This window comes from Paraburkholderia sp. NPDC080076, from assembly GCF_050281145.1.
Classification (GTDB): Bacteria; Pseudomonadota; Gammaproteobacteria; order Burkholderiales; family Burkholderiaceae; genus Paraburkholderia.
Genome location: NZ_JBNNWQ010000004.1, coordinates 628,442 through 685,478 on the forward strand (window position 1 = coordinate 628,442; position 57,037 = coordinate 685,478).

Sequence of the window (57,037 nt, forward strand, 5' to 3'; positions counted from 1 at the left end):
CGGGCGTGGTGCTCTATCTGACCTTCTGGTTTCCGTCCGACCGGCGCGCGCGCATGGTCGCCGTATTCATGGCGGCGATTCCGGTGGCGGGCATCATCGGCGCGCCGTTGTCGGGCTTTCTGATGTCGGCGCTGCATGAAGCGCACGGCTTGCGTGGCTGGCAGTGGATGTTCCTGATCGAAGGCATTCCGTCCATTCTCGCCGGCTTCTGGGCGCTCGCCGTGCTGCGTAACACGCCCGCCGAAGCCGCCTGGCTCAGCGACGACGAAAAGCGCGTGCTTCTCGGCCGTCTCGCGCGGGAAAACACCGCTGCCGCGGCGGCCGGCGCGGAGCATAGCCTCTCGGTGGCGTTGCGTTCGGGCCGCTTCTGGCTGCTCACGCTGATCTATTTCTGTCTCGTCACGGGCAATGCGGGCTTTTCGTTCTGGCTGCCGCAGATCGTCAAGGATCTGGGCGTGACGAACCTCGTCACCAATGGCTTCGTCACCGCGATTCCGTATCTGGCGGCGGGCATCGGCATGATCCTGATCGGACGCTCGTCGGACATCACCGGCGAGCGGCGCTGGCATTACGCGGTGTGCTGCTTCATCGGCGCGGCGGGCCTGCTCGGCAGCGCCTCGGTGACCAATTCGATTCCGCTCGCCGTCACCGGCTTGTCGATCGCGTATATCGGCATTCTGGCGGGCTTCGGCATCTTCTGGTCGATGTCGACGACCTTCCTGCAAGGCTCGGCCGCGGTCGCCGGGATTGCCGTGATCAATTCGATCGCGAACCTTGCGGGCTATGTGAGCCCGTATGTGCTCGGGATCGTCAAGGACGCGACGCATAGCGTGACGTTCGGGCTCGTGCTGATCGCGGGGGCGCTGATCGTCGGCGGGCTGGTCACGCTGATGATGCCGCGTGTGAAGGTGCAGCATGCGGCGACGGTTTCGCCGAGCCGCGCCTGATTTGCCCGCGTCGTACACGCAAAACCTTGCTCTACAATGCGGACGACATCGCCCGCTTCCACTTCACATGACGCTTTTGCAGACTGCCCGCCCTTCCACGCCCGCCCGCGCGACCGCTGCCGCGAGTCTCGCCGAGCAGGCCTATGCGTTCGTCAAGCGCGAGATCATCACCATGCGCCTGCGGCCGAGCGAGGTGCTCAACGAAGCGGAACTGATGGCGCTGACCGGCATCGGCAGAACGCCGGTGCATCAAGCGCTGCATCGGCTGGTGCACGAAGGCATGCTGACCATCATGCCGCGCAAGGGCATCATGGTCCGTCCGGTCTCGCTCGACGACGTGCTGGCGATCATCGACGTGCGCCTCGTGAACGAAAGCTACTGCGTCGAGCTGGCCGCGCGCCACGCGCAACAGCACGACTACGACGCGATGCAGGCGCTGCTGGACCGCTCGGCCGTGTGCGTCGCCGCGCACGATATCGAAGGCATGATGGATATCGACCGCGAGTTTCATCTGGCGATCTCGGCCGCCTCGCGCAACCCGGTGCTGGCCGACATCCTGCGCGGGCTGCACGAGCGCTCGCTGCGCTTCTGGTTCATTTCGCTGTCCGAGCCGCATCATCTGGAAGACGTGCACGAGGAACATCTCGAACTGTTTGGTCTGCTGCGCGAACGCGATGCCGAAGGCGCGCGGCAATCGGTGCAAAAGCATATCGAAGCGTTTCGCGCGACACTCTTCAATCGCATGTGATCGACTGCATTCAAGCCACCGCTCCAAGCTCACGCATCTAGCCCAATGACCGGCATTGCCCGGTTCAACCGGATTTCTACCGACATCATGGCCACTGAATTCACACCCTTTCCGCCGCTAGCCCAACTTGCCGCCGACCTCGCCACCGGACGCACCACGAGCCGCGCGCTCGTCGAGACTGCGCTCGAACGGATCGCCGATCCGGCCGGCCAGGGCGCCGCCGTCTTCATGCACGTCGATGCCGACAGCGCCCGCGCCGCCGCCGACGCGCACGACCGTCTGCGCGCCGCCGGCACCGTGCTTTCGCCGCTCGCCGGAATTCCGGTGTCGGTCAAAGACCTGTTCGATATCGAAGGCCAACCGACCCGCGCCGGTTCCGCGGTGCTCGCCGACGCCCCCGCCGCCAAGGCGGACGCCGTCGCGGTCGCGCGTTTGAAGCGCGCGGGCGCCGTGATCGTCGGCCGGACCAATATGAGCGAGTTCGCGTTTTCCGGACTTGGCCTGAACCCGCACTACGGCAACCCGCTGTCGCCGTACCAGCGCGGCGTGAAGGGCGACGAGCGGATTTCGGGCGGTTCGTCGTCGGGCGCGGCGGCTTCCGTCGCGGACGGCATGGCGGCGATCGCGCTCGGCACCGACACCGGCGGCTCGATCCGCATTCCGGCTGCCCTTTGCGGCCTGACTGGCTTCAAGCCGACCGCCGACCGGATTCCCAAACAGGGCGGCGTGCCGCTTTCGTCGACCCTCGATTCGTTCGGGCCGATCGGCGTTTCCGTGGCGTGCTGCGCACTGGTCGACCGCATGCTGGCCGGGCTCGAACCGCGCATTCCGACCGCCCGTCCGCTCGAAGGCGTGCGCCTCGGCGTGCTGACCAATTTCGTCACGGACGGCGTCGAGCCGGCGGTCGCTGCGGCGATCGACACGGCGCTCAAGCATCTGGAAGCGGCCGGCGCGATCGTCAGCGAAGTTCGTTTCGCGCCGCTCGACCGTTTGCCCGAGATCAACCGCTTCGGGTTCTCGCCGATCGAGGCGTATGCGTGGCATCGTCCGTTGCTGGAAAAGCATCGCGACTTATACGATCCGCGCGTGCTAGTGCGCATTCTGAAGGGCCAGCCGGCCAGCGCCGCCGACTATCTGGACCTGCTCGCCGAACGCGAGGCGATGCTCGCCGAGGCCGCCCGCACGCTGTGGCAGCGTTTCGACGCGGTCGTGGCGCCGACGGTGCCGGTGGTGCCGCCGCGCGTCGCCGAACTGGTCGACGACGATGACGCCTTTGGCCGCACCAACGCGTTGATTCTGCGCAACCCGAGCGTGTTCAACTTCCTCGACACGTGCGCGCTGTCGCTGCCGTGCCATCTGCGCGGCGACGCTCCGGTCGGCCTGATGCTGGCCGGCGCGCCGCACGCCGACGACGCCCTGCTGGCCATTGGCCGCGGCGCCGAAGCGGTGCTCAAGGCGATTCGCTGATCAGGAAATACGTCGTAAAAGCAGGATAAGCTGGGGGGCGGGGGTTCGCGCTAGAATCGCGGGCACCCGCCCTTTCCGTTTCGAGACAGCCACACGATCCATGAATAACGACACTGCAATGCTGCGCCGCGAGCGCTCCCTGCTGGTTCTGCTTGGCCTGATCTGCGTTGCCCTCGTGGGCGGCGCGCTGTATCTGCAGTATTTTCTGCACGAAGACCCGTGCCCGTTGTGCATCATCCAGCGGTATTTCTTCCTGCTGATTGCGATCTTCGCGTTCCTCGGCGCGCGTTTTAACAGCTGGCGCGGTGTGCGTCTGCTGGAAGTGATGGCGGCCTTGTCGGCGCTGGCCGGTATCGTGACGGCCGCGCGCCATGTGTATGTTCAGGCGAATCCGGGCTTTAGCTGCGGCTTCGACGCGCTGCAGCCGCTGGTCGACAGCTTGCCGCCCGCGCATTGGCTGCCGGGCGTGTTCAAGGTCGCCGGGCTGTGCGAAACGGCCTATCCGCCGATTCTGGGTCTGACGCTGCCGCAATGGTCGCTGGTCGCATTCGTGATCGCTTTCATCCCGTTGGCGCTGACGCTGGTCCGCAATCGTCGCCGGATCGCCTGATTAGCGGTTTTTTGCCCTGCTTTGCCGCAAGAGATAACGCCGGATTGCGTGCCGCCCAATAAGGCGGCCCGAAATTCGGCGTTTTTTTGCCCGCAACAACCGTGTTTAGCGGCGCAATGACCGCCCGTTCCCCCCGCAACACCCCACCCCGCCTGGCTTTCCGCCTTCCGTCCCGTCTCACGCAACTTCCCGCCTTAGCGTGAATCGTACTTATCTCATGACCGCTTCCGAATAAGCTTCATGCGACATGGGAAATATTTTTGGGACAAGGTAATGCTATCTTCGGAATTGGATGGCGATCTACGTGCGCGAGGCCGGCTTTGGCGCGACCCCATGCGTAACGCGCGCCCGGTCCGCACTGTCTTTCGAATTCGCCATGACAACGCAAACCATCCGCTTTTATCACCAGGGGTCCATCCGTGAGGTCGCGGGCGTCCCTGCGTCGCGCACCGTGCTGCAGCACCTGCGCGAGGATCTGCATTGCACCGGCACCAAGGAAGGCTGCGCGGAAGGCGATTGCGGCGCCTGCACGGTCGTCATCGGCGAACTGGATGCGCACGGCGACCTCGCGCTGAAAGCGGTCAACGCCTGCATCCAGTTCCTGCCGACGCTGGACGGCAAGGCGCTCTTCACGGTCGAAGACCTGCGCGCCGCCAACGGCGCGCTGCATCCCGTGCAACAGGCCATGGTCGATTGCCACGGTTCGCAATGCGGCTTCTGCACGCCCGGCTTCGTGATGTCGATGTGGGCGCTGTACGAAAACCAGCCGGCCGCCGCCGGTCTGCCCACCCGTGATGAAATCAACGCCGCGCTCTCCGGCAATCTGTGCCGTTGCACCGGCTACCGGCCGATCGTCGACGCCTCGCAGAAGATGTTCGACTATCCGCAATACCCGCGCGTGACGCTCGACCGTCAGGCCGTGGTGGATCAATTGCGCGAACTGCAACGGCGCGACACCTTCGAATACCGTGCGTCCGACACGCGCGGCGCCACGTTCGGCTCGCCCGCCTTTTATGCGCCGATCTCGCTCGATGCATTCGCCAAACTGCGCACCGAACATCCGCACGCACGGCTGCTGGCCGGCAGCACCGACGTCGGCCTGTGGGTCACCAAGCAATTCCGCGATCTCGGCGACATTCTGTATATCGGCAACGTCGCCGAATTGAAGACGATCGAGCGTGATGCGCAGACGCTGACGATCGGCGCGGCCGTCACGCTCGAAGACGCGTACGCGGCGCTCGCCGTCGACTACCCCGAGCTCGCCGAACTGTGGACGCGTTTCGCGTCGCTGCCGATCCGCAATGCCGGCACGCTCGGCGGCAACGTCGCGAACGGCTCGCCGATCGGCGACTCGATGCCGGCGCTGCTTGCGCTCGGCGCCGAAGTCGTGCTGCGCCACGGTCCGAAAACGCGCACGCTGCCGCTCGACGCGTTCTACCTCGGCTATCAGAAGACCGCGCTCGCCGCCGGGGAATTTGTCGCGGCGCTGCGCGTGCCGCGCCCGGCGGGCAATCTGCGCTTTCGCACCTACAAAGTGTCGAAGCGCTACGATCAGGACATCTCGGCCGTGTGCGCGGCATTCGCGCTGCACCTCGGTGAAAACGGGACCATTCAGCAGGCGCGCATCGCGTTCGGCGGCATGGCGGCCACGCCGAAGCGCGCCGCGCAAACCGAAGCCGTCCTGAATGGCGCAACATGGGACGAAAGCACCACGCGGCAAGCCATGAATGCGCTTGTCGTCGATTACCAGCCGCTCACCGACATGCGCGCTTCGAGCGCCTATCGACTGAAGGTGGCGCGCAACCTGCTGTGGCGTTTCCACCTCGAAACGCGCGATGACGCGCCGCTCGCCCTCTTCGACGTGAATGCGTTCGCGTTCGAAGCCGGCGCGCCGGACGCCGCCGTTGCGAAGGAGCCGTCGTGATGAACCGGACCGATGCTTTCGTCGAACACGCTGCGAGGCACGTCGCTCAAGAAAGCGACGCATCGATCGGCGTATCGTTGCCGCATGAATCGGCCGCGCTGCATGTGAGCGGCGAAGCCACTTATACGGACGACGTACCCGAGTTGCAAGGCACGCTGCATGCTGCGCTCGGCCTGTCGCGCCATGCCCATGCGCGGATCGTGTCGATGGATCTCGACGCGGTCAGGAAAGCGCCGGGCGTGATCGCCGTGCTGACCGCCGAAGACATTCCCGGCGAGAACAATTGCGGCCCGGTGCTGCACGACGACCCGATTCTCGCCGTCGATGAAGTGCTGTATCTCGGCCAGCCGGTGTTCGCCGTGATCGCCGAAAGCCATGAACTCGCCCGCCGTGCCGCCGCGCTGGCAAAAAGCGACGACGTGGTCCGCTACGAACCGCTCGAAGCCATCCTCACGCCCGCTGATGCCAAAGCTGCGAAGCAATTCGTGCTGCCGCCGCTGCATCTCAGACGCGGCGAGCCGGATGCGAAGATCGCCGCCGCACCGCATCGCATCAGCGCCACGTTTGAAGTGGGCGGCCAGGAACAGTTCTATTTGGAAGGCCAGATCGCGTACGCCGTGCCGAAGGAAATGGACGGCATGCTCGTCTACAGTTCGACGCAGCACCCGAGCGAAATGCAGCAGGTGGTCGCACATATGCTCGACTGGCCGGCACATAACGTGGTGTGCGAATGCCGGCGCATGGGCGGCGGCTTCGGCGGCAAGGAATCGCAATCGGCGCTGTTCGCCTGCGTGGCAGCGCTGGCGGCGAAACGGCTGCGCCGCCCGGTCAAACTGCGCGCCGACCGCGACGACGATTTCATGATCACCGGCAAGCGCCACGACGCGGTCTACGCGTACGAAGCGGGCTTCGACGACAGCGGCCGCATTCTCGGCGCGCGCGTCGAAATCGCGCTGCGCGCGGGCTATTCCGCCGACCTCTCCGGCGCCGTCGCCACGCGCGCCGTCTGCCACTTCGACAACGCGTACTACCTATCCGACGTCGACATCGTCGCGCTGTGCTGCAAGACCAACACGCAGTCGAACACCGCGTTCCGCGGCTTCGGCGGTCCGCAAGGCGCGCTCGTGATGGAAGTGATGCTCGACAGCATCGCGCGTCAGTTGAACTGCGATCCGCTCGACGTGCGCCTCGCCAACTACTACGGCATCGGCGAGCGCGACACGACGCCGTACGGACAGCGTGTCGAAGACAACATCATCGCGCCGTTGACCGATGAACTGCTCGGCACCAGCGACTATCGCGCGCGCCGCAAAGCGATCGCGGCCTTCAACGCAAACAGTCCGGTGCTCAAGCGTGGCATCGCGTTCTCGCCGGTGAAGTTCGGCATCTCGTTCAACGTGCCGTTTCTGAATCAGGCCGGCGCGCTGGTGCATGTGTACAAAGACGGCTCGGTGCTCGTCAATCACGGCGGCACGGAGATGGGCCAGGGGCTCAACACCAAGGTCGCGCAAGTGGTCGCCAACGAGTTCGGCTTGCCGCTCTCACGCGTGCGGGTCACGGCAACCGACACATCCAAGGTCGCGAACACGTCGGCGACCGCGGCGTCCACCGGCAGCGACCTGAACGGCAAAGCCGCCGAAGCCGCCGCGAAAACGATTCGCGCAAGGCTCGCGGAACTTGCGGCCAAACAACTCGGCGGTGCGGCGAACGACGTGCAATTCACCAGCGGCGAGGTGTCGGTGAACGGCGGAGCGATGCCCTTCGAACAACTGGTCGGCGCCGCCTATCTGGCGCGCGTGCAGTTGTGGTCGGACGGTTTCTACACGACGCCGAAAGTGCATTGGGACGCGAAAACGCTGACCGGTCATCCGTTTTATTACTTTGCATATGGCGCGGCGGTCTCGGAAGTCGTGATCGACACGCTGACCGGCGAATGGAAACTCGTGCGCGCGGACGTGCTGCACGACGCCGGCCAGTCGATCAACCCGGCCATCGACATCGGCCAGGTGGAAGGCGGCTTCATTCAGGGCATGGGCTGGCTCACCACCGAGGAACTCTGGTGGAACCGCGATGGCCGTCTGATGACGCACGCGCCGTCGACCTACAAGATTCCCGCGGTGAGCGACACGCCCGCCGCGTTCCACGTGCAGCTCTATCAGAACCACAACGCCGAGCCGACCGTGTTCCGCTCGAAGGCCGTCGGCGAGCCGCCGTTGCTGTTGCCGTTCTCGGTGTTCCTCGCGATTCGCGACGCGATCGCGGCCGCCGTGCCGGACGCGCAACAGGCGCCGGCATTGCGCGCACCGGCCACGCCCGAAGCGATTCTCGACGCGCTGGACGCCTTGCAGCCGCCGGCCGCGCCGCAACCGGCAACGGAACCGGCGGCGACCGACACGACAGCTTGAGAAAATAACCCGCGGCCTGACGCGACACGAACGCGAGAGGCCACACTCAACCGGCCGCACGGACACCCCGCGCGGCCACGTATGGAGAACGCCGGATGCAGCCCTGGCTACCTGACCTGCAACAACTGCTCGCGCACGGCGATGCCGCCGTGCTGGTGACGGTCGCGCGCGTCGAAGGTTCGGCGCCCCGCGAAGCCGGCACCAAGATGATCGTTACGCGCGATTCGGCGAAGCACACCATCGGCGGCGGACACCTCGAATGGAAAGCCATCGAGACCGCGCGCCAGGTGCTGCGCGACGGCATGCGCTCGCCGCACATGCGCCGCCTGGAGCGCTTCGCGCTCGGCCCGAGCCTCGGGCAATGCTGCGGCGGCGCGGTGATTGTCGCGTTCGAGCGGCTCGACGTGGGCGACCTCGGCTGGATCACGTCGCTGGCGAAACGCGTGGCCGCCGGCCTTTCGACGGTGCGTAGCGTATCATTCGGCCCCGCACCGGATGCGGTGATGTTGTCCGACCCCGAGCCGGGCGTCGACGCCGCTGACTGCCTGCTGTGGGACGGCGCGGGTTTCGACGACAGCGGCGCGCTGCTCACCGAAACCATCGCGCCCGGCGACTTCTCGGTCGTGCTGTTCGGCGCCGGTCACGTGGGCGCCGCGCTGGTTCGCGTGATGGCCACGCTGCCTTGCGTGGTCCGCTGGGTGGACGAACGCGACGCGCAGTTTCCGCCCGCGGAATCGCTGCATGCGCCGAACGTGAAGATCGATCCAAACGACGCCCCCGACGAAGCCATCGACCAAGCCGCGCCGAACACGTACTTCATCGTGATGACGCACAACCATGCGCTTGATCTCGAGTTGGCCGAGCGCATTCTGCGGCGCGGCGACTTCGCGTTCTTCGGCATGATCGGCTCGCACAGCAAGCGCAAGCAGTTCGAACACCGGCTGGCCGCGCGCGGTCTCGATCCGTCGCTGATCGCGCGGATGAAGTGCCCGCTCGGCGTGGACGGCATCGTCGACAAGTCGCCGGAGATCATCGCGATCTCGGCGGCGGCGCAGGTGCTTCAGGCCGTCGAGGCGAACGCGGGCATGCATCACGCCACGCAGACGGTTTGAAGCGCGGCACGTCGACACAACGCTTACGCATCCGGCCCGAACCGACTCCAACGAAAACCTGACCGACCATGACTACAACGACCGCTACCCCCACGCCGCTGGCCGAAAAAACCGCCTTGGCACCGAAGGCCGAACTGCATATTCATATCGAAGGTTCGCTCGAACCCGAATTGATCTTCGCGCTCGCCGAGCGCAACGGCGTGAAGCTCACCTACGACTCGATCGAAGCTTTGCGCGCCGCCTATGCGTTCACCGACCTGCAATCGTTCCTCGACATCTACTATGCGGGCGCGAGCGTGCTGCTGCACGAGCAGGACTTCTACGACATGACGATGGCCTACGTCGAGCGCTGCCTCGCCGACAACGTGATTCACAGCGAAATCTTCTTCGACCCGCAGACGCACACCGAGCGCGGCGTGCCGATCGCGACGGTCGTGGCCGGCATTGAACGCGCGCTCGCCGACGCGGAAAAGCGCGGCATGACGAGCAAGCTGATTCTGTGCTTCCTGCGCCACCTGTCCGAAGAAGACGCGCTCGCCACCTTTGAAGAAGCGCTGCCTTTGTTCGATCAATACAAGCATCGCCTGATCGGCGTGGGTCTCGATTCGTCGGAGCGCGGCCATCCGCCTTCGAAGTTCGAGCGCGTGTTCGCCAAGGCGCGTGCGCTCGGCCTGAAACTCGTCGCCCATGCAGGCGAAGAAGGCCCGCCCTCGTATATCTATGAAGCGCTCGATCTGCTGAAAGTGGACCGCGTCGATCACGGCGTGCGCAGCATCGAAGATCCGGCGCTCGTCGCGCGTCTCGCTGATTCGCGCGTCGCCTTGACCGTGTGTCCGCTGTCGAACCTGAAACTGTGCGTGTTCGACGACCTGACCAAGCACACGCTGAAAGACCTGCTCGATCGCGGTGTAGCCGTGACGGTCAATTCCGACGATCCGGCTTACTTCGGCGGCTACGTGAACGCCAACTATTTCGCCACCATCGACGCGTTGAAGCTCAACGATGCCGAGGTCTACACGATCATCCGCAACAGCTTCGAAGCGTCGTTCGTCACGCCCGAGCAACGCAGCGAACTGATCGCGAAGCTCGACGCGCACTGGCACCCAAGCGGTCCGCACTGACGGGCCGATGTATCGCAGCCGGCGGCGGCATGAGCTCATGTGCGAGCCATGATCGAACCGTCGCCCGGACTGTGCAGCTTTTCCACAATCGGAGACGGTTTTTCCATGACTCAATCTGCCAACCCGGCCAAAGCAGCCCAATCGGCATTCCGCGCGCAACTGCTGACCTTCAACGGCGATCCCGCGCAATCGTCCAATGCGGCGGTCTTCAACGAGGACGGCCTGCTGATCGTCGAAGACGGCCATGTCGTGGCGGCAGGCGCCTATGCCGCGCTCGCGCCGCAACTCGCGCCCGGCACCCAGGTGCAGGAGATGCGCGACAAGCTGATCGTGCCGGGTTTCATCGATACGCACATTCACTATCCGCAGACGGACATGATCGCGTCGCCGGCGCCGGGTTTGTTGCCGTGGCTCGAGACGTACACGTTCCCGACCGAACGCCGCTTCACCGATCCGGCGTATGCACGCGACACCGCGAGCTTTTTCGTCGACGAACTGCTGGCGTGCGGCACGACCACGGCGCTCGTGTATTGCACGGTCCATAAGGAATCGGCCGACGCGCTTTTCACCGAGAGCGAAGCGCGTAATCTGCGCATGGTGGCCGGCAAGGTGCTGATGGACCGCAACTGCCCCGAGTTCCTGCGCGACACCGCGCAATCGGGCTACGACGACAGCGCCGAGCTGATCGGCCGCTGGCACAATCGCGGCCGCCAGATGTACGCGCTCACGCCACGGTTCGCGCCGACCTCGACCGAAGCGCAACTCGAAGCGTGCGGCGTGCTGGCGGGCGAGCACCCGGACATCTTCATCCAGAGCCACGTCGCGGAAAATCACGATGAAGTGAAATGGGTCGCCGATCTGTTCCCCGGTCACCGCAGCTATCTGGACATCTACGATCACTACGGTCTGCTGCGCCGCCGCGCGGTGTACGGCCACTGCATTCACCTCGACGAGGAAGACCGCAAACGCATGGCGCAAACCGGCACGGTCGCCTCGCACTGCCCGACCTCGAACCTGTTCCTCGGCAGCGGCCTGTTCGACTTCGACAAGGCCGATGAAGCCGGCATGCCGATCGCACTGGCGACGGACGTCGGCGGCGGCACGTCGTTCTCGATGCTGCAAACCATGAACGAAGCGCACAAGGTCGCGCGTCTGGGCGGCCATCATCTGACGGCCACGCGCATGTTCTATCTGGCAACGGCCGGCGCGGCCGAAGCGCTTGATCTGGCGGACAAGGTCGGCACGTTGAAGCCGAAGTCGGAAGCGGACTTCGTCGTGCTCGATCCGCGCGCGACGCCGCTGCTCGCGCGCCGCACTGCACGTACTGAAACGCTGGAGGAACTGTTGTTCGCGTTCGCGCTGCTCGGCGACGATCGCGCGATCTATGAGACGTATGCCGCCGGCAAGCGCGTGCATCGTCGCGACGAGATGCGGCGGCATGCGTCGAGCGCGGCCAGGATCGCGGCTTGAGCTGAGTGATTTACGCAACTGAATGAAGAAACGGCGCTTCAATTTCGAAGCGCCGTTTTTTTGCCCAGCCTTCAGCAGCTAGCTCACCGCTGCATGCAAACCTCATGCAACGCATTCAACCGACGCACCGGATCCGCGACATACGGATTCGACTCATCCCACGCATAACCCGCCAGCACCGCGCTGATCATGCGACGGATCGACGGCGTCTGGTCCGGATAAAAAATGATGTCCTGCAACGCACCGGAATACCAACGCTCGACGAAAGCACGGAACGTATCGATCCCCTTGCGCAACGGCACGTCGTAAGCGGCCGACCAGTCGACCTGTGCGCCGTCCAGCTGCCGGTTCAAGGTCTGCACCGCGAGTTGCGCCGAGCGCAGCGCGATCGTCACGCCGGACGAAAACACCGGATCGAGAAACTCGCCCGCATTGCCGAGCAGCGCGTAACCGGGCCCATGCAGACGCTCCACGTTCGCCGCATAACCACCGATGTGGCGCACCGGCATCAGGAACGGCGCGTTGCCGATCAGGCGGTTGAGCGTCGGCTCCTGCTGGATCAGCGCGCGCAATTTCGTATCGCGCTCCGCCTCCGGCACGTCGAGGAAACTCGCCTCGGCGACACAGCCCACCGACGAACGTCCGCCCGCCAGCGGAATCATCCAGAACCATACATCGCGGTGTTCGGGATGCGTCGCCACGCAAATCTTGTTGCGGTCGGTCATGCCGGCCGGAATGCCGTCCTGTACATGCGTGAAGATCGCGGCGCGCGTCGGCATCCGCGTCGGCGCTTCGAGATTCAGCAGGCGCGGCAAAACGCGCCCGAAGCCGCTTGCGTCGAACACGAAACGCGCTTCGATCTGATAGGCGTGATCCGCTTCGTCGACCACATCGACCAAAGGCGTGACGCCGGGATGAACCGCGCGCACGGTATGGCCGAAGCGCACGTCGGCGCCCTGCTCCGCCGCGCAGCGAATCAGAATATCGTCGAATACCGCGCGCTCGACTTGGTAGGTGGTGCCCCAACCCGGCGAATGCTTGTCGCGGAAGTCGAACGCCGACGACTGATCGCGATACACGAAATGCGCGCCGTTCTTGTACTGGAAGCCCGCTTCGACCACGGCCTGCAGCATGCCGGCCTCTTCGAGATAGGCCATGCTCTGCGGCAGCAGGCTCTCGCCGATGGAAAAGCGCGGAAAGTGCTGGCGCTCCAGCACCAGCACGGAACGCCCGGACTTGCGCAGCAATGTCGCCGCGACCGCGCCTGCCGGTCCGGCACCGATGATCACGACATCGACGGTCGTGCGCTTTGACGAATGTGTACTCAAATTTGCCTCAATCGTTTGGCTTGCCCGGAGCAGCGTTTCGCTGCATCCTTACGTCTCGTTACAATTGCACTTCAACGCCCCGAAGGGAGTCTTCGTGGGGCACAGCAAGAACGCTATTTCGCCGGGGAGCCCAGCGTGTCGCCATCCGAAACATCCAGTGTGCCATTCGTGCCGGAAACCGCTTTCGGAGTCTGGTTCCTGCGTACCTACACCTGGGAACATCATGTGCTGCGGGTCGCGATCAACGACCTCAAACGCCTGATCGACACGCCCTTGCCCGAGGCGCCGGTGATCGTCGACGTCGGCTGCGGCCAGGGCATTTCCTTCCGTCTGCTCGCCGAGGCGTTCAAGCCGCGCCGCCTGGTCGGCATCGACTTCCACGAGCCGTCGTTGACGCTTGCCGCTCAGGCAGCGAGCGCCTGCCGCGACAAGCTAGCAGAGATCGAGCTGCTGCACGGCGACTGCGCGAAACTGCCGCTGCCCGACGCGAGCGCCGATATCGTGTTCTGCCATCAAACCTTCCATCACCTCGTCGAACAGGACCGCGCGCTCGCCGAGTTCCGCCGCGTGCTCAAACCGGGCGGCGTGCTGCTGTTCGCCGAATCCACCGACGCGTACATCAAATCGTGGGTGATCCGGCTGCTGTTCCGTCATCCGATGCACGTGCAAAAAAGCGCCGACGGCTACCTCGACATGATCCGCCGCGGCGGCTTCAGCTTCAGCGAGCGCAATGTCTCGCTGCCCTACCTCTGGTGGAGCCGCGCGAGAGACTTCGGTCTTCTCGAACGGCTCGGCCTGACCCATCCGCAACCCGGCAAGCGTCGTGAAACGCTGGTCAATGTGGCGGCGGTCAAAGCCGGTTAATGCGCAGCAAGGCGCGGGCCTAGTGCGGACCAGGTGCGGTAAAACAGCGCGAGGCGGCGGCGCGCATGCCGCCTTCCAGCTTTCCTCGCGCGCATACGTACCCCCGTACGGACTTGCGCCGACCGGGTGTTACTTGCGCAACGTCACCACTTCGCCCGTCAACGCGACACCGGCGATCACCGCGCCCGCGCCACAGGTGTACTCAGTCGCGCTCTCACGCAATTCGTTCTTGTAGTTGCTCTTGATATTGATCACCGCGTTGCCGCCTTCCTTGCGCGCGCGTTCCTGCAACTCGATCACCGCCGAGAGGAACACGTGTTGGCAGGCTTGCAAATCGCTCTTGCCGAACGCGTTGGTCTTCTTGTTGGTGGCGAATTCGCCTATCGTCTTCACGACAGACGGATGGCGTTGGCCCGCGAAGTACAGTGCGATGTCTTCGCTCACTTTGCCGGGTTCGCTTTGCAAGGCCTGATCGACCGGATAGTTGTTGACCGTATCGCGGGCAAAAGCCGGCGTGGCGCTCAGCGTGGCAAACGATGCAAACAGTGCGGCAAACAGCAGATGGCGTTTCATTGAGACTCCTTGGTGGTTGTTGTTGCTCTGTGAGTTCTATTTCAATCGGCCCGATTCGGCTCAGTTCGATTCCAGCACGACGAGCTGGCCGCTTACAGCGATCGCCGCGGCGCTCGGACTGACGCCGCAAGTGAATTCGGTCGACGAGTTGCTCTCGGTGCTATGAAAACGCGTCGACACATCGATCACGGCATTGGCGTGGCGTTCGCTGGCCGCGGCGCGCAGCTTCTGCACGGCTTCGGCGAGCGCTTCGTGGCAAGCGTCGTCGGGACCGGCGACCTTGCGCGCGATCCGCACGGAGTACGACACGTCGCCCAACCGGCTCTTGACCGCCGGGTGGTCCTGCTGACCGAAATACACCGGCACGTTGCCGCGCGATTGGCCGCCCGCCGCCGCGAGCGGCAAGGACTTCACCTGCGTGGCGCAACCCGCCAGCGTCAGCGCCATGACTGCCAGCGCGCCCAATGCACCTGCTCTTTTCATTCTTATCGCCCTCGTTTTTTTATAAAGTCGCGGCCGTTTTCAGCCGCCCTGCCATGCTTCGAACATCAGGCTCGCGCAACTGCCGCCGAACCCGTACGACACCGACATCGCCGTGCCGATGCGCGCCTCGCGCGTCGTGCGCACGAGCGGCATGCCGTCGAGAGCCGGCTCCCGCGTGTCGATATCCGCCGTGCCCGCGATGAAACCGTCGCGCATCATCAGCAGCGTGTAGATCGCCTCGTGCGCGCCGCACGCGCCGAGCGGATGCCCCGTCATACCCTTGGTCGACGAAAACGCCGGCACGCGATGATCGAACGCCGCGCCGAACACCTCGTTCAACGCATGCAGTTCTTCCAGGTCGCCGAGCGGTGTCGACGGTGCGTGCGTGTTGACGTAGTCAGGCCGTTTGCCCGCTTCGTTCAGCGCGCCGCGCATGGCCCGCGCGATCCCCGCTGCGCGCGGCGTGACCATGCCGCCGCTGTCCGTGCAGTCGCCGAAACCGGTGAGCTCCGCGTAGATCCGCGCGCCGCGTGCAAGCGCGTGATCGAGCGATTCGAGCACCAGCACGCCGCCGCCCGACGCGATCACGAAACCGTCACGCTCCGTGTCGTAGGGACGCGATGCCTTCTGCGGCGTGTCGTTGAAGCGGCGCGACAACGCGCCCATCGCGTCGAACATCAGGGTCATGTTGTCGTGCAGCGATTCGCTGCCGCCGGCCAGCACGATCTGCTGTCGGCCGGTCTGGATCAATTGCATCGCCTGCCCGATCGCGAGCGCCGAAGTCGTGCACGCCGACGACGGTGAATAGCTGACGCCTTCGAGCCCGAACACCTGCGCGACATTGGCCGACGCGGTGCTGCTCATCGCATGCGGCACCGTGTACGGCGGCACTTTGTCGACGCCACGGGCATGCGCGATCGCCATGGCCGCGTCGTAAGTGGACATGTTGCCGACGCCCGAACCGATCACCGTGCCCACGCGCGGCGAGCGCAACTGCGCCGCGTCGAGTCCCGCATCGTCGATCGCCTTGCGCGCGGCATGACACGCGAAGCGCGCGGTGTCGCCCATGAAGCGTTCGAGCTTGCGCTCGAACGGCGGCTCGTGCGCGACCGAGGCGACGCCTGCGACCTGCGAGGCGAAGCCACGCTCGCGCCACGCGTCGATCCGCTCGATCCGCGAGCGGCCCTCGCGCAAGGCAGCGGAGACTTCATCGAGCGTATTGCCGAGACACGACACGATGCCCATGCCGGTCACGACCACGCGTTGCAAAGCCACGCTCATCGGACACGCCTGAAAATCAGCGACGTGTTGATGCCGCCGAACGCGAAGTTGTTGCTCATCACGTATTCGGCGTCCATCTCACGCCCCGTGCCGACGATGTAATCGAGCGACGCGCAGGCCGGATCGACGTTCTCCAGGTTCAAGGTCGGCGCATACCAGTTGCGCTTCATCATCTCGATGGTCCACCACGCTTCGAGCGCGCCGCACGCGCCGAGCGTGTGGCCGACATAGCTCTTGAGCGAGCTGATCGGCATGCGCGCGCCGAAGGTCTGTGCTGTCGCATGGCTTTCGGCAATGTCGCCGCGATCCGTCGAGGTGCCGTGCGCGTTCACATACCCGATCGCTTCAGGCGGCAGTTGGGCGTCGTTGAGCGCGAGTTGCATCGCTAGCGCCATGGTTTCGGCGGTCGGCTGGGTCATATGCGCGCCGTCCGAGTTGCAGCCGAAGCCGACGATCTCCGCGTGAATCCGCGCACCGCGCGCCATTGCATGCTCGTATTCCTCGAGCACCAGCGTGGCCGCGCCTTCGCCGACCACGAGGCCGTCACGCGCGGCGTCGAACGGACGCGGCGTCAGATGCGGTTCGTCGTTGCGCGTGCTGGTGGCGTACAACGTGTCGAACACGGCGACAGCCGGCCCTGACAGTTCCTCCGCGCCGCCGGCCAGCATCAGCGTCTGCTTGCCGCTCTGGATCGCTTCGTACGCATAGCCGATCGCCTGGCTGCCCGACGCGCACGCACACGAGGTCGGAATGATCCGCCCTTTCAGATCCCAGAACAGGCTGACGTTGACCGCGGTGGTGTGCGGCATCATCTGCACGTAGCTGTTCGACGTGACGTCGCTCATCGAGCCGGTTTCGAGCATCGTGCCGAACGCGCGGATCGGCTGCACCGAACCGGACGACGAACCATACGCGACGCCCATGCGGCCGTCCTTGATGGTGGCATCGTCGGCGAGGCCCGCGTCGGCGAGCGCCAGTTCGCTGGCGCGCACCGAATACATCGACACCGGACCCATCGAGCGCGTCTTCTTGCGCGGATAATGCGCGGGCGCCGTGAAACCCGGCAACGGACACGCGAGCCGCGTATGCAGCGATTCGAAGTAATCCCACTCGGGCATGCGGCGCACGGCGTTCACGCCGCTCTTCAAACGCGTTTCGATCACGTCCCAGCTATCGCCCAACGCCGTGACGCCGCCCATGCCGGTAATGACGACGCGCTTCATCAGATCATCCCGCCGTTGACGCCGATCACCTGACGCGTGACATACGAGGCCGCATCCGACATCAGGAAGCTGACCACGGACGCCACCTCGGCAGGCTGGCCGACGCGGTTCATCGGCACCGTTTTCAGCGCCTGCTCGAGCGGCATTTCGTCGAGCATGCCGGTCTCGATCAGACCCGGCGCCACGCAATTGACGGTGATGTTGCGCGACGCCAGTTCGACGGCGAGCGCCTTGCTCGCGCCAATCAGGCCGGCCTTCGCCGCGCTGTAGTTGACCTGGCCGCGGTTGCCCATCACGCCGGACACCGAAGCGATGGTGACGATGCGGCCGCCCTTGCGGGCGCGCACCATCGGCATGGTCAAGGGATGGACGACGTTATAGAACGAATCGAGACCGGTTTCGATCACGATGTCCCAATCTTCCTCGGTGAGCGCGGGGAACGCGGCGTCGCGCGTCACGCCCGCGCTGCAGACGATGCCGTAGTACGGGCCGTGCGCCGCGACGTCTGCTTCGAGTACTTCGCGGCACACGGCGCGCTCGCGCACGTCGAACTGCAGCACGCGCGCCGTGCCGCCCTGCGCGGCGATGCCCGTCGCAACCGCGTCCGCTTCACTGCGTCCCGTGCGGCAGTGCACGGACACCGCGAAGCCGTCGGCAGCCAACTTGTACGCAATCGCGCGGCCGATGCCGCGGCTTGCGCCGGTAACGAGAACACGCCGGCTCATGAACTGAAACTCCCTTCTATGAATGACTGAAAATCGCGCGGTTGAAAAACCTTGATGACGGCTTCGGCGCAACTCGCGTCGCCGTGCCGGATCGTGCATTCGTAGGCGCCGTGGCCCTCTTCGCTGCGCAGCAGTTCCGCGACGTGGATCGACAACTGCGCGCCGCCCGCGAACGACGGCTGCAATGCCTTGTAGCTGCGCGAACCGAGCAGCACGCCGGGCCGCGCGCGGCCGCCGCCGCGCATGGCCAGCAACGCGACGTGCGCGGCGATCGCCTGCGCCATCAGTTCGATGCCGATCCACGCGGGCATGGCGCCGTCGGCGTCGGCATACCAGGCGTCCGCGCGCACCGTGGCGCGCGCGCTGAGCGTTTCTTCGCTGAACGTGTGCACGGCGTCGATCAGCAGCATGGTGCCGCGATGCGGGATGATCGCTTCGATCGGCTGCTGGACCAGGTCGTCAACGGTGGGCGTCGGGTTCATCGCTTGGTTCATCGGGCAACTCATCGGGCAAGGACGAGGCTGACATTGCTGCCGCCGAAAGCAAACGAATTGCTCATCGCGTATTGCACGCCGCCTTGCGGCATGAAGCGTTCGCTAACGACCAGGTCCAGTGCAGGCAGCGCGGGATCGGCCTCGCCGTCCCACAGATGACGCGGCAGCGGCACGTTGTCATGCGCGAGCGCGAGCCACGTGAAGCCGAGTTCGGTCGCGCCCGCCGCGCCGAGCTGGTGGCCGGTCAACGGCTTGGTACCGCTCGTCGCTACGCCTTGTGCAAACACTCGCGACATCAAACCCGCTTCCATCTCGTCGTTCTTGCGCGTGGCGGTAGCGTGCAGATTCACATAGCCGATCGCCGACGGCTCGATGCCCGCATCGGCGAGCGCCGCGCGCAGCGCGAGTTCGCCGCCCACGCCGCGCGGGTCCGGCGACGAAATGTGATGCGCGTCGCTCGATTCGCCGACGCCCGCGAGCCGCACCGCCGCTTCGTCGCGGCTCATGAGGAACACCGCCGCGCCTTCGCCGACATTGATCCCGCAACGATTGCGGCTCATCGGATTGCTGCGCACGTTGCTGGTCGATTCAAGCGAGGCGAAACCCTGCACCGTCAGCTCGCACAGCGAATCGACGCCACCCACCACGACGGCGTCGCACAATTGCAATTGCAGCAGCCGGCGCGCCGACGCGAAGGCTTTCGCGCTCGATGTGCATGCGGTCGAGATCGTGAACGCCGGACCATGCACGCCGAGCACGGCGGCGGCGAACGGCGCCGCCGTGCCGATTTCCATTTGCCGGTAGTTGAAGTTCGCGGGTAGATCCCCCGCTTGCGCCTGATAGACGAACGCGGCTTCGGCGGCCTCGATGCCCGACGTGCTGGTGCCGAGCACCACGCCGATGCGATGCGCGCCGTAGCGCTCGCGCGCCGCTTCGACAGCGGCGGCAATCTGAGCCAGCGCGGCGAGCAGCAAGCGGTTGTTGCGGCAGTCGTAACGGGCGAGTTCAGCGGGCGGCGTTAGGTCGAGCGGCGCGAGCACGCTGCCGACGAACGCCTCGCCGATCCCCGTATGCGCGTTCGCCATGCCGGGCGAACGGCCGGCGGCAAGCGCCGGGACAATGCTGTCGAGGTCGCCGCCGAGCGCGTTGATCATGCCGAGCGCGTGCAAATAAACTGATGGGGCTTTCATGCGGCCCTCCTTGATTCCGATGGCATGCCGATCGGCGCGAGCAATACCGATACCGCGATGCCGAGCGCGAGCGTCGCGCCGAAACTCTTCAGCGCGGGCATCGCACTCATGCCGAGCATGCCGAACGACAACAACGTGGTGGCCGCCGACAGCAGCACGCCCGTCCACACCGCGCCGAGATCCGCGTCCGCGCGCAGGCAGCCTTCGCGCAGGAACACGGCATAGTTTGCGCCCACGCCAAGCACGAGCATCAGCGCCAGCCAATTGAACAGATTGAGCGGCACCTGCGCGTAGCCGAATACGGCGAGCGTGACGCCCACGGCGAGCAGCACCGGCAAGGTCACGGCGATGCCGCCGCGCACACGGTAGCGCAGCATCAGCAAAACGAGCACGAGGGCCAGCGCGCCGCCGAGCCACCAGCCGCTATCCACGCGATACGCGCCGAACAGCGTCGACACGCTGGCGGCCTTGTCGACGAACACGACGCCGGGCAAGCCCTGCGCGGTCGCGATCAGCGCGGGTTCATTCTGCGGCGTCACGCCCTGCGGAATGACGACTGCGGCATAGGCTTTCGTCGATGCATCGACTTCGCCGAGCCAGAGATGTTTGTACGGTTGCGACCACGGCGCCGCGAGCCACCTGTCGATCGTGAGCGGCGCTTGTGGTTTGGCGTATGAGGCGATCCAGGCGTCGGCGACTTCGTCCTTGAAGCCGGCCTGCAGGAGCGTGGCGCGCAACGCGGCGCGGTCGTTGAACACGTGTTGTGCGAGCAACGCGCGGTCTTCATTCTGCTGTTTCGCGGACGGCACGAACTGCGCGACCGACTGATAGCTGCCGACCTTGTTCGCAGTGCCGTTCAACGCGTCCAGTTTCGCGCCCAATGCTTCCGCGCGTTGCAGCACGAGTTCCGGCGTCTCGCCGCGCACGACGAAAAACTGCGCGCTGTTATCCACGCCGACGGCCTCGCGCACCTTGTCTTCCTGCGCGACGAGCGCGGGATCGCGCTGGATCAGCAGGTGGATGTCGTCGTCGCTGGTCAGACGCAGCCAGCCGGGAATCGCTAGCAGCAGCAACAGCGCAGCCACCAACCACGCGCGCTTGCCGCCGATCGTGCGATGCCACACTGTCAGCAAGCGCGCCGCGCCTGCAAACACGCGTTTCGGGCTGCGTTTGGGCGCGCGCGTGAGCAGCGCGGGCAGCAGCCACAGCACGGAGGCGAACGCCGTCGTAATGCCGGCAATCGCGAAGCAGGCGATCTGCTTGAGCGCGGGAAACGGCACCCACGTGAGAATCGCGTAGCCGAGCAGGCTCGTCGCGAGCGCCACGCTCAACGCGGGACGCACGGCGCGCGTGCCGCGAGCCGCGTCCCAGCCGCGCTGCGCGCCGAGATACACCACGAAGTATTGAATCGAATAGTCGACGGCCTCGCCGATCAGGCTGGCGCCGAACACGAGCGTCAACAGATGCAGCTTGCCGAATACCAGCATCGTCACCGCAAGCGCGCAGACAATGCCGAGCGCGGTCGATACGAAACCGAGCAGCAACAGACGCGGTGAGCGGAACACCCACATCATCAGAAGCGCGATGCCGCACAGCGACGCGACGCCGATCAGATGCACTTCATGTTCCGATGCGCTGCGCGCCGATTCCGCGTAAAACACGGCGCCGGTTCGCGCCACGGAGACATCGGGGAACGCTTGCTTCAATGCGCTTTCGCCTTGTGCGAGCGCTGCGAGCACGGCGTGCTGCGTCTTCGTTTCGTAGGCGGAGCCCGGCAGTGTCGCGACGATCAGCACGCTGGTGGCGGCGCCGCGACGCGCAACCAGCATGTTGTCTTCGAGTTCGAGATTCGACGTAGCGAGCGGCAGGCCGCCGAGCCAGTGTTCGAGCCAGCCGAACGGATCGTCGGCGAGCGGCGTGGTGAGGCCGCCGCGCAGCGGGCTGTAGATGCGCTGGGCGAGCGAGTCGTGCAATGTGGTATTCGCCGCGCCGTTTGAGAGCGATGCGCGGTCCGCCGGCGCCAGCAAGCCGAAGCGATACGGCATATACAGCGCAGCGATCTGCGACAGATCGAACGGCGGCAATTCCGCCGTCACCGAACCGAACGCGCCACTCTTCTGCAACGACGCGCCGAGTTGTTTCGCCGCGGCTTTCGCGTGCGCGTCGTCGTTGCTGGTGACGAGGAAAACGGTGCGGTCGCCCAGCGCGCTCGCCAGCGTATCGACTGCCTTTTCGGCGACCGGATCGGCCTCGGTCGCCGGCAATAGCGCGAGCAGATTGGTTTGCAGCGGCGACGGTCCCGCGAACCGCCAGCCGCAATACAGCGCGGCAACGAGCGCGAGCAGCAGCCACGCGGTGCGCATGCCCCACGCCTGTTTCGCGGATCGCTGTTGCAGCATTTCCATTACGGCGCCCCGAGCAGACCGCGTTCAGCCGCGGTGAGTTCGGTCACGGCCGCGCTCTTCGTGAAGTCGAGTTGGGTGACGTCGCCGTTCGCGAGCGTAATGCGCAAACGCTGCAGATAGTCGCCACCGTTCATCTCCAGACCTTTGATCGACTGCGCGATCTGCGGCTGGTTCGGCGTGAGTTGCATGCGCCACTGCGCGGCGCTGCCTTCCGCCTGCACGTCGAATTGCGAGTAGAGCGCCGACAGATCGCCGCCGAGCATCGCGCGCATCATCTTCGAGACTTGCGCGACACCGCGCGTGCCCTGCGCGCTGTGAGCCGTGACGCGCTGGCCGTTGGCGTTGACTTCGGTCACTCCGGCATCGGTGATCACGTAGGTGGCTTTGTACGGCGTGTCGATCTGCCAGATCACGCCGCGCTCGCGGAAGAACAGCAGCGAGCCGGTGCTGACGAGCGGCTGCTTCATCGCGGCGAGCGTTTGCGTCTGCGTGAATTGCGCGCGCACGCCCTTGGCCTGCGCGAGGTGCGCGGCGATCTGCGAGACGAGCGCGGGGTTGCCAGGCGCGGCTTCTTTCGTCGATGCGGCCGATGCAGCCGACGCGGGCTCCATCCATACGGCTGTCGCGACAAGCACGCTCAGCGCACTCAATATGCCGGCGATCGCAGCGCGCAGATTCATCGTCCCCATACGCGCTCCAGCTTGTCGAACACGACCGGCGGCGAGACGAACTGCAACTCCTGAGTGGCGGCATCGACCGCGACCTGGATCGTATAACCCTTGGTCAGCCGCGTGCCGGTCGCGCAATCGACGATTTCGTAGCCTATTTTCAGGCGGTTTTCGTGTTCGAGCAGTTGCGTGCGCACTTCGATCTGCTGACCGTAGGTGGCCGGCTTCACGTACTTGAGATGCGCTTCCACGATCGGCCACAGATAACCCGAAGTCTGCATCTCGCGATAGTCGTAGTCGAACGCGCGCAGCAGCGCCGCGCGGCCGATCTCGAAGTACTTCAGATAATGGCCGTGCCAGCACACGTTCATCGCGTCGACATCGTGGAACGGCACTTCCACTGTCGCGCTCGCACTCAGCACTTTGCGTGAACCGGTCATGCGCTCGATCCTCCGCGAGAGTCGCTCGCCAGATCGCACGCGGCAATGCGCGCGGTCAGCGCGCGCAACTCGTGTTCGAGCGCGCGGTCTTCGTCGACGAACGGCGACTGCGCGCCGACGCTGTCGATGAACGCTTGCAGCGGCGCCGGCACCGGCGTCGCGCTGTCGATCTTCAAGCGCAGACGCGCGGCTTGCACCGTCGCGAGCGTATGCGCGGCGGCGACCTGCTCAGTCAGCTCCAGCACGCGCAAGCAGTCGCGCGCGGCGATCGTGCCCATACTGACCTTGTCCTGATTGTGCGCCTCGGTGGAGCGCGAAAAGACGCTCGCGGGCATCGTGTTCTTCAAGGCTTCAGCGGTCCATGCGGACGACGAAATCTGCACCGCCTTGAAACCGTGATTGATCGCGGCACGCGCGGGCCCCGCGCCCGACAGATTGCGCGGCAAGCCATTGTTGAAATTCACGTCGACCAGCAGCGCGAGTTGCCGGTCCATCAGATCGGCGAGATTGGCGACCGCGACCTTCAGCGAGTCCATCGCAAAGGCGATATGGCCGCCGTAGAAGTTGCCGCCGTGCAGCACGCGTTCGTTGTCCGGATCGATCAGCGGGTTGTCGTTCGCGCTGTTCAGTTCGTTCTCGACATCGCGGCGCACCCACGAGAGCGCATCGCGCGCCACGCCGATCACATGCGGCGCGCAGCGAATCGAATAACGGTCCTGCAGACGGTGGCCCGGCGTGTCGTCGCGGCCGGCCAGGTCGTCGCGAATCCAAGCCGCGGCTTCGGCCTGGCCGGCGTGCGGCTTCACTTCGAAGAGCATCGCGTCGAAGTGCGCGGCGCGGCCGTCGAGCGCGACGGTGCACAACGCCGTCAGGCGCGCCGTGAGCCGCGTCAGATGATCGGCGCGCGCAAACGCGAGACAGGCGAGGCCCGTCATCACGGCGGTGCCGTTCATCAGCGCGAGCCCTTCTTTCGGCGCGAGCGTGAGCGGCGTGTGACCGAGTTCGGTCCACACTTCGCGCACGTCGCGCAGATGTCCTTCGAACATCACGTCGCGTTCACCTGCAAGCGCGGCGGCCACATACGAGAGCGGCGTGAGATCGCCGCTCGCGCCCACCGAACCTTCCGACGGAATGCGCGGCAGCACACGATGATTGACCAGATCGGCCAGACGTTCGAGCAACACCGTCCGCACGCCGGAAAAACCGTAAGCGAGCGAGTTGAGCCGCGCGGCGATCACCGCGAGCGTTTGCGCGTCGTCGAGATATTGGCCCATGCCGCAGCCGTGATAGCGCGTGAGTTGCAACGGCAAGGCTTCGACCAGTTCCATCGGCACGTCGACCACGCAGGCGTCGCCGTAACCGGTGTTGACGCCGTACACTGTCGCGCCCGCGGCCAGATGGCGGCGCAGAAAATCCGCGCCACGCTGGATGCGCGCGCGCCACGCCGGATCGTCGCTCAAGGCGACCGGCGCGCGATGCTGCGCAATCGCGACGACCTCTTCAATCGTCAGCTTGCGCCCGCCTATTACGACTGCCGCGTTGTTCACGTTCGCGCCTGTATTCGGCACATCGATCAGATCATGTTCGGCCATTCGCGCCTCGCTTGGGGCTGGCCCAGAAATCGAAGAAGTTGAACCATTGGTAAGGTGCCTTGCGGCAATAGTGTTCGAGACGCACGGCATAGCGCTGCGCCCACGCGGCGAGATGCTGCGCGCGTTCGCGGCGCGGCAGGTCGATGCGCTCGGCGAACGGTTCGAAATAGAGACGGTAGCCGTCGCGCTCTTTCAGACAGAAGAACAGGTAGACCGGACAGCCCAGCGCATGCGCGAGCACATACGGACCTTGCGCGAACGGCGCGGTCGAGCCGAGAAATTGCGCTTCGGTCGTGCGCCCCGCTTCGTGGGCGGGCACGCGGTCGCCGACGATCACCAGCAGCTCGCCGGCATCGACGCGCTCCTGCATCATCATCGCGGTCTCGGGTCCGAAATCGCTGACTTCGAGCAGATGCTTCGCGAACCCGCTATTGGCCGAAGCCAGCACGCTATTGAAGCGACGCGCGTGCTCCGTGTAGACGACGGCCGTGACCTTGGCATAAGTGCCCTGCGCGGCGAGCGCGCGGGTCATTTCCAGATTGCCGAGATGCGCGCCGATCACGAGCGCGCCCTTGCCGCTCGCCACCAACGCTTCGAATGCCGAAGGATCTTCGAATTTGACGTCGGCGTTGTTCACGCGGCCCGACCATGCCGCGAGCTTGTCGAAGCCCGATTGCGCGAACGCCAGCATATGGCGGTACGCGGACAGCCAGCCCGGACGTGGCGTATCGCCATGCGGCGCGGCCTCGCCTAGATGCTTGAAGTAGTTGCTGGAGGCCTCGCGCGCGGCGCGCCCCGTCAGCAGAAAATACGCGACGATCGGATGCAGCCACAGCGCGGTGAAGCGCCGGCCGAACAGCTTGCAACTGAGCGCGAGCAGCGACATGCCGAGATGGCTGCCGCGTTCGGCGATACGCCACCAGTCCTGTTGGTTCTCGTTGCCCTGCCCGTCCGCGAGTGCGGAACGACGCGGCATCACCTTGTGCGCGAGCAGCATCGGCAGACGCCACAGCATGCCGAACACGAGCCGCGTATGACTGCGGCTGATGCGAACGTTGTCCCACAACACGTCGAAATGCGAGACGCCGTCGCTTGCATAGGTGACGCGTGTGGGAATCGAGCGGAACGCGGCGCGCCGCCAATACAGGCGCACGAGAATCTCGATGTCGAAGTCCATGCGCGTGGGCAGTTGCACGCTGTCGATCAGATTGCAGGCGAGCGCCAGCGGATACAGGCGAAAGCCGCACATCGAGTCGCGGATCGTCAGCGAAAGCGTTTCGATCCACACCCACACGTGCGTCAGATAACGGCCGTAGAGACGCGCTTTCGGCACGCTCTCGTCGTAGACCGGGCGGCCGAGAATCACCGCGCCCGGTTCGGCGCGCGCCGCTTCGATGAAACGCGGCACGTCGGTGGCGTCGTGCTGGCCGTCGGCGTCGATCTGCAACGCGTGCGTGTAGCCCGCCTTGCGCGCGGCGCGCAGCCCCGCCATCACCGCCGCGCCCTTGCCGCCGTTGACCGCCAGGCGCAGCAGCGTGAGCTGTCCCGCGTACTGCTGCGCGAGCGCGGCGAGCACCTGCTGGGTGGCCTCGTCGCTGCCATCGTCGACGACAAACAACGGCAGGCCGTGAACCGCCAGATGCGCGACGGTCGCGCCGATCGCGTCCTTATGGTTGTAGATCGGAATGACGATGCATGGAGAGAAGGTCATCACGCGCCCTCCCCGTAGACGATCACGCCGGACGCGCAGTCGCGGCCGCTCACGCGGTACGCGAACTGCACGCGCCGGCGCGCCGCGTCGTGCGCGAGCGTGAGCTTGAGCACCGCACCCGGCGACACCGGCGCCATGAATTTCAGTCGATCGATCGACGCCACCGCGCGCACGGCAGGCACATGCTCGGCCGCCAGACGCATCGCCCAGTCGACCTGGACGACGCCAGGCAGAATCGGCAGGCCGGGAAAGTGGCCGGCGAAATGCACGAGCGAGGGCGGCACGCGCAACTCGTAGTGCAGCGTGTCGCCGCTGCGCGCTTCGGCCAGCACTTCCATGCCTTCGACGCGCGGTTCGAACGCGGCCGCCACGGCGGCTACCGGCAATTTGCCGCGCGCGTCGAACGGCAGCGTGACGCGAAAACGCCAGTGGCGCGGCAGCACCACGACGTCGAAATATTCGGCGAGATGCCGGCGCAGGACTTTCGCGAGCGCCACGCGGCCTTCGTCGCGCAAGGCCGCGCCGCCCGCTTCGGTCAGCGCCACGACGGCGCCGACGCGCTCGCGCGAGGCGCCTTCCAGCGGCACGAGCGCCGCTTGCGCCACATACGGATGCAGCGCGAGGCGCGCTTCCAGTTCCGGCAGCGAGACGCGCTTGCCGTCGAGCTTGAGCACGCGGTCAAGCCGGCCTTGCAGGCGGAAGCGGCCCTCGGCGTCGAAGGCGATCTTGTCGTCGGTGCGATGCCAGCCGGCGTGATCGAGATGCGGCGAGCGGACATTCAGCGCGCCGTCTTCGTCGCGGCGCACTTCGATGCCCGACACAGGTTGCCAGGCATCGGTCTGATCCTGGCGCCGCCACGCGATGCCGCCGGTTTCCGTGCTGCCGTAAAACTCGAGCGGCGCCGCGCCGTAGGCTGCGGCGTATTCCTGCGCGGCTTCGAGCGCGAGCGGACCGCCCGATGAAAAGAACGCGCGCGGCGCCGGCGTCAGGTCGGCGAAGCCGGGCAGCGCGGGCCAGCGCGACAGTTGTGCGGGCGTCGAGACGATCACCGCTGCGCCGCATCGGTCGATCTGCGCTTGCAGATGCAACGGCTCGATGCTGACCGCGCGGTCGAAGGCACGGCCGACTGCAAGCGGCCAGAGCACGCGAAACAGCAAACCGTAGATGTGGTGATGCGGCACGCTCGCGAGCATCGTCGCGTCGCCGACTAGCGCGCCCCACTGCTTTTCAAGCGTGTGCACTTCGGCGTTGAATTGCGCGAGCGTCTTGCGGATCGGCTTGGGGCGGCCGCTGCTGCCTGAGGTGTAGAGCGTGAGCGGAGCTTGTGGGTCGATTGCGAAAGTCGCGCGGGACGTATGCGCTGCAGCAGCGTCGGCCTTGCCTTCTACAGCGGGTGCAAACGGCGGCAAATCCGCGTCGGTCAGCACGACTTCATACGCGTCGGCGAGATCGGCGAGATAGCCCGGCGTCGAGTTGGCCGGAATCACCGGCTCCTTGCCGCACGCGAACAGCGCAAAGAGCGCGCAGGCAAAATCGAACGGATCGTCGATGCACAAAGCGTAGCGTTGCGCGGCGTGCGTTTGCACGAGTGCGATCAGCCCGGCGACGCGCGCGCGAAACGCCGCGCGATCGAGCAGCGCGACGCCGTCACGGCATACGGGCGCATGCACCGCGGCAGTCCCACCAGCTACCGACAACAGATCATGCAACGCGATCATGCCGCCTCCGAACGCGCGGCGCGCGGCAGCACGACCAGATAACGCCAGATGACCTCGGCCACCAGCAGCACACCGATCAGCACATAGGCGATCGCGCCGTTATAGAGCGACCAGCTCGCGCGGCTCCAATACAGCGCGGTATAAGCGGAAAACACGCCGTTCAGCGCGAAGAACGCACACCACACCTGGGTCACGCGAAGCGTATGGCGCACCGCGCCCGGCGGCAGGTTCGGATTGCCGAGGCGCGCGAATTTTTCGATCATCGACGGCCCGCGCACGAGCGTCGCCCCGAACGCGATCAACAAGCCCAGATTGACGAGCGACGGGTAAAGACGCAGCAGCAGCTCGCTATTGGTCAACACGATCGCCGCCGACGCGCAGCTCAGCAAACCGACCACGGTCCAGTCGATCGTGGAAAGCCGCCGCAACGAGGTCGCGACCGGGCCGCTGCCGGCCCAGCGCTGCAGCCACAGGATCGCAAACAGCATGCAGCCGACGTAGCGCGGCGTGTCCCATTTCCATGCGCACAGAATCAACGCGGGGTACGCGAGCTTTAACAGCACCTGCACGACGGTTTTGCCCAGGTGGCGCTCAGTGCCGGGCGAGGCATCGACGGCCCGATCCGCCGCCGCTTGCGTTCGCGAGCGCACGGCGGGCATCAGCCTTGTGCCGCCAGCAGCGATTCGACCGCACCGATCACGTCGCCGACGGTGCGCACCGACTTGAACTCTTCCGGCTTGATGCGGCGTCCGGTCATCTCCTGCAGTTTGATCGCGAGGTCGACGGCGTCGATGCTGTCGAGATCGAGGTCTTCGAACAGATGCGCGTCGGGTGTGACACGCTCGGGCTCGATAGCGAAGTTCTCTTTGAAGATGGCGCGGATGCGCTCCAGAATCTCTGCCTCGGACACGATTTACTCCCCCTTTCTGGTTGTTTCGTTCACAGCGTGCACCGCTTCGCGCTGGCTCGCCACCAGCGCGGCCAGCGTGCTGATCGAGCGGAAGTGTTCGCGCGTGCGCTCGTCGTTCGCTGCGATGGTCAGTTGGTATTGTTTGCGCAGCACGATGCCGATTTCGAGCGCATCGATCGAATCGAGACCGATACCGTCGGTATCGAACAACGGTGCATCGTCGTCGATATCGGCGGGGCTCAGGTCTTCCAGATCGAGAGCTTCGATCAGGAGCTGTTTAATTTCCAGTTTTAAAGAATCCATAATCGAACAGGTGCTGAGTAATGTGTGCTTCGACGGCGCTCGTCACGCTGCGCGCCGCGAGAGCCGGTGGAGTGTCATGGGCCGCGAGCTGGTCGACGCCGAGCGGTTCGAGCACGTTCACGCGCATTCTGAACGCGCGCGCCGGCACGTCGTACCAGCGCATCTGCTTGGTGAATGCGGGCGGATCGCAATCCATCAGCACTGGGACGATCGGCGCGCCGACCTTCAGCGCCATGTGCGCGAAACCGCGCGAAAACGCATGCAGCCGGTTCGGCGCCGGGCTGCGCGTGCCTTCCGGAAAAATAATCATGGTATAGCCTGCCGCCAGTTGCTTCGCGCCGGCCTCGACGAGTTCCGCGGGATCGGCATTGCTGACGTACTCGGCCGAGCGCACGATGCCCCAGAAACACGGGTTGCCCCAGTGCGCGTTTTTCACCACGCAGCAGGCATGCGGCGTGAGCGACAGTAGCACCATCACGTCGAGATAGGTCGGGTGATTCGCGACTACGATCGCCGGGCCGCCCGCGCGCAACGCCTGCACGCCCGAGACTTCCAGTTCCATCACGCCGATGCGTTGCAATACCGCGACCAGCGCGCGGAAAAACCAGTGGATCACGCTCGTCACGGCAAATTGGCGCGACGCGCGGTGCGGCCACACCCATGCGAGCGGAAAAACCACCACCGAGAACAGCACGCCGCACACGCCGAAGACCACGAAGGCCATGCCGGTCGCGCAGAATCGCCAGAAATAATCAAGCCGCGCGGTCATGCCAGCTCCAATGCCAGGTGGCGCCGGTGTTTTGCCAGGCGGTGGGCAGGCCGGTTTCCAGGCAGTGCTGCAGCGCCTGGCTCTGGGTCGCGAAGAGGGTCTCCGAGGTGGCGCTTGCGCTCGCTTCGTGCGTCGGCTCGGATTCCGGCTGGTCCGTGCGCGATACCGTGCACACCAGCTCGCCCGTCGCCGTTTCGCTATCGAGCAGGATCGCGATCGCGCCGCCCTGTACTTCGTCTTCGATCGTGCCGTACGCCGGGTCGGCCGGTTCATCGGCGTACACCAGCAGCAGCGGTGAATCCGGCTGCGTGGCGTATTGCGCGTGCGCTTCCAGCAGCGCGTAACCGAGCGTTTCCGCGCCGGCCGAGATCGCGCTCGCCGCGGAGCGGTCGCCGCGGGCAATGCCGAATATGCCGGTCATGGCGTTGAGCACCGACAGGCTGAACGCGGTCGGCGACACCGGCTCGCCCGCGCTGATGGCGCGCAGAATGTCCGTCGTGCGCCGCAATTCCCCGTGGCGCGAGGCGAACACGACCCGCGCCGCGTCCTTGGCGACACAATCGTGCGCAACTTTCAGCGCCACTCTCGACAGAGTGCTCAGACGACGCCGCACGATCGGCTCGATGAAGCCGATATCGGGTGCGGCAGATGCGGCAGCAGGCCAGCTAGACCAGCGAGCGACCGGAATGGTCCAGTGCAGATCGGGCATATCGGTGTTCGCGCGTAGAAGCGAGGAGAGGCTGAAGCGCCTGACGGAATACGGCACCGTCACAGCGTGCACGCGCCGCGCGGACCGGCAATCTCCAGCCGGGGTCAATCCAATCTTCTTATATAGGGTTCAGCGAATTAACGGCACTTGGCCCCGATTGTTTAGGCGCCTTTGTCAATTAGTCTGAAGGATGGTCTCCGGCTCCCTATGGTCGGCGGAATCATACTGAATATTCTGGGATAAATCAGCCACAAAAGACGTATCCATCTGTATCCGTATCTCACATGCGACGCCCGGCTGAAAAGCAATGGCATGGACCTCCGGCACCATTTTCCGCATTGCGAACGGAGCCTCTGCCCATCAGCAGCGCGGCTTGCCGCCGATATGCCGAAGAAATATTTCGCCGAAAGGCGCCAATGCTTTCAATTTACTTTCTTAAAAAGTGTTTCAGATTGGAAGCCGCTTGCGTTGCTAGCCGGTCTTATCCCGAAATGCGCGGCGCATGGCCGGCTCGAGTGCGACGTTTATGAGATGAATTGCCGTGGTACGAATGCCGAAATCCAGTGTCAGGCGCGGAGCTTCGCGTTTTCTGCGGCGCCGAAAACAGAACGGCCCGGCAGGGTGACCTGTCGAGCCGTTTGCTTGCTACCGATGCCACGATTTGGACGCGCGCCGCCAGCCAGGTACTATTTACTGAACGACTTTCGCATCGGACGCCGGCACCGGTGCCGCGGCGGGCGCTGTACCGGTCGCCACCATTTCGTTCGATGCCCCGCCGCTCTGGCCGACCGGAATCTTCACCGTATGAACCACGCCGTTGCCAAGCGGGAAATCAGCCAGCGCGCTACGCGCCAGATACGGCATGGCCCGAACCAGCGACGACTCGCCGCCCGTATTGCGCGCCGTCACGTTGTAGACCTCCTTGCCGCTCGCCCGCTCGGTAATCCGCACGCCCAGCAGGTGCGTGAAGATCGGATAGCTCTGGTTCACGTAGGTGGTCGAATACCCGCCCCATGGGCCCCACGGATCGAACGGCCGGCCCCAACCCCAGTACGGCGCCGGCCACGGGTTGTAATACACCGGCTCCGAGACCGTCACCATGTCCGAACGAATTCCATACGAGAGTCCGACCAGAAAGCGCGCCTGCGCGGCGTCGACCTGACGGAACGAATGCGTGGCGAGTTCGTTCGCGACAAAGCGCTCGTAGGTGCTGAGTTCGAGATTATTCTGCTGGTCCGCCGCTCGCGTGAACGCATAGGTTCGGGTGGTGTCGTTACCGCTCCAGTCGGAGAAGGCCGTGACCTGGGTGGTCACGTAGGTCGTGCAGCCGGACAGCAGCACCGTCAGCGCGGCTATCAGCAGCGTGGCGCGGCGGGTCCATCGATCGATTTTCATGGTCTACCTCGTGAAGCTTTTGAATTGCCTCTGTATTCTCCGCCAAACCCGGCCTCGTCGACGCACAGGCTTTCCCGCACGCGGGCGCCCGATAATACGCTGACCAGGCGACTCGGTAAAAAGTTCGCTCCGCACAATTCTCCGAGGCTTTGTACAATGGCTCGACATGCCCGGCCCGCACGCCAGAAGCGCGCTCGCCGACTCGAGTTCCAACACTACAGAACGCCATGGCCGATACCGCAACGCCCAATGTGATCCGCCGCGCCGACTACGCGCCGCCCGCCTTCCTGATCGACACCGTCGCACTGGAGTTCGATCTCGTCCCCGAACGCACGGTTGTCCGGAACACGATGCGCGTGCGCCGCAATCCGGAGGCATCGCGCGCCTTGCATCTGGAATTGATGGGCGAACAACTGGAGTTCGTCAGCGCCGAGATCGACGGCCAGCCGTTCGCCAACGCCCACGCGCACGAACACGGCCTGCTGCTCGACAACGTGCCGGACCAGTTCGAACTCACGCTCACGAGCCTCTGCAATCCGGCTGAGAACACCACGCTGTCGGGCCTTTATGTATCGGGCGGCAACTTCTTCACGCAGTGCGAGGCCGAGGGCTTTCGCCGCATTACTTATTTCCTCGATCGTCCGGACGTGATGGCGACCTTCACGGTCACGTTGCGCGCCAGCAAGGCCGATTATCCGGTGTTGCTGTCGAACGGCAACCTGCTCGAAGAAGGCGATTTGCCGGACGGCCGCCACTTCGCGCGCTGGGAGGATCCGTTCAGAAAGCCGAGCTATCTGTTCGCGCTGGTCGCCGGCAAGCTGGTCGCCCTGGAAGAGCGCGTGAAGAGCGGCTCGGGCAAGGAAAAGCTGCTGCAGGTGTGGGTCGAACCGCACGACCTCGACAAGACCCGTCATGCGATGGATTCGCTGATCCATTCGATTCGCTGGGACGAGGAACGCTTCGGGCTCGAACTCGATCTGGACCGCTTCATGATCGTCGCGGTGAGCGACTTCAACATGGGCGCGATGGAGAACAAGGGGCTCAACATCTTCAACACGAAGTACGTGCTGGCGAACCCCGAAACGGCCACCGACACCGACTTCGCGAACATCGAGGCCGTGGTCGGCCACGAGTATTTCCACAACTGGACCGGCAACCGCGTGACGTGCCGCGACTGGTTCCAGCTGAGCCTGAAAGAAGGCCTGACGGTGTTCCGCGATCAGGAGTTCTCGGCCGACATGGCGGGCGGCGCAACGGACGAAGCCGCGCGCGCCACCAAGCGCATCGAGGACGTGCGCGTGCTGCGCCAGATGCAGTTCGCGGAAGACGCGGGTCCGATGGCGCATCCGGTGCGCCCGGAAAGCTACGTCGAGATCAACAACTTCTACACGATGACCGTCTACGAGAAAGGCTCGGAAGTCGTGCGGATGTATCAGACGCTGTTCGGCCGCGACGGTTTCCGCAAGGGCATGGACCTGTACTTCAAGCGTCACGACGGTCAGGCCGTGACCTGCGACGATTTCCGGCACGCGCTCGCCGACGCGAACGGCCGCGATCTCACGCAGTTCGAGCGCTGGTATAGCCAGGCCGGCACGCCGCGCGTGTCCGTGCGCACCCACTACGACGCCGCCCAGCAACGCTACAGCGTGACGCTCACGCAAGGCTACGGCGAAGGCGCGCCGGCCGCGCGCGAAACGCAAAAAGGTCCGCTGCTGATTCCGTTCGCGATCGGTCTGATCGGCAAGGACGGCAAGGATCTGCCGCTGCAATTGCAGGGGGAAAACACGGCCTCGGCCTTCACCACGCGCGTGCTCGAATTCACGCACACGGACCAGACCTTTACGTTCGTCAACGTGGCGCAGGAGCCGCTGCCTTCGCTGCTGCGCAATTTCTCGGCGCCGGTGATCGTCGAATACGACTACTCGGCGGAACAGCTGGCGTTCCTGCTCGCCCACGACAGCGATCCGTTCAACCGCTGGGAAGCCGGCCAACGGCTCGCCACGCGCGAGCTGCTCACGCTCGCCGGACGCGCCGCCACCGGCGTGCCGCTGCAACTCGACGACTCCGTGGTCGCCGCGTTCGCACGCGTGCTGACCGACGAAACGCTCTCGCCTTCGTTCCGCGAACTCGCGTTGATGCTGCCTTCGGAAGCGTACCTGGCCGAGCAGATGGCCGAATCGAATCCGGCGGCCGTGCATGCCGCGCGGCAGTTCGTGCGCAAGCGTCTCGCCAATGCGCTCAAGGGCGACTGGCTCAAGGTGTACGAGCAGCACCGCACGCCGGGCGCGTACGAGGCCACGCCGGAAGCGTCCGGTCATCGCGCGCTGAAGAACCTCGCGCTGTCGTACCTCGCGGAACTGGACGATCCGGCCGAGGCCGTGCGTCTCGCGTCCGCGCAATACGATGCGGCGAACAACATGACCGACCGCTCGGCGGCGCTCTCCGCGCTGCTCAATGCGTCGGCGGCCAATGGCGGCAGCGCCGAAGCGCAGCAGGCGCTGGACGATTTCTACCGGCGCTTCGAAAAGGAGCCGCTCGTCATCGACAAGTGGTTCGCCTTGCAGGCCACGCAGCGTGGCAGCGCGCAACGTCCGGTGATCGACATCGTGCGCAAGCTGATGGCGCATCCGGCTTTCAACCTGAAGAACCCGAACCGCGCGCGCTCGCTGATTTTCAGCTTCTGCGCGGCGAATCCGGCGCAGTTCCATGCCGAAGACGGCTCGGGCTACGCGTTCTGGGCCGATCAGGTGATCGCGCTCGACGCCATCAATCCGCAAGTGGCCGCTCGCCTCGCCCGCTCGCTGGAATTGTGGCGCCGCTTCACGCCGACACTGCGCGACGGCATGCGCGCGGCGCTGGAGAAAGTGGCGTCCCAGGTGAAATCGCGCGACGTGCGCGAGATCGTAGAGAAAGCGTTGGCGTGATGCTCGCCTGAGCGCCTTTGTCGCATCGAAAAGCCGGCACGCGTTGCCGGCTTTTTTTCGTCCTGCGTTCGCCGGCGCGACCGCGCGCGGCAATCACGTTAGCCATCTGGACGACTGTTCGACTCGCGTCGGCGGAGTGAAAGTAAACGCATCACTTAACGGTTTACGTTTAACGCGATGCGTTATATGATCCCATGATCACGACATTCGGCGACAAAGCTACGGCGAGAATCTTTCAGGGCAAATTCGTGTACTCATTGCCGCTTCACATGCAGGCGCTCGCGCGCCGCAAGCTGTTTGTGATCGACGCCGCGAAGTCCATCCGCGACCTGCATGCGCCGCCCGGCAACCGGCTGGAAGCGCTGCAAGGCCAGCGCAGCGGGCAATGGAGTATTCGGATCAATGCGCAATGGCGCATCTGTTTTCATTTCGTCGACGGGGAAGCGCTGAATGTCGAGATTGTCGACTATCACTGATTATTGGGAGACCGGCATGGTCATCAAACGCTCCGATCTGGGCAGCATCGATTTCTCGGACATCGACACGGGCGACAGCATCCCGGAAATCCATCCGGGCGAGATTCTGCGCAGCGAGTTTCTCGAACCGCTCGGCATGTCCGTCAACGCGCTCGCGCTTGCGCTGCGCGTACCGGCACCGCGCATCAACGACGTGGTGCGCGGCAAGCGCGCCGTCTCGGCCGACACCGCGCTGCGGCTCGAGCGCTACTTCGGCGCGAGCGCACAGTTCTGGCTCAACCTGCAAATCGCCTACGACCTGCGCGTCGCCACCGCGGCCGCCGGAGAACAGATCGAACGCGAGATCGAACCCATGCCGAAGGCGGACCGCCCGAAAATGCCGAAGGTTTCAAGCGAACACGCCCGTGCCGCAGCGCTCGCGGCGAGCGTGAGCGGCAAGCTCACGGCCGGCAAGGCGCGCCGCAAAGCGTGAATTTCAGCCTCATCAGTGTGCCCGGCGGCGTCGCCCTACACGGTTCTCGCGTAAAAGCACGGAAGCGACACAACGAACGGTTAAAATCGGAATATTCCTCAAGCCTTCCCGGAGTACAGCATGGCTTTGCAACGTCGTACCACTCTCACGAAGTACCTGATCGAGCAGCAGCGCGAAACCAACAACCTGCCGGCCGATCTGCGCCTTTTGATCGAAGTCGTTGCGCGTGCGTGCAAAGCGATCAGCTACCACGTCAGCAAGGGCGCGCTGGGCGATGCGCTCGGCACGGCGGGCAGCGAGAACGTTCAAGGCGAAGTGCAGAAGAAGCTCGACATTCTGTCGAACGAAATCCTGCTCGAAGCGAATGAATGGGGCGGCAACCTCGCCGGCATGGCGTCCGAGGAAATGGAACAGTTCTTCCCGATCCCCGCGAACTATCCGAAGGGCGAATACCTGCTCGTGTTCGATCCGCTCGACGGCTCGTCGAACATCGACGTCAACGTGTCGATCGGCACGATCTTCTCCGTGCTGCGCTGCCCGGACGGCCAGCAGCCCACCGAACAGTCGTTCCTGCAGCCGGGTACGCAGCAGGTCGCCGCGGGCTACGCGGTGTACGGTCCGCAAACGGTGCTGGTGCTGACTACCGGCAACGGCGTGAACTGCTTCACGCTCGACCGCGAACTCGGCTCGTGGGTGCTCACGCAAAGCGACATGCGCATTCCTGTCGAAACGCGTGAATACGCGATCAACGCTTCGAACGAGCGTCACTGGTATCCGCCGGTCCAGCAGTACATCGGCGAGTTGAAGGCTGGCACGGACGGTTCACGCCAGGCCGACTTCAACATGCGCTGGATCGCGTCGATGGTGGCGGACGTGCACCGTATCCTGAATCGCGGCGGCATCTTCATGTATCCGGCCGACAAGCGCACGCCGGACAAGCCGGGCAAGCTGCGCCTGATGTACGAAGCGAATCCGATGGCGTTCATCGTCGAGCAGGCGGGCGGTGCCGCGACCAACGGCGAGAAGCGCATTCTGGACATCCAGCCGAAAAGCCTGCACGAGCGGGTGGCGGTGTTCCTCGGCTCGAAGAACGAGGTGGACCGCGTGACCCGCTACCATCTCGAAACAAAAAAGTGAGTTCAGGGGCTTGCCAAGCCGATAAAGAAGTCCCTATAATCTCGTTTCTCCTGATGCCGGAATAGCTCAGACGGTAGAGCAGCGCATTCGTAATGCGAAGGTCGGGGGTTCGATTCCTCTTTCCGGCACCACAAGATTCAAGCAAAAAGCCCAGTCCTCGCGACTGGGCTTTTTGTTTTTCTGCGTGTGCTTTTCCGATTCTGCTCGTGTCGCGGATCACCCACGAAAATCCAGCCGATCGAATTGCGCTGTCACGCCGAGGTTGCGTGCCACAACGGAATCTTCCGCGCGCGCCGGCTCTGCCTGCTGAGTGCCGTAGGCCGCGACCGCTTCCTGCGGCGCCGAAGAGAACCACAAAATCCGGCCGTCACACTCGATTCCGACCTGACGACCTTTCCAGTACACAGCGTTTTCCATGGCGAACTCTCTGAAGGGCGAAGACTGCCATCTTCCGCGCCGGCCGTGGCGCGTCCGTTATCCAACGCACTCTGGGCGCGGATAATCGCTTCAATGATAGGCGGCGATTGCTCGATTGACTCAGTGCGCGCGCCGCCGTCAATGGCATCATCGCAACTTCATCGTCGGGCATGTTCCGTGCGACCTCACCAGCGTTCGCCCGATCCGCCGGGCCGCGCTTATCCGTTATTCATCGATATGGACGCCATCCGCAGCAAACCTCGCTCGACACCGCCCTCTGCCGACGCCCCCGCGTTCACCGGCTTCGTGCGTGTGCGCGGCGCTCGCGAACACAATCTGAAAAACATCGACGTGCAGATTCCGCGTGATGCTCTGGTCGTCTTCACCGGCGTGTCCGGCTCGGGCAAATCGTCGCTGGCATTCGGCACCTTGTACGCCGAGGCACAGCGGCGCTATTTCGAATCGGTCGCGCCGTATGCCCGACGCCTGATCGAGCAGGTCGGCGTGCCCGAGGTCGACGCCATCGAAGGCCTGCCGCCCGCGGTCGCTTTGCAGCAGCAGCGCGGCACGCCGAGCGCGCGCTCGTCGGTGGGCAGCGTGACCACGCTGTCGAGCCTCGTGCGCATGCTGTATTCGCGCACCGGCGACTATCCGCCGAAGCAACCCATGCTGTTCGCCGAAGATTTCTCGCCGAACACTGTGCAAGGCGCCTGCCCGACTTGCCACGGACTCGGCCGCGTGTACGAGGTCACCGAAAAATCGATGGTGCCCGACGACTCGCTGACCATTCGCGAGCGTGCGATCGCCGCATGGCCGCCCGCCTGGCACGGACAGAATCTGCGCGACATTCTGGTGACGCTCGGCTACGACATCGATAAGCCGTGGCGCGACTTGCCGAAGAAAGACCGCGACTGGATTCTCTTCACTGACGAACAGCCGACCGCGCCCGTCTACGCCGGCCTCACGCCTAAGGAAACCCGCGCCGCGCTCAAGCGCCGCGACGAGCCGAGCTACCAGGGCACCTTCACCGGCGCGCGCCGCTACGTGTTGCACACGTTCGCGAACACTCAAAGCGCGTTGATGAAAAAACGCGTGTCGCAATTCATGGTCGGTAGCGTCTGTCCGACGTGTCATGGCAAGCGGCTCAAGAAAGAAGCGCTGTCGGTGAAATTCGCCGGACTCGATATCGGCGAGTTTGCCCAGTTGCCGCTCGCCACGCTTGCCGAGATGCTCGAACCGATCGCGCGCGGCGAATGGCCTCAAGCCGATGCCACGCACTCAAACCAAACCGCCGCCAAAGGCAGCGTGCTCAGCAAGAGCGCCATGCGCGATGCCGTCGACAAACGGATCGCCGCCGGTGGTTCCGCGCACAAAGCCTCGCCCGACGTGCGGCGCACGCCTAACCTCTCCGAAGAAAAACGCGTCGCCGCGCAGCGCATTGCAGCCGAGTTGCTCGAACGCCTGACGACATTGGTCGATCTGGGTCTGGGCTATCTCGCGCTAGAGCGCAGTACGCCTACGCTGTCATCCGGCGAATTGCAGCGCTTGCGGCTCGCCACGCAGTTGTCGTCGCAGTTGTTCGGCGTCGTGTATGTGCTCGACGAGCCATCGGCCGGCCTGCATCCCGCCGACGGCGAAGCGCTCTTCAGCGCGCTGCAGGGATTGAAGGCGGCGGGCAATTCGCTGTTCGTCGTCGAACACGATTTGCAGATGATGCGGCGCGCCGACTGGCTCGTCGACGTCGGTCCCGCGGCCGGCGAAGCAGGCGGCCATGTGGTCTATAGCGGGCCGCCCGCCGGTCTCGCGAAGGTCGAAGCGTCGCAAACGCGCCGGCATCTGTTCGCGCCGCCCGCGCCTGTCAAGCGCGCGTCGCGTGAACCTGCTGGCTGGCTGCGGCTCGCGGGCATCACGCGCAATAATCTGCACGGACTGGACGCCGAGTTTCCGCTCGGCTGCCTGACTGCGGTCACGGGCGTGTCGGGCTCGGGCAAGTCGAGCCTCGTGAGCCAGGCGTTGCCGGAACTGGTCGCAAGCCATCTTGGCCGCGTCTTCGACAATCCGGACGACGACGAACAAGACCCGTTGCTCGCCGCCGCAACCGCGCCGACCGGCGGCCACATCGTCGAGGGCATGGTCGCGCTGCGGCGGCTCGTACGCGTCGATCAGAAACCGATCGGCCGCACGCCGCGCTCCAACCTCGCTACCTACACGGGCCTCTTCGACCACGTGCGCAAGCTGTTCGCCGACTCGCCGCTCGCCCGCAAGCGCCGCTACGGCGCAGGCCGCTTCTCGTTCAACGTGGCGCAAGGCCGTTGCCCGACTTGCGAAGGCGAAGGCTTCGTCAGCGTCGAACTGCTGTTTCTACCAAGCGTCTATGCGCCCTGCTCGACCTGTCACGGCACGCGCTACAACGCACAGACACTGGAAGTCACATGGCGCGATAAAAACATCGCCGAGGTGCTCGGCCTGACCGTCGACGCCGCCTGCGATTTCTTCGCCGACGAGCCCAGCGTGATGCGCGCGCTGAAAGTGTTGCGCGACATCGGCCTCGGCTATCTGCGGCTCGGTCAGCCCGCCACCGAATTGTCCGGCGGCGAAGCCCAACGCATCAAACTCGCCACCGAATTGCAACGCGCGCAACGCGGCGACACGCTGTATATCCTCGACGAGCCGACCACCGGCCTGCATCCCGCCGACGTCGACCGGCTCATGGTGCAACTCCAGGGACTCGTGGATGCCGGCAATACCGTGGTGGTGGTCGAACACGACATGCGGGTGGCCGCGCAAAGCGACTGGGTCATCGACGTCGGACCGGGCGCCGGCGACGCCGGCGGCAAGATCGTGGCGAGCGGCACACCGGCCGAGATCGTGCGCGTGAAAGAAAGCCGCACCGCGGAGTATCTGCAGCAACAACTCGCAGCGTGAAGGCGAAATAAGCGTGCGCGCTAGCGAGCGCCGCGCTTCTCCTTCAGGAAATCGATCAGCGCGCGCAGTTTGAGCGGCATCTGCGCGCGGCTCGCCGTGTAGAGATAGAAACCGGGGAAGCTCGGACACCATGCGTCGAGCACGCGCACTAGGCGGCCATCGTCGAGTTGCTCGCGTACGTAGTCCTCGATGACGTGCAGCAGACCCACACCCTGCTCCGCCGCTTGCACCATCGTGCGCAAGTCATTGGTGACGAGCGCGCCGGGCGTCTCGACTTCGAACACGCGCGCCGGATCATCGGGCGGCGCGAACTCCCATCGATAGATGCCGCCGCTCGACGCAAAGCGGTAGCGCAGGCAGTCATGCGCGGCGAGATCGGCTGGCGTCGCGGGCGGTGCATAGCGCTCGAAATAGCCCGGCGAGCCCGCCACCGCAATGCGAATCTCGCCGCTCAACGGCACCGCCACCATGTCCTGGGCGACCCGTTCGCCGAGCCGGATGCCCGCATCGAAGCCTTCGCCGACGACATCGGCCATCCCGTCGTCCAGTGTCATGTCGAGACGGATCTGCGGATAGCGGCGCGTGAATTCCGCGAGATGCGGCAGCACCAGCAGTTCGCTCGCGACCCGCGGCAAATTGATGCGCAAATTGCCGGCGGGCTGGTCGCGGGTTTCGTCGAGCGCTTCGAAGGCGGCCTCGAGTTCGCCCAGCGCCGGTCGCACGCGAGCGAGAAAGTGCGCGCCGGCTTCGGTCAGCGCCACGCGCCGGGTCGTCCGGTTGAACAGACGCACATTCAATTGCGTTTCGAGCGAGCGGATGCTTTGCGACAGCGCCGACGCCGTCACGCCGGTCTCGGCGGCCGCGTGCGTGAAGCTGCCGTGACGTGCCACGCTCACGAACGCCATCAACGCCGGCAATTGCGCAGGATCCATCGTTGCCTCCATTGTTAAGCCGGACTTCACAATCCTTGCAGACAAGCGGCATTTTTCCACGAAAAGAATCGGCGCACGATAGGCCATGGATTCAATTTTTCCTACGACACCGCCCAAGGAGACTGACATGACGATGAATCGCTATACCCTGCTCGGCCGCTCAGGCTTGCGCGTCAGCCCGATCGCGCTCGGCACGATGACTTTCGGCACCGAATGGGGCTGGGGTGTCGAGGAAAAGTCCGCGCAACGGCTGTTCGATCTGTACGTGGATGCCGGCGGTAATTTCATCGACACCGCGGACCTCTACACGGAAGGCACCAGCGAAAAATGGCTGGGCAAGTTCGTCGCGACGCGCGGCCTGCGCGAGCGGCTCGTGATCGCGACCAAGTACGGCTACAACGCCGAGACCGGCAACCCGAACGCGGGCGGCAACCATCGCAAGAACCTGCTGCGCGCGCTGGACGGCTCGCTCAAGCGGCTCGGCACGGACTACATCGACTTGTATTACCTCCACACGTGGGATCGCATCACGCCGGTGGACGAAGTCATGCGCGCAATGGACGACGCCGTGCGCGCCGGCAAGATCCGCTATGTCGGCTTGTCGGATACGCCCGCATGGTTCGCCGGACGCGCGCAGACGCTCGCCGACTGGCGCGGCTTCGAACCGGTCGCGGCCATGCAGCTCGAATACTCGATGATCGAACGCAATGCCGAAAATGAGTTCGCCGATCTCGCCGCCAATCTCGGCATGGGGCTCGTGCCGTGGAGTCCGCTCGGCATGGGCGTGCTGTCCGGCAAGTACCGGCCTTCGCAAAGCGGCGCGGCAGCCGGTTTCTCCGGCGACGGCCGCCTCGCCAACATGGCCAGCGCGCCGCCACCGGGATTCGACAAGCTGACTGAGCGCAACTTTCGCATCGTGGCGGAACTGGAGTCCGTCGCCAATCTTGCCGGCCGGCCGCTGGCGCAAGTCGCGCTGAACTGGCTGCATCAGAAGCGCGGCGTGTCCAGCATCATCGTCGGCGCGACGCGGCCGGAGCAGTTGCAGGAGTCGCTCGGCTCGCTCGACTTCACGCTGGCGCCGGAACTGATCGCGCGGCTCGACGCCGTGTCGGAACCGGCCCGTCCATTCCCGTATTACATGTTTGCAGACGGTCATCAAGCGCGGATTCACGGACAGGTCGAAGTGACTGATAAACCGGCTGCGTACTCCGCGTCGGTGAAAATCCCCGTGCCGACAGCGTAGAAATAGCGTCTGACGAATGCCCAGCGGTCGCTGCCGAACGTTAGGTTTTCTTATTCGGGCAAAAAATCTTAAAAAATGCTTTTAGCCGTCAACGAAATTCGAGAATGGTTCGTTTACAAAAGATTAGGGGGCCGAATGGCGCGTATTGAACGGAACGGTAATTAACGAACGTTCGGCCACTTAAGAAGAAAATCCTGCCGATGCGGCAGTGCACAAAAATCCACGGCAATTCGATTGATATCGGCCGATATGAATGTGGGAGTGCACAAAAGCGAGGGGCGGGTTGCTGAACACCCCGTGGGACAAAGCTAGGAAGGGAATAGCGGGAAGTATCGGACTGACTGGCACTGATGAAAGCGAAATCAGCGCATTAGCAGTCAACCGATAAATTCTATTCAAACATTCCGTTCCATTGTTGGGCTGTGCCGTTAAAGCAACACACAACATGTGACCCGCATCAGGCGCTAGTGCAAAACGGGGACCGAGGCCGATAATCGGTTTGTAAAGGAGAAAGATCATGGATGCCAAACCACCGAAAGTTCCGACCCCGGATAAAGTTTTTTGCCCGGATCCGGAACCCGCTGGCGTCGAGTTTTTGGGTGCAGAACTGCCGGAGCATGTTCGCGCCTTTTTCGACGAACAACGCAAGTCGTGCGACTCGAAGTAACGGGGCAGTGGCGCGATGCAGCATCGACGTCCGCGCGTCCGGCGCGCGGCGGTTGTATGCACACGTCTGACCGCTCGTTTTCGGCTCGAGTCGTGACGCGGGGTGAGTCCGTCTGATTCGGACGACGCCTGGCCGTGCGGCCCGGCGTGTGTTTTTGCTCGCCTATTCAAGCGTCCTTCCGAAGATTTCCGCCGGAACGCAGACGCACGCTCGGCGCATCGTCTATTCTTCTGGTTTTTCCCCTGCGGCCGCTCGGCCACTGTCATCTTCCATGAACCGTTCGTACCGCTTCGGCGCGTCATGCGCGCTCGCGCTTTTGGCTGCTCTTGCATTGGCGCCCGCTCCCGCCATCGCGGATGGTGACGATACCGCGCTCACCAATCTGATCGCGCTGGCCTCCCAACGCCTCGCGCTCGCGGAACCCGTGGCGCGCTGGAAATGGGTCAATCACCAGGACATCACCGACACGCCGCGCGAGAACGCCCTCCTCGCCGATGTCGAAAAGCGCGCCGTCGCGGCAAACGTCGACCCGGCGTTCGCCCGTGCTTTCTTTCAGGATCAGATCGACGCCAGCAAGGAGGTGCAAAACGCGCTGTTCGCCACATGGCGCGGCGGCCAGGCGCCGCAAGGACCCGCGCCCGATCTGGCGACCAGCACGAGACCGCAGTTGGACCGACTGACGCAATCGCTCGTGGCCGGCCTTGCACGCGTGCAGCCGTTGCGTGCGGCGCAGGACTGTCCGTCGCGCGTCGCGCAATCGCTGGCTAACTGGAAATCGCTGACTCGCTATGACTCGGCTCATTCGAGCGCGTTGACTCGCGCGCTTGGGCACGTGTGCGAAACGGGCGGTGTGGGCGCGACGGGTTAGTTCGGAGTGGGGTGAAGCGCACGGTTCCAGGCTGGGATTATTGGCCGCGGTGTTGGCGCGCGCGCTTGAATCCGCTTTGAACGGCAGGCTATCGGTTGAACATCAAACCGCTGAAAACGAAGCCGCTGAAAGCCGAGCCGACGAACGCCGTCAGGCAAGACTCGCCAGCGCCGTTCCGCTCGACACGCTCAAGGGCATCACACGCAAACCGCGGGCGAGATGGCTCTGCAAGATGCGATACGTCGACAGCTCGAACGATCCCGCTGCGCTCGACGCATGCAACTCCGCCGCCTGCGCGAGCGACGCCGCATGGCCCACGTAACACCAACGGTCGACGACATGAAACGCACGAGCCTGCGACGCCTCCTCGCGCTCCTCGAACACGATCGGCCCCTCGAACGGCCAGGGCGCGTCCGCCGGATCGCTCTTGGCGACACGCGGTACCCGGTTATGGCCGGGGCGCAACGTCGCGATCCACTGCGCCTCCGCGAGCATGGCGCCCAATTCGCCGCCGGTTGCGCGCCACTCGACGCGCCGCACCTGCTGCGCAAGCCGGATATCCTTGGACGAGCGCCGCTCGCCGGTCAAATGTGAACGCAGCCGCTGGCGCACGCGCACGCTTCGCCCGACATACAGCGGCAAATCCTCTTCTCCATAGAACGCGTAGACGCCGCAACCCGCCGGCGCCGTGTCGAGCAGATCTTCCGTGATGTCGCCCGCTAGCCGATAGCGCCGCGTGGTGCGCTCGATCTGCGTGCGCAATACGTCTAGCGGTACGAGGCCGTGCAGACGTTGCCAGAACTGCCAGATCAGATCGGCGTCGGCGAGCGCGCGGTGGCGATCGGACGGCACGAGCGCATGACGCTCGACCAAAGCGTCGAGGCCGTGACGCTTTTCCGCCGGAAACAGCGCGCGCGACAGGCGCACGGTGCACAGTACGTCCGGATCGAACGCCAGCCCCACCCGGCGAAACTCGCCGCGCAGAAAACCGCGATCGAAACTGGCGTTATGCGCGACGAACAGTTTGCCGTTCAGACGCTCGAAGAGAGCCGGGGCGATCGCGTCGAAGGTCGGCGCGCCCCGCACCATCGCATTCGTGATGCCGGTGAGCTGCTGGATGAATGAGGGAATCGGCTGCTGAGGGTCGACCAGACTGCTCCAGCGCGACACGCCGGCAGGCCCTATTTCGACCACACCGACTTCGGTGATGCGATGCTCGGCAGTCGAGCCGCCAGTGGTTTCAAGGTCGACGAAGACGATCGGACCATCCAGGGCCGGTTCCGGCAAAAACTGTTCAGACATGGAAAAGGAGACTTTGGACGCGTGGCTTTGCGGCAAGTATGCACCAGTTGGCGGCCGAGTACCCGGATAGCATCGCATTACGTCAACTGACTTCAGGCGCATGTTCCTGTTTTGGCGTGAGCGGCAAGCCTCCCGCAAATCAGAAATCATTATGTTTTCACGGCGGACACCGGGAAATGACAGAGAAGTCATTCGGGAGATTTTGGCCGGCCGTTCAAAACATTCCGAACCAGATGGTTAAAAACGATTGCCGCGGCCAACAACAATTCGGCATAAAAAAGCCCTCGCGTTTTGCAAAGGCTTTCGTTCGTTCTACCGCCCGGCCGAGCGCCGAGTCACGTTGACAGGCTTACAGCGGCTGGATATTCGCCGCCTGCTTGCCCTTCGGGCCGGCCTTGACGTCGAACGAGACGCGCTGGTTTTCCTTCAGCGACTTGAACCCTTCCGCGCGAATCTCCGAAAAGTGCGCGAAGAGATCTTCGCCGCCCGAATCCGACGTGATGAAGCCAAAGCCCTTAGCATCGTTGAACCATTTGACGATACCAGTTTCCATTTTCCAGTTTCCCTCGAGGATTTATCAATATCGGGCATTGCCCTCATGCCGAATATCACGGCCGCGCCATGCAATCAAATCCGGCGGTCGAAATTCAGCATTGCCGTTATACGAGGAATGAAGAATTGTCGTCAAGCGAATTCTGGATATGCGCTTATCACGCTATGCGATAAGCCTGCGCTTATTGGTTTAAAAATCCCGACCGCATAGATTCACTGCCATCCGAATAATCAGACCAAGTCAATATTACCCACCTGACTACGGAAATGCGCAATAGCGGGAATATTTTCAGCACGTTGCTGAAAATATGTAACAAAAGATGTTTTCCGTAAGTGTTTGTCCGACTTGCTGCACCGCGTTCACGGCAGGATGATCGGATTCAGTAGTAGTAGCAACGCGCATTAGGGAGATTGCCATGCTGTTCAACCAAATCAGCCGCCTCTTTAACTGGCTGACCCACTCGCACGCAAACACGGCTTCCGAACAATCCACACCGGTCGCGGACACGCCGTCTATCTTCGAAATCGATCCCATGTGGCACGGAGATCATTGGCAGAACCTGCTGTCGTCCCCCATGGATGCGCGGCGCTATGTCATGGAAGACTGGAGCGTCCCGGTAGCGGACGACTGGAACGAAGTGGACGGCGCAGCGCCTGCCCACTGACCGCGTCGTCAATCGGCGGAACACAGGCGAAAAAAAAGCGCGACTGGGAAGTCGCGCCGACAAAGGTTTGGAGATCTTTTTCGTCAACGAAAAAGTCCGCTTCGGAAAGCAGAAATTTCAGTATACCGGCTCGACTCCATTTCGATTATTCACATAAATAACAATCATCTATTTCAGTAACAACAACAATCTCATTTTACGTTTTATTACGTTGTTTTTTTGCATCGATTAGTGTCGCGAATCAGCAACGCAACTCCCCTCCTCGCATCGCTCCCCTCTCTTGAAAATCGCTGGAAGCCTTTATTTATAAGGCTTAACCGGCATTCACATATCGTTTCCGAACGCGTAATACTTTATTGCGGAAATCGGAACGTCCATTGCGCGAAGTGTCTCTCTACACTCTGCCTAACCGGAAACCAGCGCGATTTTGTTGAGCGCGCAACTCACTCGGATTACGCCTCTCGCAGCGCCCGCGTGAAAGGTCTCCCTAAGCCTGGGTTCAACGCCCACTCTCGCTCTCGGAGTTACAAGATGAAAAAGACACTCATGGTCGCCGCCCTCACGGGCGTCTTCGCAACGGCCGCGCATGCGCAAAGCAGCGTGACGTTGTACGGCTTGATCGACGCCGGCATCACCTATACCAATAACCAGCACGGTCACAGCAACTGGCAGGAAACGAGCGGTTCGGTGAACGGCAGCCGCTGGGGCCTGCGTGGATCTGAAGATCTGGGCGGTGGTCTCAAGGCCATCTTCACGTTGGAAAACGGCTTCGGCATCAATGACGGCACGCTCAAGCAAGGCGGCCGCGAATTCGGCCGTCAAGCCTTCGTGGGTCTGACGAGCGATCAGTTCGGCGCCGTCACCTTGGGCCGTCAATACGACAGCATGGTCGACTACGTCGCCCCGCTGGCACTGACCGGCACGCAATACGGCGGCACGCAGTTCGCGCATCCGTTCGACAACGACAACCTGAACAACTCGTTCCGCATCAACAACTCGGTCAAGTACCAGAGCGCCAACTACGGCGGCTTCAAGTTCGGCGCGTTGTATGGCTTCTCGAACCAGGCCGACGGCTTCGCGAACAACCGCGCTTATAGCGCGGGTGCGTCGTACAACTGGGGTGGCCTGAACGTCGCCGCCGCTTACCTGCAACTGAACAGCAACGGCGCGACCGGCGCGGCTGCTGCATTCAATTCGGGTGGCGCGGTGTCGAGCGACAACACGTTCTTCGCCGGCCGCCAGCAAACGTGGGGCGCGGGTGCTAACTACGCGTTCGGCCCGGCAACGGTCGGCCTCGTGTATTCGCAAACGAACCTGTCGAGCCTGGCCGGTATCGGCGCTGGCGCATCGGGTCAAACCAACGGCATCGCCTTCGGCAACAACAGCGCTCACTTCCAGAACTTTGAGGCGAACGCTCGCTATGCGCTGACGCCCGCGGTCAGCATTGCCGGTTCGTACACGTACACCCGCGCGAGCCTGGCTGGCACGCGTCCGCACTGGAACCAGTTCAACCTGCAAACCGCGTACGCGCTGTCCAAGCGTACCGACGTATACCTGCAAGGCGAGTATCAGCAAGTCAACGAAAACGCAGTCGTGGATGCCGATATCAACGGTCTGGCCGCTTCGGGCAACAACAAGCAAGTCGCTGTGACCGCAGGTCTGCGTCACCGCTTCTAAAGCTGCGGGTTACACCCGTGGTCTCGAAGGCGCCGTTCGCGGCGCCTTTTTTTGTGCCTTTTCATGCCTGAGGCGGGGATGATCGGCGAGAACGAGACGAAGCCTGTCAGCCGTGACTTAACCGCCCGTATCAGGCGGCGGATATTTGACGTCGAGTATGTCGATCGGCTGCGGGCCGGCCGGTGTGTACAACGTGACCGTATCGCCGACTTTCGCCTTCAGCAGCGCGCGCGCAATCGGCGAGATCCAGCTCACGTGGCCGATATCCAGATCGACCTCGTCGATGCCGACGATCGTCACGATATGCTCCTCGCCGTCCTCCGTCGCATACTCCACAGCCGCGCCGAAGAAAACCTGGTCGACATTCTCCTGCTTGCTGCTGTCGACGACTTCAGCGAGATCCAGCCGTTTGGTCAGAAAACGGATGCGCCGATCGATTTCGCGCAAGCGGCGCTTGCCATAGATGTAATCGCCATTTTCGGAGCGATCGCCGTTCGAGGCCGCCCACGACACCAGTTTGACCACTTCCGGCCGATCGACGTCGATCAGATGCAGTAGTTCATCGCGCATGCGCCGGTAGCCGGCGGGCGTGATGTAGTTTTTCGTTCCAGCGGGAACGTCCGGCTGGGCGACGTCGAGATCGTCGTCATTCTCTTCGCTCGACTCTTTGACAAAGGCCTTGTTCATGATGATCCGGTAACTGCAGCAAACGACTGCCTATCAAGGGTACACGATCACGACTATGAGACAAATCGCAGTTACATGCTTCCCTTTTTCGAAACCTTTGCTATAATCTCGTTTCTGCGTGCGGCTGTAGCTCAGTTGGATAGAGTACTTGGCTACGAACCAAGGGGTCGTGGGTTCGAATCCTGCCAGCCGCACCACTTATTCGAGGGCCTCCCTCTGGGGAGGCCCTTACGTTTTGCCCCAGTTTCAGTGCAGTAAGCATCACCGTTTAGCGTGCGGCTGTAGCTCAGTTGGATAGAGTACTTGGCTACGAACCAAGGGGTCGTGGGTTCGAATCCTGCCAGCCGCACCACCTATAAAGGGCCTTCCGATCGGAAGGCCCTTTGTTTTTGTCCGTCGGTTCCGGCCTCGCTTGGGTTCCGCTGCACCCGAAGGCCTTGGCGGCACCCGAACACGCCCCTTTATCGCGGCGCCGACTGAATATCTCCGATTTGCCCATCCGGGTTCGGCACATCGCCGAACGAAGCCGCCATCGCCTGCTCGCCGCTAATTTCCCGCTCACCGATAGGTTGCGCCCGATCGCCGGCCAGCGCCTGTGCTTCATGCAGCACATTCTCCACGGTTTCGCCATAACGGCTCTCGACGAATGCCCGCAGCAGCGCGATCCGCAGCGAGTCGCCCCGCCCTTCCACGGTTCGGTAGCCGCCTTCGAATTCCGCGATGCAGTGAGCCGCGCCCTGGTGGCTGCGCTCACGCACTTCGAGCCGCTGCGCGCGCTCCAGCACGGCCGCCGCAGCCTCCCATGACGTAGAAGGCGTAAAACGGCCATCCCAGGGACGTCCGCGGTCGTTGCCGCGAACCGCCACGGTTTCGCCGCTGTCGGTAAAGTAGATTTCGCGCACGAAGTCGTGCAGGCTGCGGGCGACCCAGTAATCGAGTGCCAGGCCGTTGAGGTCGGATACGTTCACGAACATTCTCCCTGAGTTTCAGATGAGACTACGCGCGTAGCCGGTGCGTTCAGATTTGAAGAGGGAAATGAAGCGCCCTGAGGCCACCCCAAGGCGTCAAACGAAAGGTCAGTAATCCGCTCGCTCGCGGTCGATGCGCATTCCGCCGTCGTGACGGTGATGGCCTTCCTCGCTCGGCCGCTCGCGCGCGATGCGCATGACGTCCGGGTTCGTGCGCACCCGGCGCATGACGTTGGCCAGATGGACACGATCGCTGACCTGGATCACGAAGCGCAACACCGTGGATTCCTGCGACAGGTCTTCGTCCATTGCAATGTGGACGATGTTGGCATCCGCCGAGGTGATATCCGCGGCCACGCGGGCGAACACGCCCTTGGTGTTCTTGACCAGCACCTTCACGGCGACGTCGAACAGACGCCCCGGTTGCGGTGCCCAGGCGACGTCGATCCAGCGGCCCGGATCGCGCCGGTGGATTCGTTGCGCGACGCGGCAATCCGTGGTGTGGATCGCCATGCCGAGGCCGATGCCGATATAGCCCATGATGTCGTCGCCCGGAATCGGACGGCAGCACGCGGACAGTTGCACCGACATGCCCTCGGTGCCGGTAATGACGACCGGCGGCGCATGCGGCAAATCGGAGTGGGAGCGCGAGCCGTCGTCGTCGGCGTCGCGGCCGCTCATCAGCACTTCGATGCGCTTGGCCATGACTGCCGCGACACGCCGGCCGAGACCGATGTCCGCGAAAATTTCCTGACGGTTCTTGTTGCCCGTCCATTGCACGAGCTTCTCCCACGCTTCCGGCGTCACATCCGAAAGCGCCAGCCCATAACCCTTCAACGCCTGGTCGACCAGACGCTCGCCGAGTTGAACGGACTCGTTCAGCCGCATCGTCTTCAGATAATGGCGGATCGCCGAGCGCGCCTTGCCGGTACGGACAAAACCGAGCCACGCCGGATTCGGCTTCGAATACGGCGCAGTGATGACTTCGACGATGTCGCCGCTCTTCAACTCGGTGCGCAGCGGCAACAGTTCGTTGTTGATCTTCACCGCGACGCACTGGTTGCCCAGGTCGCTGTGGATCGAATACGCGAAGTCGAGCGCCGTGGCGCCGCGCGGCAGCGCCATGATCTTCGACTTGGGCGTAAACACGTAGACCGCGTCCGGGAACAGGTCGATCTTGACGTGTTCGAGGAATTCGCTCGAGTCGCCCGCTTCGCTCTGAATATCGAGCAGCGACTTGAGCCACTGATGCGCGCGCTTCTGCACGTCGTTCAGGTCCGCGCCGCCGTTCTTGTACAGCCAGTGCGCGGCCACGCCCGCCTCGGCGATCTCGTGCATCTTGCGCGTGCGCACCTGAAACTCGATCGGCGCGCCGAACGGGCCGACCAGCGTGGTGTGCAGCGACTGATAGCCATTCACCTTCGGGATCGCGATGTAATCCTTGAACTTGCCCGGCACGGGCTTGTACAGCGCATGCAGCGCGCCGATGCAGGTATAGCACTCCAGCGCGCTGTCCACCACGACGCGGAAGCCGTACACATCGAGCACTTGCGAGAACGACAACTGCTTGTCGCGCATCTTCTTGTAGATACTGAAGATGGTTTTCTCGCGGCCGGTGACCTCGGCGTCGAGCTTCGCGTCGGCAATTGCGCGCTGCACCGATTCGAGAATCTTGCCGACCACTTCGCGCCGGTTGCCGCGCGCCGCCTTGACGGCTTTTTCGAGCGTGGCGTACCGGTGCGGGTTGAAGTTCGCGAAGCTCAGGTCCTGCAGCTCGCGATAAGTATTGTTCAGGCCGAGCCGGTGAGCGATCGGCGCGTAGATATCCAGCGTCTCGCGCGCCACGCGGCGGCGCTTTTCCGGCGGCACCGCGCCCAGCGTGCGCATGTTGTGCAGCCGGTCGGCGAGCTTGACCAGAATCACGCGGACGTCGCGCGCCATCGCGAGCAGCATCTTGCGGAAGTTTTCCGCCTGCGCTTCCTCGCGATTGCGAAACTCCATCTTGTCCAACTTCGACAAGCCGTCGACCAGTTCCGCCACCTTCGCGCCGAAACGCTCGGCGAGTTCGGCCTTGGTCACGCCCTGGTCTTCCATCACGTCGTGCAGCAGCGCCGCCATGAGCGCCTGGGCGTCGAGGTTCCAGCCGGCGCAGATTTCCGCGACGGCGACAGGATGCGTGATGTACGGCTCGCCGCTCTGGCGGTACTGGCCGAGGTGGGCTTCGTCGCTGAAATGGAAGGCCGACTTGATGTCCTTGATCTCTTCCGGCTGCAGATAGCCGGACAAGGCGGACGTCAGTTTGGCAATGGAGACGACGTCATGCCGGCGCGGTTGCTCCGGCGTGGCGGTCGGCCCGAACAGATGGCGAAACGACTGTTCGAGGACCGCGTCGATGTACTTCCGTGCAGACGAGGGCGAGTCAGCGTCGTGTTCCACTTCCGTGGCGGTGGGCGGGGTAGCACTCATGTTCGCCTCCGTAGCGGTTAGGGTTGGACGCCGGTCTGCACGTTGATGCACTTACGTGCGGCAAAGATGTTGCAAAAGCGTGTCGCAAACAGGTATGGCAACGCGTAGTCGAAACCGGAGCAGTGCGCCTTACTTAAACAGGCACCTTCTTCAGCATTTCGACGCCAACCTGGCCGGCTGCGATTTCGCGCAGTGCGACGACGGTGGGCTTGTCGCGGCTTTCGATCTTCGGCGTGTGGCCTTGAGCGAGCTGACGCGCGCGATAGGTTGCGGCAAGCGCGAGTTCGAAACGGTTCGGGATCTGTTTGAGGCAGTCTTCGACGGTAATGCGGGCCATGTTGGGTTCCTTCTCAGTATGTTGCTTATTCTACCTTATGTGCTCGGTACACCGCCGCGCTTACGCGTGTGGCAGGTGAATGCCGAGCTGCACGAAAAGCTGCGTGTGGCGCGCGTATTGCGAGGCGAAGCGCGAACGCGTCGCGGCCACGAGGCATTGCAGTTCGCTGAGCGCGCGTTCGAACTTCTCGTTGATCACCACGTACTCCGCTTCCGCCGCGTGCGCCATCTCGCTGCCGGCCGCGAGCAGCCGGCGTGTGATCACGTTCGGCTCGTCCTGGCCGCGCTTCTTCAGACGCTCTTCGAGCGCTTCGAGCGATGGCGGCAAAATGAAAATTTCGACCGCGTTGTGAAACTGCTTTTTCACCTGCTGCGCACCCTGCCAGTCGATTTCGAGCAGCACGTCATGGCCGCTTTTCATCTGGTCCTCGATCCACACGCGCGAGGTGCCGTAGTAGTTGCCGTGCACTTCCGCGCTTTCCAGAAACTCGCCGGCATCGTGACGCTTCATGAAATCGTCGACGGTGGTGAAGTGGTAGTGCTCGCCGTCCTGCTCCTTCGGGCGCGGCGGACGCGTCGTGTACGAGATCGACAGGCGGATCGCGTCGTCGCCGGCGAGCAGCGCGTTTACGAGCGTCGACTTGCCCGCGCCCGAAGGCGCGACGACCATGAACAGGTTGCCGGGGTAAGCACCGGCGTACGGATTGCGCGGCGTTTCGCGTGGGTGGTGATGGTCGGTCATGTCCGTGGTGCTCCAGCCTTATTCCAGATTCTGTACTTGCTCGCGCATCTGTTCGATGAGCAGCTTCAGGGTCATCGACGAATCCGCCAGTTCCTTTGCGGCGGCCTTGGAACCGAGCGTGTTCGCTTCGCGGTTGAGCTCCTGCATCATGAAGTCGAGGCGCTTGCCGACCTTGCCGCCCTTCTGGATCACGTGACGCGTTTCGTTCAGGTGAGCCGTGAGACGCGACAATTCTTCGGCGATGTCGATACGGATGCCGTACATCGTCACTTCCTGGCGAATCCGCTCGTTGATCTCTTCGCGCGAGACGATCGTCGCGGCGGTATCCGGCGCGGCGATGCCGAGCGCTTCCTGCAAGCGTTCGACAATCTTCTGTTGATGCTTGGCGATCAGTTCCGGCACGAGCGGCGTGATCTTCGTGACGATCGCTTCCATCTCGGTGACGTTGGCGATCAGCATGGTCGCCAGTTGCGCGCCTTCGCGGGCGCGCACGTCGATCAGGTCCGTGATGGCCTGCTTGCCGCAGGCGAGCACGGCGTCGCGCAGCACTTCAGGCGCTACGCCGCTTTCGGCCAGAATGCCCGGCCAGCGCAGAATCTCGCCCGTGCGCAGCCGCTCTGCTTCCGGAAACGTCGAGAGCACCGTGCGTTCGAGCAGCGCGAGTTGCGTGAGCGCGTCGTGGTTGATCGAACCCGCGTTGGCGGACTGTTCGCTGCGTTGCAGGTTGATGCGGATATCGACCTTGCCGCGCGACAGCTTGTTCATCAGCATCTCGCGCAGCGTGGGTTCGCACACGCGCACGTCTTCCGGCATGCGGAAGTTCAGATCGAGAAAGCGCGAGTTCACGGTGCGCAGTTCGACCGATACGCTCACGCCACCTGTGCCCGAGGCCGCGACGAGTTCGCGCGTGGCGCTCGCATAGCCAGTCATGCTGTAGATCATCGTATTTCTCGCGATTGCGGCCATGCGCTCGACGATGGCCTGAGAGTCGAATCGCCCGGCGTGTACGAGACGCGGGGCGGGGAAACGGCATTATCCCATTTTTGGCGGAAAGGCCGCCCCGCGATGGCGCCCCTTGAAGAGCCAACGCACATGCGGGCAGCCGCCCCGCCCGATCGGCTGTAAAATCGCGCTTTCCCTCCCGCTTTTCTTCCTGACCGATCCCAACATGACCAACGACACCCAACGCCCCAGCGGCCGCAAGGCCAATCAGCTGCGCGACGTGCGCATCACGCGCCACTACACGAAGCACGCGGAGGGCTCGGTGCTGGTCGAATTCGGCGATACGAAAGTGATCTGCACCGCGAGCATTGCTGAGAGCGTGCCGTCGTTTCTGCGCGACCGAGGCCAGGGCTGGCTCACCGCCGAATACGGCATGTTGCCGCGCGCCACGCACACGCGCAGCGACCGCGAAGCCGCACGCGGAAAACAGACCGGCCGCACCCAGGAAATCCAGCGGCTGATCGGTCGCGCGCTGCGCTCGGTGTTCGATCTGGAGAAGCTCGGCGCGCGCACGCTGCATATCGATTGCGACGTGATCCAGGCCGACGGCGGCACGCGCACGGCCAGCATCACCGGCGCGTTCGTGGCGGCACACGATGCGGTGGCCAAACTGCTGGCCACCGGCCGCATCGAAAGCTCGCCGATTGCTGATTATGTCGCGGCGATTTCGGTGGGCGTGTACGACGGCCTGCCGGTGCTGGATCTCGACTACGACGAAGACTCGCAATGCGACACCGATATGAACGTCGTGATGACGGGCGCGGGCGGGTTCGTGGAAATTCAGGGCACCGCTGAAGGTGTGGCCTTCTCGCGCGACGAAATGAACGCGCTGCTGGATCTGGCCAGCGACGGCATCAATACGCTGATCGCGAAGCAGAAAGCAGCGCTGGAGCAAAAGGGTGAATGAGGTGAGTCAAAACAATGGCGCGGCCGTGTCCGCTTCGCCGTTGAAGAGAGTCGTGCTGGCGTCGAACAACGCCGGCAAGCTGCGCGAGTTCGCGGCGTTGCTCGGCGCGGCCGGCATCGAACTGATTCCGCAAGGCGAGTTGAACGTGCCGGAAGCCGAAGAGCCGCATCCGACCTTCGTCGAGAACGCGCTGACCAAGGCGCGCCATGCGTCGAAACTGACCGGCCTGCCCGCGCTCGCCGACGACTCGGGCCTTTGTGTGCGCGCGCTGCGCGGCGCGCCGGGCGTCTATTCGGCGCGCTACGCGCAGCTTGCCGGCGGCGAAAAGAGCGACGCGGCGAATAACGCGCGCCTCGTCTCGGCGTTGCAAGGCGAGACCGATCGCCGCGCCTACTACTTCTGCGTGCTGGCTTTGGTGCGTCACGCGGACGATCCCGAGCCGCTGATCGCCGAAGGCCGCTGGCATGGCGAAATGCTGGACGCACCGCGCGGCGCACATGGATTCGGCTACGACCCGTACTTCTTCCTGCCGTCGCTGAATGCGAGCGCCGCCGAACTCGAACCGGCGGTGAAGAACGCCAGCAGCCATCGCGCGATTGCGTTGCGGCAACTGCTCGCGCGTCTGACGGAGGAAGCGTGATTCCGATCAAACCGGCGCCCGCCGATATCGGCAACGGCGTCATCAAGGCCTTCACGTCGCCGGGCAGCATCCGGCTGACATCGCTACCGCCGCTGGCGTTGTACGTGCATTTTCCGTGGTGCGTGCGCAAGTGTCCGTATTGCGATTTCAACTCGCACGAGTGGAAAGGCGACACGTTCCCCGAGAACGAATATCTCGACGCGTTGCGCGCCGATCTCGAGAGGGCGCTGCCGCTGGTCTGGGGCCGCCAGGTGCATACGGTGTTCATCGGCGGCGGCACGCCCAGCCTCCTTTCGGCGGCCGGGCTCGATCGCATGCTGTCCGATGTGCGCGCGCTGCTACCGCTCGACGCCGACGCGGAAATCACGCTCGAAGCCAATCCCGGCACCTTCGAAGCCGCCAAGTTCGCGCAGTTTCGCGCGAGCGGCGTGAACCGGCTCTCGGTGG

Annotated in this window: 53 protein-coding genes and 3 tRNA genes (2 of these 56 cut by a window edge); 26 read left to right on the plus strand and 30 right to left on the minus strand. The window is 64.0% G+C overall.

Annotated features, from left to right (window positions below; genetic code table 11):
* From ACQKRQ_RS19890 to guaD, 9 genes are all read left to right on the plus strand, one after another.
* Positions 1-947: the 3' portion of an MFS transporter gene (locus tag ACQKRQ_RS19890; RefSeq protein ID WP_408317145.1), read on the plus strand. Its footprint begins 403 nt before the window's first position; 947 of the gene's 1,350 nt are visible here — the last part of the coding sequence; the start codon falls outside the window, past its left edge; the stop codon is at positions 945-947.
* 67 nt (positions 948-1,014) lie between these two features.
* Entirely contained in the window at positions 1,015-1,695 is a 681-nt protein-coding gene (locus tag ACQKRQ_RS19895; protein ID WP_132373483.1) for a GntR family transcriptional regulator, read from the plus strand.
* 87 nt (positions 1,696-1,782) lie between these two features.
* On the plus strand, positions 1,783-3,162 hold the full coding sequence (locus ACQKRQ_RS19900; protein WP_427479268.1) for an amidase: 1,380 nt from the start codon (positions 1,783-1,785) through the stop codon (positions 3,160-3,162).
* A 100-nt stretch (positions 3,163-3,262) separates the two neighbouring features.
* The gene (locus tag ACQKRQ_RS19905; RefSeq protein WP_132373482.1) at positions 3,263-3,772 is read left to right on the plus strand and encodes a disulfide bond formation protein B; all 510 of its coding nucleotides are present in this window, start codon (positions 3,263-3,265) and stop codon (positions 3,770-3,772) included.
* Positions 3,773-4,148: 376 nt separating this feature from the next.
* Positions 4,149-5,696 (plus strand): xanthine dehydrogenase small subunit, encoded by a 1,548-nt coding sequence (xdhA, locus tag ACQKRQ_RS19910; protein ID WP_427478918.1) that lies wholly within the window; start codon positions 4,149-4,151, stop codon positions 5,694-5,696.
* Positions 5,696-8,101 (plus strand): xanthine dehydrogenase molybdopterin binding subunit, encoded by a 2,406-nt coding sequence (xdhB, locus tag ACQKRQ_RS19915; protein WP_427478920.1) that lies wholly within the window; start codon positions 5,696-5,698, stop codon positions 8,099-8,101. The genes xdhA and xdhB overlap by 1 nt, the downstream gene beginning before the upstream one ends.
* Positions 8,102-8,196: 95 nt before the next feature.
* The gene (gene xdhC / locus ACQKRQ_RS19920) at positions 8,197-9,213 is read left to right on the plus strand and encodes a xanthine dehydrogenase accessory protein XdhC (RefSeq protein WP_408317139.1); all 1,017 of its coding nucleotides are present in this window, start codon (positions 8,197-8,199) and stop codon (positions 9,211-9,213) included.
* A gap of 68 nt (positions 9,214-9,281) precedes the next feature.
* Entirely contained in the window at positions 9,282-10,334 is a 1,053-nt protein-coding gene (locus ACQKRQ_RS19925; protein WP_408290219.1) for an adenosine deaminase, read from the plus strand.
* Positions 10,335-10,439: 105 nt separating this feature from the next.
* A complete protein-coding gene (gene guaD, locus ACQKRQ_RS19930; protein WP_427478921.1) occupies positions 10,440-11,804 on the plus strand; it encodes a guanine deaminase in 1,365 nt (454 codons plus the stop codon).
* An 83-nt stretch (positions 11,805-11,887) separates the two neighbouring features.
* Here guaD and ACQKRQ_RS19935 read toward each other — a convergent pair whose 3' ends face one another.
* Positions 11,888-13,132, minus strand: coding sequence for an NAD(P)/FAD-dependent oxidoreductase (locus ACQKRQ_RS19935; protein ID WP_427478922.1), 1,245 nt, complete (start codon positions 13,130-13,132; stop codon positions 11,888-11,890).
* A gap of 135 nt (positions 13,133-13,267) precedes the next feature.
* On the opposite strand from ACQKRQ_RS19935, the gene ACQKRQ_RS19940 reads away from it, so the two are divergent.
* A complete protein-coding gene (locus ACQKRQ_RS19940; protein ID WP_427478924.1) occupies positions 13,268-13,996 on the plus strand; it encodes a class I SAM-dependent methyltransferase in 729 nt (242 codons plus the stop codon).
* 129 nt (positions 13,997-14,125) lie between these two features.
* Here the strand turns inward: ACQKRQ_RS19940 and ACQKRQ_RS19945 are convergent, their stop codons facing one another.
* From ACQKRQ_RS19945 to ACQKRQ_RS20035, 19 genes are all read right to left on the minus strand, one after another.
* On the minus strand, positions 14,126-14,569 hold the full coding sequence (locus ACQKRQ_RS19945; RefSeq protein WP_408180571.1) for an excinuclease ABC subunit A: 444 nt from the start codon (positions 14,567-14,569) through the stop codon (positions 14,126-14,128).
* A gap of 60 nt (positions 14,570-14,629) precedes the next feature.
* Positions 14,630-15,052: a signal peptidase gene (locus tag ACQKRQ_RS19950; protein WP_132373473.1), complete on the minus strand. Its 423-nt coding sequence runs from the start codon at positions 15,050-15,052 to the stop codon at positions 14,630-14,632.
* A 39-nt stretch (positions 15,053-15,091) separates the two neighbouring features.
* Entirely contained in the window at positions 15,092-16,333 is a 1,242-nt protein-coding gene (locus tag ACQKRQ_RS19955; RefSeq protein ID WP_132373472.1) for a beta-ketoacyl-[acyl-carrier-protein] synthase family protein, read from the minus strand.
* A complete protein-coding gene (locus ACQKRQ_RS19960; protein WP_427478927.1) occupies positions 16,330-17,556 on the minus strand; it encodes a beta-ketoacyl-ACP synthase in 1,227 nt (408 codons plus the stop codon). Before ACQKRQ_RS19960 ends, ACQKRQ_RS19955 begins: the two co-directional genes overlap by 4 nt.
* Positions 17,556-18,281, minus strand: a complete 726-nt coding sequence (locus ACQKRQ_RS19965) for a 3-ketoacyl-ACP reductase FabG2 (protein WP_012434023.1) — start codon at positions 18,279-18,281, stop codon at positions 17,556-17,558. The genes ACQKRQ_RS19960 and ACQKRQ_RS19965 overlap by 1 nt, the downstream gene beginning before the upstream one ends.
* Positions 18,278-18,775 (minus strand): hotdog family protein, encoded by a 498-nt coding sequence (locus ACQKRQ_RS19970; protein WP_427478929.1) that lies wholly within the window; start codon positions 18,773-18,775, stop codon positions 18,278-18,280. Before ACQKRQ_RS19970 ends, ACQKRQ_RS19965 begins: the two co-directional genes overlap by 4 nt.
* A gap of 8 nt (positions 18,776-18,783) precedes the next feature.
* On the minus strand, positions 18,784-19,965 hold the full coding sequence (locus tag ACQKRQ_RS19975; RefSeq protein WP_427478931.1) for a beta-ketoacyl-[acyl-carrier-protein] synthase family protein: 1,182 nt from the start codon (positions 19,963-19,965) through the stop codon (positions 18,784-18,786).
* Entirely contained in the window at positions 19,962-22,370 is a 2,409-nt protein-coding gene (locus ACQKRQ_RS19980; RefSeq protein WP_427478933.1) for an MMPL family transporter, read from the minus strand. The genes ACQKRQ_RS19975 and ACQKRQ_RS19980 overlap by 4 nt, the downstream gene beginning before the upstream one ends.
* A complete protein-coding gene (locus ACQKRQ_RS19985; protein ID WP_427478934.1) occupies positions 22,370-23,059 on the minus strand; it encodes an outer membrane lipoprotein carrier protein LolA in 690 nt (229 codons plus the stop codon). Before ACQKRQ_RS19985 ends, ACQKRQ_RS19980 begins: the two co-directional genes overlap by 1 nt.
* The gene (locus tag ACQKRQ_RS19990; protein ID WP_427478936.1) at positions 23,047-23,478 is read right to left on the minus strand and encodes an acyl-CoA thioesterase; all 432 of its coding nucleotides are present in this window, start codon (positions 23,476-23,478) and stop codon (positions 23,047-23,049) included. Before ACQKRQ_RS19990 ends, ACQKRQ_RS19985 begins: the two co-directional genes overlap by 13 nt.
* Positions 23,475-25,070 carry an HAL/PAL/TAL family ammonia-lyase gene (locus ACQKRQ_RS19995; RefSeq protein WP_427478938.1) on the minus strand — a complete coding sequence of 532 codons (1,596 nt, stop codon included), beginning with the start codon at positions 25,068-25,070 and terminating at the stop codon, positions 23,475-23,477. Before ACQKRQ_RS19995 ends, ACQKRQ_RS19990 begins: the two co-directional genes overlap by 4 nt.
* Positions 25,057-26,781, minus strand: a complete 1,725-nt coding sequence (locus tag ACQKRQ_RS20000) for a glycosyltransferase family 2 protein (RefSeq protein ID WP_427478939.1) — start codon at positions 26,779-26,781, stop codon at positions 25,057-25,059. The genes ACQKRQ_RS19995 and ACQKRQ_RS20000 overlap by 14 nt, the downstream gene beginning before the upstream one ends.
* A complete protein-coding gene (locus ACQKRQ_RS20005) occupies positions 26,781-28,499 on the minus strand; it encodes an AMP-binding protein (RefSeq protein ID WP_427478941.1) in 1,719 nt (572 codons plus the stop codon). Before ACQKRQ_RS20005 ends, ACQKRQ_RS20000 begins: the two co-directional genes overlap by 1 nt.
* Entirely contained in the window at positions 28,496-29,158 is a 663-nt protein-coding gene (locus ACQKRQ_RS20010; protein ID WP_132373464.1) for a hypothetical protein, read from the minus strand. Before ACQKRQ_RS20010 ends, ACQKRQ_RS20005 begins: the two co-directional genes overlap by 4 nt.
* A complete protein-coding gene (locus ACQKRQ_RS20015; RefSeq protein ID WP_020069032.1) occupies positions 29,158-29,409 on the minus strand; it encodes an acyl carrier protein in 252 nt (83 codons plus the stop codon). The genes ACQKRQ_RS20010 and ACQKRQ_RS20015 overlap by 1 nt, the downstream gene beginning before the upstream one ends.
* Positions 29,410-29,412: 3 nt before the next feature.
* Positions 29,413-29,712, minus strand: a complete 300-nt coding sequence (locus ACQKRQ_RS20020) for a phosphopantetheine-binding protein (RefSeq protein WP_106283313.1) — start codon at positions 29,710-29,712, stop codon at positions 29,413-29,415.
* Positions 29,687-30,481: a lysophospholipid acyltransferase family protein gene (locus ACQKRQ_RS20025; RefSeq protein WP_342960349.1), complete on the minus strand. Its 795-nt coding sequence runs from the start codon at positions 30,479-30,481 to the stop codon at positions 29,687-29,689. The genes ACQKRQ_RS20020 and ACQKRQ_RS20025 overlap by 26 nt, the downstream gene beginning before the upstream one ends.
* On the minus strand, positions 30,465-31,190 hold the full coding sequence (locus ACQKRQ_RS20030) for a beta-ketoacyl synthase chain length factor (RefSeq protein WP_132373461.1): 726 nt from the start codon (positions 31,188-31,190) through the stop codon (positions 30,465-30,467). Before ACQKRQ_RS20030 ends, ACQKRQ_RS20025 begins: the two co-directional genes overlap by 17 nt.
* A gap of 690 nt (positions 31,191-31,880) precedes the next feature.
* The gene (locus tag ACQKRQ_RS20035; RefSeq protein ID WP_427478944.1) at positions 31,881-32,585 is read right to left on the minus strand and encodes a DUF4136 domain-containing protein; all 705 of its coding nucleotides are present in this window, start codon (positions 32,583-32,585) and stop codon (positions 31,881-31,883) included.
* A 227-nt stretch (positions 32,586-32,812) separates the two neighbouring features.
* Between ACQKRQ_RS20035 and pepN the strand changes: the two genes are divergently transcribed.
* From pepN to ACQKRQ_RS20060, 5 genes are all read left to right on the plus strand, one after another.
* Entirely contained in the window at positions 32,813-35,509 is a 2,697-nt protein-coding gene (pepN, locus tag ACQKRQ_RS20040; RefSeq protein WP_132373459.1) for an aminopeptidase N, read from the plus strand.
* Positions 35,510-35,703: 194 nt separating this feature from the next.
* Entirely contained in the window at positions 35,704-35,985 is a 282-nt protein-coding gene (locus tag ACQKRQ_RS20045; RefSeq protein WP_132373458.1) for a type II toxin-antitoxin system RelE/ParE family toxin, read from the plus strand.
* 16 nt (positions 35,986-36,001) lie between these two features.
* Entirely contained in the window at positions 36,002-36,457 is a 456-nt protein-coding gene (locus ACQKRQ_RS20050; RefSeq protein WP_408180556.1) for a HigA family addiction module antitoxin, read from the plus strand.
* Between the two features lie 120 nt (positions 36,458-36,577).
* On the plus strand, positions 36,578-37,594 hold the full coding sequence (locus ACQKRQ_RS20055; RefSeq protein ID WP_132373456.1) for a class 1 fructose-bisphosphatase: 1,017 nt from the start codon (positions 36,578-36,580) through the stop codon (positions 37,592-37,594).
* A gap of 55 nt (positions 37,595-37,649) precedes the next feature.
* A tRNA-Thr gene (locus ACQKRQ_RS20060) sits at positions 37,650-37,725 on the plus strand.
* An 85-nt stretch (positions 37,726-37,810) separates the two neighbouring features.
* Here ACQKRQ_RS20060 and ACQKRQ_RS20065 read toward each other — a convergent pair.
* Positions 37,811-38,011: a hypothetical protein gene (locus ACQKRQ_RS20065; RefSeq protein ID WP_132373455.1), complete on the minus strand. Its 201-nt coding sequence runs from the start codon at positions 38,009-38,011 to the stop codon at positions 37,811-37,813.
* A 237-nt stretch (positions 38,012-38,248) separates the two neighbouring features.
* On the opposite strand from ACQKRQ_RS20065, the gene ACQKRQ_RS20070 reads away from it, so the two are divergent.
* A complete protein-coding gene (locus ACQKRQ_RS20070; RefSeq protein ID WP_427479270.1) occupies positions 38,249-40,936 on the plus strand; it encodes an excinuclease ABC subunit A in 2,688 nt (895 codons plus the stop codon).
* Positions 40,937-40,956: 20 nt separating this feature from the next.
* Here ACQKRQ_RS20070 and ACQKRQ_RS20075 read toward each other — a convergent pair whose 3' ends face one another.
* On the minus strand, positions 40,957-41,868 hold the full coding sequence (locus ACQKRQ_RS20075; RefSeq protein WP_427478946.1) for a LysR substrate-binding domain-containing protein: 912 nt from the start codon (positions 41,866-41,868) through the stop codon (positions 40,957-40,959).
* 127 nt (positions 41,869-41,995) lie between these two features.
* Here ACQKRQ_RS20075 and ACQKRQ_RS20080 point away from each other — a divergent pair, with 127 nt between their 5' ends.
* The 3 genes from ACQKRQ_RS20080 (at position 41,996) to ACQKRQ_RS20090 (ending at position 44,646) form a co-directional block, all read left to right on the plus strand.
* A complete protein-coding gene (locus ACQKRQ_RS20080; RefSeq protein WP_427478948.1) occupies positions 41,996-43,111 on the plus strand; it encodes an aldo/keto reductase in 1,116 nt (371 codons plus the stop codon).
* Between the two features lie 517 nt (positions 43,112-43,628).
* On the plus strand, positions 43,629-43,778 hold the full coding sequence (locus ACQKRQ_RS20085) for a hypothetical protein (protein ID WP_007180815.1): 150 nt from the start codon (positions 43,629-43,631) through the stop codon (positions 43,776-43,778).
* Between the two features lie 271 nt (positions 43,779-44,049).
* Entirely contained in the window at positions 44,050-44,646 is a 597-nt protein-coding gene (locus tag ACQKRQ_RS20090; RefSeq protein ID WP_408433743.1) for a chorismate mutase, read from the plus strand.
* 150 nt (positions 44,647-44,796) lie between these two features.
* Here ACQKRQ_RS20090 and ACQKRQ_RS20095 read toward each other — a convergent pair whose 3' ends face one another.
* Positions 44,797-45,948, minus strand: a complete 1,152-nt coding sequence (locus ACQKRQ_RS20095; RefSeq protein WP_427478950.1) for an exonuclease domain-containing protein — start codon at positions 45,946-45,948, stop codon at positions 44,797-44,799.
* Between the two features lie 349 nt (positions 45,949-46,297).
* Complete coding sequence (locus ACQKRQ_RS20100) at positions 46,298-46,501, minus strand: cold-shock protein (protein ID WP_064268598.1); 204 nt, start codon at positions 46,499-46,501, stop codon at positions 46,298-46,300.
* 415 nt (positions 46,502-46,916) lie between these two features.
* On the opposite strand from ACQKRQ_RS20100, the gene ACQKRQ_RS20105 reads away from it, so the two are divergent.
* Entirely contained in the window at positions 46,917-47,165 is a 249-nt protein-coding gene (locus ACQKRQ_RS20105) for a hypothetical protein (RefSeq protein WP_132373451.1), read from the plus strand.
* A 531-nt stretch (positions 47,166-47,696) separates the two neighbouring features.
* Positions 47,697-48,842, plus strand: a complete 1,146-nt coding sequence (locus ACQKRQ_RS20110) for a porin (RefSeq protein ID WP_132373450.1) — start codon at positions 47,697-47,699, stop codon at positions 48,840-48,842.
* 117 nt (positions 48,843-48,959) lie between these two features.
* Here the strand turns inward: ACQKRQ_RS20110 and greB are convergent, their stop codons facing one another.
* Positions 48,960-49,529 carry a transcription elongation factor GreB gene (gene greB / locus ACQKRQ_RS20115; RefSeq protein ID WP_132373449.1) on the minus strand — a complete coding sequence of 190 codons (570 nt, stop codon included), beginning with the start codon at positions 49,527-49,529 and terminating at the stop codon, positions 48,960-48,962.
* Between the two features lie 120 nt (positions 49,530-49,649).
* Here greB and ACQKRQ_RS20120 point away from each other — a divergent pair.
* Positions 49,650-49,726 (plus strand) — tRNA-Arg (locus tag ACQKRQ_RS20120).
* A gap of 78 nt (positions 49,727-49,804) precedes the next feature.
* Positions 49,805-49,881: transfer RNA gene (locus tag ACQKRQ_RS20125), tRNA-Arg, on the plus strand.
* 109 nt (positions 49,882-49,990) lie between these two features.
* Here the strand turns inward: ACQKRQ_RS20125 and ACQKRQ_RS20130 are convergent.
* From ACQKRQ_RS20130 to ACQKRQ_RS20150, 5 genes are all read right to left on the minus strand, one after another.
* The gene (locus tag ACQKRQ_RS20130) at positions 49,991-50,497 is read right to left on the minus strand and encodes a phage protein NinX family protein (RefSeq protein ID WP_427478954.1); all 507 of its coding nucleotides are present in this window, start codon (positions 50,495-50,497) and stop codon (positions 49,991-49,993) included.
* A 108-nt stretch (positions 50,498-50,605) separates the two neighbouring features.
* Positions 50,606-52,963 carry a RelA/SpoT family protein gene (locus ACQKRQ_RS20135; protein WP_132373447.1) on the minus strand — a complete coding sequence of 786 codons (2,358 nt, stop codon included), beginning with the start codon at positions 52,961-52,963 and terminating at the stop codon, positions 50,606-50,608.
* Positions 52,964-53,096: 133 nt separating this feature from the next.
* On the minus strand, positions 53,097-53,300 hold the full coding sequence (gene rpoZ / locus ACQKRQ_RS20140) for a DNA-directed RNA polymerase subunit omega (protein ID WP_006025620.1): 204 nt from the start codon (positions 53,298-53,300) through the stop codon (positions 53,097-53,099).
* 60 nt (positions 53,301-53,360) lie between these two features.
* A complete protein-coding gene (gmk, locus tag ACQKRQ_RS20145) occupies positions 53,361-54,041 on the minus strand; it encodes a guanylate kinase (protein WP_427478961.1) in 681 nt (226 codons plus the stop codon).
* A gap of 18 nt (positions 54,042-54,059) precedes the next feature.
* On the minus strand, positions 54,060-54,983 hold the full coding sequence (locus ACQKRQ_RS20150; RefSeq protein ID WP_408216242.1) for a YicC/YloC family endoribonuclease: 924 nt from the start codon (positions 54,981-54,983) through the stop codon (positions 54,060-54,062).
* A 226-nt stretch (positions 54,984-55,209) separates the two neighbouring features.
* Here ACQKRQ_RS20150 and rph point away from each other — a divergent pair, with 226 nt between their 5' ends.
* The 3 genes in view from rph to hemW are tightly spaced (each overlapping or abutting the next) and all read left to right on the plus strand, a layout consistent with a single transcriptional unit that may run on beyond the window.
* Positions 55,210-55,950: a ribonuclease PH gene (gene rph / locus ACQKRQ_RS20155; RefSeq protein ID WP_408248251.1), complete on the plus strand. Its 741-nt coding sequence runs from the start codon at positions 55,210-55,212 to the stop codon at positions 55,948-55,950.
* Positions 55,943-56,590: an RdgB/HAM1 family non-canonical purine NTP pyrophosphatase gene (gene rdgB / locus ACQKRQ_RS20160; RefSeq protein ID WP_427478963.1), complete on the plus strand. Its 648-nt coding sequence runs from the start codon at positions 55,943-55,945 to the stop codon at positions 56,588-56,590. The genes rph and rdgB overlap by 8 nt, the downstream gene beginning before the upstream one ends.
* A protein-coding gene (hemW, locus tag ACQKRQ_RS20165) for a radical SAM family heme chaperone HemW (RefSeq protein WP_427478965.1) crosses the window boundary here: on the plus strand, positions 56,587-57,037 show its start. 779 nt of this gene lie beyond the right edge of the window; 451 of the gene's 1,230 nt are visible here — the first part of the coding sequence; it begins with the start codon at positions 56,587-56,589; the stop codon falls past the right edge of the window. Before rdgB ends, hemW begins: the two co-directional genes overlap by 4 nt.

Coding starts and splice junctions, on each gene's coding strand:
- ACQKRQ_RS19895 (WP_132373483.1), top strand. CDS start 1,015: ATGACGCTTTTGCAGACTGCCCGCCCTTCCACGCCCGCCCGCGCGACC.
- ACQKRQ_RS19900 (WP_427479268.1), top strand. CDS start 1,783: ATGGCCACTGAATTCACACCCTTTCCGCCGCTAGCCCAACTTGCCGCC.
- ACQKRQ_RS19905 (WP_132373482.1), top strand. CDS start 3,263: ATGAATAACGACACTGCAATGCTGCGCCGCGAGCGCTCCCTGCTGGTT.
- xdhA (WP_427478918.1), top strand. CDS start 4,149: ATGACAACGCAAACCATCCGCTTTTATCACCAGGGGTCCATCCGTGAG.
- xdhB (WP_427478920.1), top strand. CDS start 5,696: ATGAACCGGACCGATGCTTTCGTCGAACACGCTGCGAGGCACGTCGCT.
- xdhC (WP_408317139.1), top strand. CDS start 8,197: ATGCAGCCCTGGCTACCTGACCTGCAACAACTGCTCGCGCACGGCGAT.
- ACQKRQ_RS19925 (WP_408290219.1), top strand. CDS start 9,282: ATGACTACAACGACCGCTACCCCCACGCCGCTGGCCGAAAAAACCGCC.
- guaD (WP_427478921.1), top strand. CDS start 10,440: ATGACTCAATCTGCCAACCCGGCCAAAGCAGCCCAATCGGCATTCCGC.
- ACQKRQ_RS19945 (WP_408180571.1), bottom strand. CDS start 14,569: ATGAAACGCCATCTGCTGTTTGCCGCACTGTTTGCATCGTTTGCCACG.
- ACQKRQ_RS19950 (WP_132373473.1), bottom strand. CDS start 15,052: ATGAAAAGAGCAGGTGCATTGGGCGCGCTGGCAGTCATGGCGCTGACG.
- ACQKRQ_RS19955 (WP_132373472.1), bottom strand. CDS start 16,333: ATGAGCGTGGCTTTGCAACGCGTGGTCGTGACCGGCATGGGCATCGTG.
- ACQKRQ_RS19960 (WP_427478927.1), bottom strand. CDS start 17,556: ATGAAGCGCGTCGTCATTACCGGCATGGGCGGCGTCACGGCGTTGGGC.
- ACQKRQ_RS19965 (WP_012434023.1), bottom strand. CDS start 18,281: ATGAGCCGGCGTGTTCTCGTTACCGGCGCAAGCCGCGGCATCGGCCGC.
- ACQKRQ_RS19970 (WP_427478929.1), bottom strand. CDS start 18,775: ATGAACCAAGCGATGAACCCGACGCCCACCGTTGACGACCTGGTCCAG.
- ACQKRQ_RS19975 (WP_427478931.1), bottom strand. CDS start 19,965: ATGAAAGCCCCATCAGTTTATTTGCACGCGCTCGGCATGATCAACGCG.
- ACQKRQ_RS19980 (WP_427478933.1), bottom strand. CDS start 22,370: ATGGAAATGCTGCAACAGCGATCCGCGAAACAGGCGTGGGGCATGCGC.
- ACQKRQ_RS19985 (WP_427478934.1), bottom strand. CDS start 23,059: ATGGGGACGATGAATCTGCGCGCTGCGATCGCCGGCATATTGAGTGCG.
- ACQKRQ_RS19990 (WP_427478936.1), bottom strand. CDS start 23,478: ATGACCGGTTCACGCAAAGTGCTGAGTGCGAGCGCGACAGTGGAAGTG.
- ACQKRQ_RS19995 (WP_427478938.1), bottom strand. CDS start 25,070: ATGGCCGAACATGATCTGATCGATGTGCCGAATACAGGCGCGAACGTG.
- ACQKRQ_RS20000 (WP_427478939.1), bottom strand. CDS start 26,781: ATGACCTTCTCTCCATGCATCGTCATTCCGATCTACAACCATAAGGAC.
- ACQKRQ_RS20005 (WP_427478941.1), bottom strand. CDS start 28,499: ATGATCGCGTTGCATGATCTGTTGTCGGTAGCTGGTGGGACTGCCGCG.
- ACQKRQ_RS20010 (WP_132373464.1), bottom strand. CDS start 29,158: ATGCCCGCCGTGCGCTCGCGAACGCAAGCGGCGGCGGATCGGGCCGTC.
- ACQKRQ_RS20020 (WP_106283313.1), bottom strand. CDS start 29,712: ATGGATTCTTTAAAACTGGAAATTAAACAGCTCCTGATCGAAGCTCTC.
- ACQKRQ_RS20025 (WP_342960349.1), bottom strand. CDS start 30,481: ATGACCGCGCGGCTTGATTATTTCTGGCGATTCTGCGCGACCGGCATG.
- ACQKRQ_RS20030 (WP_132373461.1), bottom strand. CDS start 31,190: ATGCCCGATCTGCACTGGACCATTCCGGTCGCTCGCTGGTCTAGCTGG.
- ACQKRQ_RS20035 (WP_427478944.1), bottom strand. CDS start 32,585: ATGAAAATCGATCGATGGACCCGCCGCGCCACGCTGCTGATAGCCGCG.
- pepN (WP_132373459.1), top strand. CDS start 32,813: ATGGCCGATACCGCAACGCCCAATGTGATCCGCCGCGCCGACTACGCG.
- ACQKRQ_RS20045 (WP_132373458.1), top strand. CDS start 35,704: ATGATCACGACATTCGGCGACAAAGCTACGGCGAGAATCTTTCAGGGC.
- ACQKRQ_RS20050 (WP_408180556.1), top strand. CDS start 36,002: ATGGTCATCAAACGCTCCGATCTGGGCAGCATCGATTTCTCGGACATC.
- ACQKRQ_RS20055 (WP_132373456.1), top strand. CDS start 36,578: ATGGCTTTGCAACGTCGTACCACTCTCACGAAGTACCTGATCGAGCAG.
- ACQKRQ_RS20065 (WP_132373455.1), bottom strand. CDS start 38,011: ATGGAAAACGCTGTGTACTGGAAAGGTCGTCAGGTCGGAATCGAGTGT.
- ACQKRQ_RS20070 (WP_427479270.1), top strand. CDS start 38,249: ATGGACGCCATCCGCAGCAAACCTCGCTCGACACCGCCCTCTGCCGAC.
- ACQKRQ_RS20075 (WP_427478946.1), bottom strand. CDS start 41,868: ATGGATCCTGCGCAATTGCCGGCGTTGATGGCGTTCGTGAGCGTGGCA.
- ACQKRQ_RS20080 (WP_427478948.1), top strand. CDS start 41,996: ATGACGATGAATCGCTATACCCTGCTCGGCCGCTCAGGCTTGCGCGTC.
- ACQKRQ_RS20085 (WP_007180815.1), top strand. CDS start 43,629: ATGGATGCCAAACCACCGAAAGTTCCGACCCCGGATAAAGTTTTTTGC.
- ACQKRQ_RS20090 (WP_408433743.1), top strand. CDS start 44,050: ATGAACCGTTCGTACCGCTTCGGCGCGTCATGCGCGCTCGCGCTTTTG.
- ACQKRQ_RS20095 (WP_427478950.1), bottom strand. CDS start 45,948: ATGTCTGAACAGTTTTTGCCGGAACCGGCCCTGGATGGTCCGATCGTC.
- ACQKRQ_RS20100 (WP_064268598.1), bottom strand. CDS start 46,501: ATGGAAACTGGTATCGTCAAATGGTTCAACGATGCTAAGGGCTTTGGC.
- ACQKRQ_RS20105 (WP_132373451.1), top strand. CDS start 46,917: ATGCTGTTCAACCAAATCAGCCGCCTCTTTAACTGGCTGACCCACTCG.
- ACQKRQ_RS20110 (WP_132373450.1), top strand. CDS start 47,697: ATGAAAAAGACACTCATGGTCGCCGCCCTCACGGGCGTCTTCGCAACG.
- greB (WP_132373449.1), bottom strand. CDS start 49,529: ATGAACAAGGCCTTTGTCAAAGAGTCGAGCGAAGAGAATGACGACGAT.
- ACQKRQ_RS20135 (WP_132373447.1), bottom strand. CDS start 52,963: ATGAGTGCTACCCCGCCCACCGCCACGGAAGTGGAACACGACGCTGAC.
- rpoZ (WP_006025620.1), bottom strand. CDS start 53,300: ATGGCCCGCATTACCGTCGAAGACTGCCTCAAACAGATCCCGAACCGT.
- gmk (WP_427478961.1), bottom strand. CDS start 54,041: ATGACCGACCATCACCACCCACGCGAAACGCCGCGCAATCCGTACGCC.
- ACQKRQ_RS20150 (WP_408216242.1), bottom strand. CDS start 54,983: ATGATCTACAGCATGACTGGCTATGCGAGCGCCACGCGCGAACTCGTC.
- rph (WP_408248251.1), top strand. CDS start 55,210: ATGACCAACGACACCCAACGCCCCAGCGGCCGCAAGGCCAATCAGCTG.